We start from the raw sequence: 57,671 nt of genomic DNA on the forward strand, positions 1-57,671 counted from the left end.
GCGAGACTGAACGAACCGTATGGTGTGTGTTGAGGCCCTTTGCTTTGGTTACTTTCATTTGGGCTCAAATGAAAGTGACTCGCCCGCCGGGGCGAGACCCGGCAATGCCACGCAGGGCAAAACCTGCCCCCACAGCGCAGCGTTCACTTGATCGTGACCCACCTCCACTCGAGCCAGTTGTCCGCCCGGTGCACGACATCGACATTCGACCGCGCAGCCCACGGAATCACCTGCCGGTGCAGCGGAATGTTCAGCACCTGCTCGTTGTGCTCTCGAAGCGCCGCCTTGATCAGCTGCTCGCGCTTCTTCGGATCCGCTTCCTTGCTCGACGCGGCCGCCAGTTCATCCAGCTTCGCGTCCTTCGTGCCACCGAAGTTCCAGGCCCCCACCCCGCCCTCGCCGCGGCTGCGCAGCACCGGCGTCAGCGTGACCTCGGCGTCGGTGATCGAGCCGCCCCAGCCGAGCATGAACATCGAGGTGTCGAACTTCTGCACCTTCGGGAAATAGGTCGCGCGCGGCATCGCGTTGACGCGGATCTTCACGTTCAGCTTCGCCCACATCGACGCCAGCGTCTGGCAGATTTCCTCGTCGTTGATGTATCGGTTGTTCGGGCAGTCCAGCGTCACCTCGAAGCCCTGCGCATAGCCGGCATCGGCCATCAGCTTCTTCGCACCCTCCAGGTCGAACGGCAGCCGCTTCTCGATCTCCGGGTCGTTGTACGCGCCGAGCGGCGACGACGTGATGCCGCCGGTGGGCACGGCCTGGCCGCGCATCAGCTTGGTCCTGATCGTCTCGATGTCGACCGCCTGGTACAGCGCGCGGCGCACGCGCTGGTCCTTGAAGGGGTTCTTGCCCTTCACGCTGCCGTACAGCAGCTCGTCGCGGCTCTGGTCCATGCCGATGAACACGATACGGTTCTCCGGCCCGTCGATCACCTTCACCTGCGGCGTGTTGCGCAGCCGCGCGACGTCCTGCGGCGCCGGGTCGAGCACGAAGTCGATCTCGCCCGACAACAGCGCCGCGACACGCGTCGGGTCGCTCTTGATCGGCGTGTACACCACCTCCTGCACGTTGCCGTCGAACTTGCCCCACCACGCCGGATTGCGCTTGAAGACGGTCTTCACGTCGGGCGCGCGCGAGACCAGCATGTACGGCCCGGTGCCGTTCGCGTTGAACGACGCGTAGCTTTCTTCCTTGTTCTTGAAGTCCAGCGGCTTCGTGACCTTGTTCTTCTCGCTCCAGGTCTTGCTCATGATCTGCACCAGCGTCGCGTGCTGCAGGAAGATCGGGTTCACCGCCGGCAGGTTGAACTCGACCGTCAGCGCGTCGACCTTCTTCGGCTCGCCGAGCGCGTTCGCGTATGCCTTGATGTCCGACGTGCCCTCGCGGGCGCGCTGCACCGAGAACACCACGTCGTCGGCGGTGAACGGCGTGCCATCGTGGAACTTCACGTTCGGACGCAGCTTGACGCGCCACTGCGTCGGCGCGGTCTGCTGCCACTCGGTCGCCAGCACCGGCTCGATGCCGAGCTGCTTGTCGCGGTTGACCAGCGTCTCGTAGACCTGGCCGTTGATCGCGTTCGTCAGCAGCTCGTTCTGCGAATGCGGGTCCAGGGTCTGGGCGTCGCCCTGCGAGGCCCAGCGCAGCGTCTGGGCATGGGCTGTGCCGCTCAGCGCAAATGCCAGCGTGGTGGCCAGGGACAGCATCGGAATCCAGCGTTTCATGAAACGGATCTCCCGGAAGGTGGATGGCGTGAAGTGCCGCAGTCTACGGCGCAGGTTCGGGCACCCCAAAGAAAAACGCCGCTGGGTTGCAGCGGCGTCTTGCATATCGGGGGAGCTTGCTCAACGGAAGCGCGATTGCGGCACCGTGTGCAGTTCGCTCGGCAACGAGGCCAGGTACTGCGCCAGCGTCTTCAGCTCGGCATGCGAGAACTGCTTGACCTGGCCGACCATGATCGCGTTGCTGCGGCCGATCTGCGGGTTGCCGTTGGTCTGGTACGCCTTCAGCGCGACGAACAGGTAGTCGGCATGCTGGCCGGCGAGCTTCGGGTAGCTGCCGTCGATCGGCTTGCTGAAGTTCTCGCCGTGGCACGACACGCAGTTGCCCTTCTTCAGCAGCTCGGCGACCTGCGGCGCGGCCTCGGCCTTGTCGGCCAGCTTCGGCTGTTCCTTCGGGAGCTGTTCGTAGAAGGCGGCGAGGTCGGCCATGTCCTGGTCGGACAGCGGCGCCGCGATCGCACGCATCGTCGGGTGCTTGCGCTCGCCCTTCTTGTACTCGCCGAGGGCAGCGACAACGTACTTGGCGCCCTGGCCCGCGATCATCGGCACCTTGTGCACTTCGGGGAAGCTCGCCTGGTAGCCGGGGATGCCGTGGCAGCCGATGCACATCGCGGCCTTCTTCTCGCCGGCCTTGGCATCGCCGGGCTTCGCATCTTGCGCCGCCGCGGTGCCGGCCAGCACCAGGGATGCAGCGATCGCCGGGATCAGTTTCGTCAGATTCTTCGTCAGACTCATCAGGGAAACCAGCTTTGTCATGGCAGCTTTTTTGAAGTTGGCGAGGGCTTGTCTTCGAACCGCGGGCGATTATAGGGCCCGCCTTATACTGGCCCGCACCCCTTCCAACCCTGCGCCGCATGAAGTTCAAAGGCTCTGACAACTACGTTGCGACCGACGACCTGATGCTCGCCGTCAATGCCGCCGCCACGCTGAAGCGGCCGCTGCTGATCAAGGGCGAGCCCGGCACCGGCAAGACGATGCTGGCCGAGGAGGTCGCGCAATCGCTGGGCATGCCGCTGCTGCAGTGGCACATCAAGAGCACGACGAAGGCGCAGCAGGGTTTGTACGAATACGACGCGGTGAGTCGCCTGCGCGACAGCCAGCTCGCCGACGTCGACGGTGGTGCGCGGGTGCACGACATCCACAACTACATCGTCAAGGGCGTGCTGTGGCAGGCCTTCACCGCCGAGCAGCCGGTGGTGCTGCTGATCGACGAGGTCGACAAGGCCGACATCGAGTTCCCGAACGACCTGCTGCGCGAGATCGACCGGATGGAGTTCTACGTCTACGAGACGCGCGAGCTGGTCCGGGCGAAGCACCGGCCGCTGGTGTTCATCACGTCGAACAACGAGAAGGAACTGCCCGACGCCTTCCTGCGCCGCTGCTTCTTCCACTACATCCGCTTCCCCGACGCCGACACGATGAAGCGCATCGTCGAGGTGCACTTCCCGTCGCTGAAGAAGGAGCTGCTGGCCGCCGCGCTGCGCAACTTCTACGAGGTGCGCAACCTGCCGGGCCTGAAGAAGAAGCCGAGCACCAGCGAGCTGCTCGACTGGCTGAAGCTGCTGGTGGCCGAGGACATCCCGCTCGAGGTGCTGCAGAGCAAGGACGACAAGGTGAGCCTGCCGCCGCTGGTGGGCGCGCTGCTGAAGAACGAACAGGACGTGTCGCTGTTCGAGAAGCTCGTCTTCATGCAGAAGCACAACCGATGACGCTGGCCGAGGGACCCCTCCGGCCGGCCCGCGCGCGTTGAGTTCGACACCTCCGCGCGATCCCGTTTTTCCACGAACGCCGCTCACGAGGCGGCCCCAGACATGGCCCGACACCGCACCCTGAGCATCGATGACCTGTGGGCGCTGCAGCGCGTCGGCGGACTGGCCTTGTCGCCCGACGGCGCGCAGGCGGTCTGTTCGGTCGGCAGCTACTCGATGGAGGACAACAAGGGCACGTCGGCCCTGTGGCTGCTGTCGACCTTCGGCGGCGAGCCGCGCCGGCTGACGCAGGCCGGCGAGAAGGACGGCCAGCCGGCGTGGTCGCCGACCGGCGAGCGCATCGCGTTCATCGCGCGCCGCGAGCAGCAGGGCAAGAAGGACGACACGCCGCAGCTGTACGTGATCGCGCCCGATGGCGGCGAGGCGCGCCGCGTCAGCGATTTCGCGCCGGGCGTCGATGCCTTCAAGTGGTTCCCCGACGGCAGGCGCATCGCGTTCGTCTCGTGGGTGTGGCCCGATGCGCGCGGCAGCGCGGCGCAGGCCAAGCGCCACCAGGCCTTCAAGGACCGCAAGGAAACCGCCTACGTGACGAGCGAGGCGCAGTACCGCTACTGGGACCGCAACCTGCCGATGGACCGCGTGGCGCACGTGCTGGTGCTCGATGTCGAGAGCGGCCGGGTGCGCGACCTGTTCGAAGGCAGCGACTACGAGCTGCAGCGCGGCGACCCCGACGCGCATTCGTTCGACATCTCGCCCGACGGCCGCCACATCGCGTTCGCGTTCGACCCGGCGCCCGAGAAGCGGCTGGACCATTGCAAGTCGCTGGCCGAGGTGGCGGTGCGCAGCGGCCGCATCGAGGTGATCGCGCAGGACAAGGCCTGGGATTTCGAGGCCCCGCGCTACAGCCCCGACGGCAAGCGCATCGCGTTCCTCGCGAGCCACCAGGGCAAGCGCCACACGATGCCCAACCATGCGGCGGTGCTGCAGCGCGGCGTCGACGCACCGGTGAAGCAGCAGGTGCTGAGCGCGGCGTGGGACCATGCGGTGAACGCGCCGATCCGCTGGTCGGCCGACGGCGACGCCCTCTTCTTCACCGCCGAAGACCAGGGCCGCTGCCACCTGTGGCGCTTCGACGTCGCGACCCGCAGTGCCGCGGTGGCGGCGCAGGGCGGCTGGGTGCAGGGCTTCGACGTGGCCGGCGACGTGGTCGTGACCGCCGCCGACGCGATGGACCACCCGGCGCGGGTGCACGTGCACCGTGCGGGCGAAGAAGCACCGCAGCGCCTCGAGCACTTCAACGACGACCTGCTGAAGCCGATTCGGCTGGGCAAGCATGAAGACGTGCGGCTGAAGGGTGCGCAGGGCGACGAGATCCAGGCCTGGGTGATCTACCCGCCGGGATTCGATCCGAAGAAGAAGTACCCGCTGCTGCACAGCATCCATGGCGGCCCGCACGCGGCGGCCGGCGACACCTTCCACTACCGCTGGAACACGCATGTGTTCGCGGCGCAGGGCTACGTGGTCGTCTGCGTGAACTACCACGGCTCGAGCGGCTTCGGCTACGGCTTCCTCGACAGCATCACGCACCGCTGGGGCGAGCTGGAGCTGCAGGACGTCGAGGCCACGACCGACCTGATGCTGAAGGCGCCGTACATCGACCGCGGCCGCGTCTTCGCGACCGGCGGCAGCTACGGCGGCTACATGGTGGCGTGGATGAACGGCCACGTGAAGCCGGGGCGCTACCAGGCCTATGTGTGCCACGCGGGCTGCTTCGACTGGACCGCGATGTTCAGCGACGACGCCTACACCTGGCATGCGAAGGAGCTGGGGGCCTGGTACTGGGACGACCCCGCCAAGGTCAGCTCGCAGAGCCCGCATGCGTTCGCGAAGAACATGAAGACGCCGACGCTGGTGATCCACGGGGCGCTCGACTTCCGGGTGCCCGACCAGCAGGGGCTGGCCTACTACAACACGCTGAAGGCGCGGGGCGTCGACTCGCGCCTCGTCTGGTTCCCGGACGAGAACCACTGGATCCTGAAGCCGCGCAACAGCAAGCTCTGGTATTCGGAGTTCTTCGGGTGGCTCTCGTCGCACGACAAGAAGTAGGTCCTTGCCGTCACCTCAGGAGATTCGAAATGTCCCAGGTGACGGCAAAGCGCGGATCCTCCCAGCCCGGCACGCCAGGCCGCTGCGCCGTCCCGAGATCGAACGACAGCCGCCGCGGCACCAGCCACCAGCGCGCCCCCACCCGGTTGACCTCGGTCTCGCTCGCCGACGGCCCGGTGCCGACCCATTCGGCATAGAGCGTCCCGCTGCGCAGCGGCTGCCACACGCTCGACAACGTGGCGCGGTTGCGCGGCACGCCGGCCACGTCGCGCCCCAGGTTCATCTGCAAGGCCCAGCTGTCGGCCAGCCGCACCTGCGCACCGGCCGCGACGATCGCCTGCTCGGTGCGCAAGCCCGGTTCGGTCTCGGTGCGCCGGCCCGCCCAGCTCATCCGCACCGAGGTCTTCAGGCCACTGCCCAGCGTTTCGGTGGTGCTGGTCTCGACCCGCGAGCGCAGCTGGCTCGGCCCCACGTCGGTGGGGTTCGCGCGCGGGGTCTCGATCTTCCAGTCGATGTTGTCGCCGCCGCACCGCTTCGCCAGCAAGGCCTCGCGGTCGGCCACGCCGGCGTCGGCGAACGGCGCGACACGGCACGGCACCGGCGGCGCGGCCGATGCGGCAGCGGCACCGCCCGCCATCAGGATCGTCATCAGGGTGCGCTTGCGCGCCGGAAACTTCATGTCACAAGGCCAGGCAAGGATGTCGGCCCGGACATGATGCGCGAAGCCTCCGTAGGACAACCGGAATGCCGCACCGCAACAATGGGGTATGCGCACGCGGACGGTGCGCGCGGACGAAGTCACAATACGAGGTACTGCCCGCGGCTCTGCCGTTCCAGCCCGCCATGCTGACCAACTTCTTCTTCACCCTGCGCGCCGCCAAGCTGAAGGTCTCCGTCAAGGAATACCTGACGCTGCTCGAAGCGCTGCAGGCCGGCGTGATCGACGGCGACGACGAGGACGGCACCGGCCCCACCATCGACAGGTTCTACCTGCTCGCCCGCACCACGCTCGTCAAGGACGAAGCCAACTTCGACAAGTTCGACCGCGCCTTCGCCGCGTACTTCAAGGGCGTCGAGCTGCTCACCGACTTCACGCAGGACATCCCGCTCGACTGGCTGCAGAAGAAGTTCGAACTCGAGCTCAGCCCCGAGGACAAGGCCGCCATCGAGAAGATGGGCTGGGACGAGCTGATGGAAACCTTGAAGAAGCGCTTCGAGGAACAGAAGGAACGCCACGAGGGCGGCAACCGCATGATCGGCACCGGCGGCACCAGCCCGTTCGGCGCCTTCGGCTACAACCCGCAAGGCGTGCGCATCGGGCAGGACAAGAGCCGCAACAAGAGCGCCGTGAAGGTCTGGGACCAGCGCCAGTTCAAGGACTACGACGACTCGCTCGAACTCGGCACTCGCAACATCAAGGTCGCGCTGCGCCGGCTGCGCCGCTTCGCCCGCGAAGGCTCCGACGAAGAGCTCGACCTCGACGACACCATCCGCTCGACCGCCGCCAACGCCGGCTACCTCGACATCAAGATGGTCCCCGAGCGCCACAACAAGGTGAAGGTGCTGCTGCTGATGGACGTCGGCGGCACGATGGACGAACACATCCACCGCGTCGAAGAGGTGTTCAGCGCCGCCAAGGCCGAGTTCAAGCACCTGGAGTTCTACTACTTCCACAACTGCGTCTACGACTTCATGTGGAAGAACAACCGCCGCCGCTACAGCGAGAAGTTCCCGACCTGGGACCTGATCCGCAAGTACAACAAGGACTACAAGCTGATCTTCGTCGGCGACGCGACGATGAGCCCCTACGAGATCCTGCAGCCCGGCGGCAGCGTCGAATACAACAACGAGGAAGCCGGCGCCGAATGGCTGCAGCGCCTCACGCATGCCTTCCCGAAATTCGCATGGATCAACCCCGAACCGCAAGGCGTCTGGGGCTACCGCCAGAGCATCTCGATCGTCGCCCAGCTGATGAACCAGCGCATGTTCCCGCTCACGCTGCAGGGCCTGGAAGGGGCCATGCGGCTGCTGAGCAAATGAGGTGGCTCGCGCTGTCCCTGTTGGCGATCTCCTTGTCGGGCTGTGCGATCTTCAAGCCCGAAGGCGCTGACGCGAAGACGCCCGAATCCGCGGCCGCACCGGCAGGCGCCGCGTCCGCGCCGGCCTTCGCCGCCTACCGGCTCGAGGTCGACGCCCCCGACGACCTGAAGAAGCTGCTCGCCACCTACCTCGACCTCGGCCGCTTCCAGTCGTCGACGCAGGAAGGCATCACCCGCGCCGAGCTCGACCGCCTTGCCGCGGCCGCGCCGGCCCAGGCCAGGACGCTCGTCGAGACCGAAGGCTACTTCAACGCCGAGGCCACCGTCGAGCGCAGCGAGACCGCCGAAGGCCTGCCGGTCATCAAGCTGGTGCTGCAGGCCGGCCCGCGCACCCGCGTCGACCACTGGGACCTGCAGATCGAAGGCGAGCTGAAGAAGGGCCTCGATTCGAAGGACCCCGCCGCGCGCGAAACCCTCGACCGACTCGAAGACCAATGGCCGCTGAAGCTCGGCCGCCCGTTCCGCCAGGCCCTGTGGAGCGAAGCGAAGAACGAGACGGCGGCCCGGCTGCGCGCCGACGGCTACCCGGCCGCGCAATGGAAGAGCACCGAGGCGCGCGTCGACGCGTCGACGCAGAAGGCCAGCATCACCGCGGTGCTCGACAGCGGCCCGCTGTTCCACCTCGGCGAGATCCGCATCGAAGGCCTGCAGCGCTACGACGAAGGCGCGATCCGCAACCTCGCCGACTTCGGGCCCGGCACGCCCTACACCGAGAAGCGCATCCTCGATTTCCAGGAGCGCCTGGGCAAGCTCGGGCTGTTCGAAGGCGTCTCGGTCGAGATCGATCCCGACGAGAGCAAGGCCGCCGCGACGCCGGTCACCGTGCGGGTGCGCGAACAGACGCTGCAGCAGGCCACCTTCGGCATCGGCTACAGCGACAACACCGGCGGCCGCATCACCCTCGAGCACCGGCACCGCCGGCCGTTCGGCTTCAACGCGCAACTGCACAACAAGCTCGAGCTCGGCCGCGACCTGCGCTCGTGGGACGCCGACCTCACCTCCAACCCGACCGACGGCCAGTACCGCAACCTGATCGCCACCAGCGTGTCGCGGCTCGATTCGGCCGGCGCGATCACGCTGAACTCGCGCGTGCGGGTCGGCCGCTCGCTCGACACCGAGCACATCGAGCGGCTGATCTTCGTCGAGGTGCTCGATTCCAAGCTGACCAACGACGACGTCGAGCAGGACAGCCGCGCGGTTTCGCAGAACTACAACTGGGTCTGGCGCGACGTCGACAGCATCCTGCTGCCCACCAAGGGCCTGACCGCCTCGATCCAGGCGGCCGGCGGCTATGCGGTGAACAACTTCGCCAGCAACGGCCCGTTCGGCCGCGCCTACGGTCGCCTGACCGGCTACTGGCCGTTCGGCAAGCAGTGGTACGGGCTGGCGCGCGTCGAGACCGGCGGCGTGTTCGCGAAACCCGACGTCGGCATCCCGGATGCGCTGCTGTTCCGCGCCGGCGGCGACGATTCGGTGCGCGGCTACTCGTACCGGTCGCTCGGGGTGATCAAGGACGGCGAGGTCTACGGCGGCCGCTTCCTGCTGACCAGCAGCGTCGAGATCGCGCGCCCGATCTCGCCGCGCATGCCCTCGCTGTGGTGGGCGGTGTTCGCCGACGGCGGCAACGCGTCCGACACCTGGGGCCATGTGAATTCGGTCTACGGCTACGGTGTCGGCCTGCGCTGGCGCAGCCCGGTCGGGCCGCTGCGCATCGACTATGCGCACGGGCAGGCGGTCGATCAGAACCGCCTGCACCTGAGCGTCGGCATCGCCTTCTGACGAGTCCATGAGCGACGACACCGACGCCACGCCCGCCCCCGCCACGCCGCTGCGCCGACGCCGCTGGTGGGTCGCGCTGCTGGTTGTCGGCTTCGTGCTGCTGGTCGCGCTGCCGGCTGCGCTGGTCGGCACCGCGCTGTGGGCCGCCGGCAGCGACAGCGGCACGGCCTGGCTGCTCGGCAACGTCGTGCGCTCGCTGCCGCTGCTGCAGGTCAGCGAGCCGCGCGGATCGCTGGTCGGCGATTTCAGCGCGAAGCAGGTCGTCGTGGTGCTCGGCGAACACGACCGCATCGTGATCGACGCGCTGCGCTGGCGCGGGCTGTCGCTGTCGTTCACGCCCTACCCGCGCAGCTGGGCCGCGGTGCATGCCGATGCGGTGTCGGCCGACCGCGTCACGGTGCAGATCGGCCCGAGCGACAAGCCGTCGTCGGGGCTGCCGACCTCGCTGCGCTCGCCGGTCGAGCTGTATGTCGACAAGCTGACGGTCGGCACGCTGCTGGTGCCGGGCCTGGAAACGCATCCGCTGCGCGACATCGCCGCCAAGGTGGCGCTCGGTGCCGAGCGCGGCGGGCTGCACCGCGTCAGCGACGCCTCGCTGCGGCTCGATGCGCTGAAGATCACCGGCCATGCGCAGATCGGCACCGACGGCGACCTGCCGCTCGAGCTGCAGCTCGACGGCGTGCAGGGCAGCGGCAGCGATGCCGCGCTGCCGCCGCTGCCGGCGTGGGCGAAGACGCTCAGCAACGACTGGCGCGCGAACCTGTCGGCCAAGGGACCGCTCGCACGCTTCAGTGCCCAGGCCGTGCTGCGCGCGCAGGGTCAGTCGCTCGACGCCACCGCCGTCGTCGCGCCGGCCGACCCCTGGCCGCTGCCGCAGGTCGATGCCAGCACACAGGCGCTCGACCTGTCGGCGCTGCTGACGAACGCGCCGGTCACCGCGCTGAGCGGCAGCATCGCGATCGCGCCGACCGATGCGCAGGCCGGCAAGGGCGGCCTCGCCGCGCGCGGCACGCTTCGCAACGACAAGCCCGGCCGCTGGGACGAACAACGGCTGCCGTTGCGCCAGCTCAGCGTCGACCTGCGCGGCCGCGCCGACCGGCCGCGGCAGTTCGAGCTCGTCGCCTTCGAGGCCCAGCTGGCCGGCAGCGTCAAGCCGGCCGGCAGCGTCAGCGGCAGCGGCCGGGTCGACGGCGGCAACTTCGAGCTGAACGCGACGCTCGACAAGGTGGCGCCTTCGGAGCTCGACCCGAACCTGCCGGCGATGACGATCGGTGGGCCGGTCAGCCTGTCCGGCCAGACCCACCCGCCGCTGCCCGACGGCAGCGCGCGGCCGCCGAGCTTCAAGGCGCTGGTCGACCTGAAGGGCCAGCTGCTGCAGCCGGCGCGCGCGGTGCAGCTGAAGGTCGATGCGCAAGGCGACGAGCAGCGCATCGAACTGCGCGAACTGCGCGCCAGCGCCGGCGCCGCGCAGGCCACGCTGAGCGGCAGCGCGGAGCGCGGCACGGAGCAATGGCAGGGCAAGGCCAAGGGTGCGCTGGTCGACTTCGACCCTGCGGCCTGGTTCCCCGGCCCGCCCGAATCGAGCTGGCACCTCGGGCCGCACCGGTTGAACGTGAAGGGCGAGCTGGCGCTGACGGTGCCCGACAGCGTGATCGCGCCGGCCCCGCGCGGCGCGACGCTGCTCGACCGGCTGGCCGGGCTGCGCGGCGACCTGAGCGCGGTGATCGGCGACAGCGTGCTGGCCGGCGTGCCGCTGAGCGGCGACATCGCGCTGCACCACCCGAGCGCCGGCGCGCCGTTCGCCGCAACCGTGAAGCTCGACGCCGGCGGCAATGCGCTGAACGCCGAAGGCGCGCTCGCCACCGATGCACGGGGTGCGGCCGACCACTGGCATGTCGACGCCCGCGCGCCGGTGCTGGCGCGTCTGCAGCCGCTGCTGAAGCTGCTGCCGGGCGCGCAGGCGTCGGGCCTGCTCGAAGGCCTGAACGGCAGCTTCACCGGCGAGGCGGAGCTGAGCGGCCGCTGGCCCGACGTGAAGACGCAGGGCAAGGCCACGGTCGCGAAGCTGCGCGCCGGCGCGCTGGCGGTCGGCCAGGCCGAGCTGCGCTGGCAGGCCGGCACCAGCGCCGACGCGCCGCTGGAACTCGCCGCCGACATCGCCCAGGGCGCCTGGCGCGGCCAGGGCCTCGACAGCAGCAGGCTGCAGTTGCAGGGCACGGTCCGCGCGCACACGCTGAACTGGCGCACCGAGCTGAAGGCCCTGCCACCGGCCTGGGTCGACAACGTGCAGCCGCCGCCGGCCGCGCGCGCGGCCAGCGCGCCGCCCGCGGCCGCCTCGGCTGCTTCCACTGCATCTGCCGCCTCGGCTGCGTCCGCTGCGTCTGCCGCCTCCGCCCCCACCGGCCGCACGCTGGTGCTGCTGACCGCGCGCGGCGGCCTGAGCGGCGCGCCGTTCGACGGCTCGTCGCTGCGGCCGGCCGCCGGCAAGCCACCGACCCCGCTGAACTGGAAGGGCACGCTGCAGCAGGCCGAGGTGCGCAGCAGCCAGCCCGGCAGCACGCCCTGGGTGCTGGCGCAGAACGTCGACGTCGAGGTGCAGGCCGGCGACGCGCCATGGGCCAGCGTGTCGGCCGGTCGAGCCGACATCCTCGGCGCCGGGCTGCGATGGGATGCGATCCGCTGGCAGGCCGGCCAGGGCGTGCAGACGCAGCAGCTCGACGTGCAGGCCGAGCTGCAGCCGGTCGCGATCGCCCCGCTGCTGCGCCGGCTGCAGCCGGATTTCGGCTGGGGTGGCGACCTGCAGATCGGCGGCAGGATCGTCGTGCACCAGGCCGCCGAGTTCAGCGCCGACATCGTGCTCGAACGGGTGCGCGGCGACCTGTCGGTGACCGACGAGACGGGCACGCAGCCGCTCGGCCTGACCGACCTGCGGCTCGGCCTGAGCGCGCAGGACGGCGTCTGGAACTTCACGCAGGGCCTGGCCGGCAACCAGCTCGGCGTGGCCGCCGGCGCGATCGTCGTGCGCACGTCGCCGAAGCGCGCCTGGCCCGAGCCCGACGCGCCGGTGCAGGGCGTGCTCGAGGCCCAGGTCGCGAACCTCGGCACCTGGGGCTCGTGGGTGCCGACCGGCTGGCGCCTGGGCGGCAAGCTCGGCACCACCGCCACCATCGGCGGGCGCTTCGGCGCGATCGAGTACACCGGCCACATGAAGGGCTCCGACCTGTCGGCGCGCAACATCCTGCAGGGCGTCAACGTGACCGACGGCGAGGTCGACATCGCGCTGCAGGGCGACAACGCGAAGATCAACACCTTCCAGGCGCGTGCCGGCAACGGCACCGTCAAGCTGACCGGCAATGCCGAGTTCGGCGAGAAGCCGCATGCGCAGATGACGCTGGTGGCCGAGCGCTTCCAGCTGCTGGGCCGGGTCGACCGGCGCATCGTCACCACCGGCCGCGCGCAGGTCGACCTCGACCGCGACAACCTGAAGGTCGACGGCAGCTTCAAGGTCGACGAAGGGCTGTTCGATTTCAGCCTGGCAAACGCGCCCAGCCTGTCGGGCGACGTGCTGGTGGTCAACCGCACGGCCACCATCGAGGCCGCCGGGCCGGGCGCCGCGCCGAGCAACCGCAACGTCGCGGTCGACCTGACGGTGAACCTCGGCGACGCGCTGCGGCTGCGCGGGCGCGGCATCGACACCCGGCTCGAAGGCGAGCTGAAGTTGACCACGCCGGGCGGCAAGCTGGCGCTGAACGGCAGCGTGCGCGCGGTCGACGGCACCTACAACGCCTACGGCCAGAAGCTGACGATCGACCGCGGCATCATCACCTTCAACGGCACGCCGGAGAACCCGCGGCTCGACATCGAGGCGACCCGGCTGAACCTGGACGTGCGGGTCGGCGTCGCGATCACCGGCACCGCGTTGACCCCGCGCGTGCGGTTGTTCTCCGAGCCGGACCTGTCCGAGATCGACAAGCTGTCGTGGATGCTGCTCGGCCGCGCGAGCGACGGGCTGGGCAAGGCCGACACCGCATTGCTGCAGCGCGCAGCACTCGCGTTGCTGGCCGGCGAAGGCGGCGGCGCCGACCCGCTGAAGGTGCTGGGCATCGACGACCTGTCGGTGTCGCAGAACACGAACAGCGCGACCGACGTGCGCGAGACGGTGGTGTCGCTCGGCAAGCAGCTGTCGCGGCGCTGGTACGTCGGCTACGAACGCAGCCTGAACGCGACCACCGGCAACTGGCAGCTGATCTACCGCATCGCCCAGCGCTTCACGCTGCGCGCGCAGTCGGGGCTCGACAACTCGCTGGACTTCATCTGGACGCTGCGCTGGCAGTGAGCCTGGCGCAGCCATCGACGGCCAGCCTGGCAGCAATTGCGGCATGGCCGTGAACTTGCAAGGTGAGCCCGTGTCACGACGCTGACACGCCGGCGCGTCAACCTGCGCGGCTTTGTCGACCGCCCCTTTGCGGGCGGTTTGCTTGTCGAAGTTGCGGACGGAAGTTCCGTGAACAGGGAGAACTTGCATGTCGAATTCCAGATGGCACGCTTCATGGACGTCCGGCGTCATCGTCGGCCTGCTCGCCGCACTGTCGGCCTGCGGCGGCGGTGGCGGTGACGACTCGCCGCCCCCCGGCGGCGGCAACCCGCCCGTCACCACGCTGCCCGACTGCCCGGCCGCGCCGAACACGCTGCGCGACATCACCGCGGTGCAAGGCCCCGGCGCGCTGAGCCCGTTCGACGGCCAGGCCGTCACGGTGCGCGGCGTCGTCACCGCCGACTTCCAGGGCGATGCGCAGCTGAAGGGCTTCTTCATCCAGCAGCCGGTCGCCGATGCCGACCCGAAGACCTCCGAAGGCCTGTTCGTCTTCGCGCCCGGCGGCGCCGACGTGAAGCTAGGCGACTACGTGCAGGCGAGCGGCACCGTCAGCGAATTCAAGAGCGGCACCACCGATCCCGAGCGGCTGACCGAACTGGCCACCGTGACGGCGATCAGCACCTGCGGCGCCGGCCCGGCCATCGCCGCGCGCGAGGTCACGCTGCCGCTTGCGAGCGCCACCGACCTCGAAGCGGTCGAGGGCATGCTGGTCGAGTTCAAGCAGACGCTGACGGTGTCCGAGGTCTACAACCTCGGCCGCTACGGCGAGCTGGTGCTGTCCACCGGCGGCCGGCTGTTCCAGGCCAACAACCACCCCGGCACCGCGACGCGCGACGAAGTGAACGCCGCCAACGCGCTCGCGAAGATCGTGCTGGACGACGGCGCCGGCATTCAGAACCCGACGCCGATCCCGTACCTGTCGGCCGCCGACAGCACCGGCACGCGCCGCGTCGGCGACACCGTGGCCGGCGTGCGCGGCGTGGTCACCTGGACGGCCGATGCGTTCCACGTCCACCCGGTCGCCGCCCCCGCCTTCACGGCCGCCAACCCGCGCCCCGCGGCGCCCGCGGCCGTTGGCGGCACGTTGCGCGCCGGCAGCCTGAACGTGCTGAACTACTTCACGACGCTCGGCCAGCGCGGCGCCAACACCGCGGAAGAACTGACCCGCCAGCGCGCGAAGCTGGTCGAGACGATCGTCGGGCTGAACGCCGATGCGCTCGGGCTGATGGAGATCGAGAACAACGGCACCGCCGCGCTCGCCGACCTGGTCGGCGCGGTCAATGCGAAGCTCGGCGCCAACACCTATGCGTGGATCGACGCCGGCAAGCCGGGCACCGATGCGATCACCGTCGCGATGATCTACAAGCCGGCCCGCGTGACGCCGATCGGCAACGCGGTGGTGCCGACCGATCCGGACTTCGCGGTCGACGGCGGCCTGCGCCCGCCGGTCGCGCAGCGTTTCGCCGCGGTCGACAACCACGGCGGCTTCTGGCTGGTGGTCAACCACCTGAAGAGCAAGGGTTCGTGCCCGACCTCGGTGGACGACCTGGATGCCGACAAGGGCCAGGGTTGCTGGAACGTCTCGCGCTTCCGCCAGGCGCTGGCGCTGCAGAAGTGGGTCAACGGCCTGATCGACGCCTCGGGCGAGACCGACGTGCTGATGGTCGGCGACTTCAACTCGTACCTGAGCGAGGACCCGGTCAAGAGCCTGGAGGGCGGCGGCTTCGAGGCGCTGCTGAAGCGGCTGCCGGAAGACGCCCGCTACAGCTATGTGTTCAACGGCGAATCGGGCGCGCTCGACCATGCCTTCGCGAGCGAGACGCTGGGTGCGCAGGTGAACGGCATCGCCGTGTGGCACGTCAACGCCGATGAGCCGCTGGTGCTCGACTACAACACCGAGTTCAAGACCGACGACCGCTATGCCGTCACCCCGTACCGCTCGTCGGACCACGACCCGGTGCTGGTCGGCCTGACGCTCGCGGCCGACGCGCCGGCGATCGTGCCGGCACTCGCCGCCACGCTGCCAAGCAGCGCGGTGGCGGGCACCGCCGTCAGCATCACCGGCATCGCGGCGACCAACGGCACGGCCTTGTCGGTCGCCTGGGGCGACGGCACGACCGAGACCCCGGCGGTCGGCGTGACGACACTGGCCCACACCTATGCCGCGGCCGGCAGCTACGCGCTGAAGCTGGTGCTGAGCGACGCGGGCGGGCAGACGGCCGAACGCAGCGGCACGGTCGTGGTCAGCGCCGCGCCGAGCACCGGCGACACGCCGGAGCTGTTCTTCAGCGAGTACGTCGAAGGCAGCAGCAACAACAAGGCGGTGGAGATCTACAACCCGACGTCCGGCACGGTGGACCTGACTGCCTACACGGTGCGGCTGTACGCGAACGGTGCGGCCGCGCCGACCAGTTCGCTGGCGCTGACCGGCACGCTGGAGTCGGGCAAGACGCTGCTGCTGATCAACACCGCGTTCACGACCAGCGCCACGCTGCCGGGTGCAGTGAAGCATGGGGTCGCCAACTTCAACGGCGACGACGCGGTGACGCTGGAGAAGTCGGGCACGGTGATCGATGCGTTCGGCCAGGTCGGCTTCGACCCGGGCACCGCATGGACCGGCGGCAGCTTGTCAACGCTGGACCGCACGCTGCGCCGCAAGCCGGGCATCGTGCACGGCAGCGTGCCGGCCGCGGCGCCGGCAGTGTGGGACCCGAGCGGCGAGTGGGCCGGCTTCCCGATCGACACCTTCGACGGGCTCAGGAGCCACGCCGCGCGGTGAGTGAGCCGGGCGGTGATGTTGGCAGTGAGGTCTGCAATCGAGGGGTCGGTAACGGCAGATGTGCTGCAACAACTGCGACAACGCTGAAACATCGCTGATACCGGGCGCGGGCATCCTTGCGGGCTTCATCAACAGGGAGCCTCGACATGCAAACCTCCAACGACCTCACCCGCCGCTTCATCGCCATCGCCGCCGGATCCGGCGTGCTCGCCCTCGTGCTGTGCCTGACGCCGATGCTCGGCACCAACGCCCCCGACGCCGGCGCCTTCACCGCGTCGGGCGGCCTGGTCGCCGACACCGCTCCCGCGGCACCGGCGGACGATGCCGGCATCTACGCCGGCCCGACGGCCAACGAGTCCGCCGCGACGACGCAGTGATCCTCAGGTGACCGTCACTTCGCGACCGGCGTGTACACCTTCGGCTGTGCCGGCTTGCCCATGCCGGCCCCGAGGAAGAAGCTGGGGTTCGGCGGCTGGTTGTAGGCCGAGTTCTGGTTCGCGATCGCCGAGCGGTACTGGGTGTCGTGCATCAGCGTGCGCAGCCGCTCGGTGCTCGGGATCGTCGTCGTGAAGATCATCAGCTCGGTGTTGTCGGCATTGCGCCAGATCACCTCTTCGCGCCAGTCGCCGAACAGGTCGGCCGACAGGTTGGGCGTCGCCTTCGTCGTGTTGTTCGACGCGGCGTTGTAGTTCGACGCCGTCAGCAGGCGGTCGAGCTTCTCGGTCGCCGGGTTCCACTTGTCGATGGTCGTGCCGTCGAGCAGTTCGCGCAGCAGGTCGCCGTCCCACCAGACGCCGAAGTTGACGCGCGCCGGGCGGCGCACCGAGATCGACTCGCCCTTCGCGCTGGTCAGGCCGCCCACCGTGGCCCAACTTTCGGCGCCGGGGTAGCGCGCATCGACGTCCATCGCGACGCCGCGTCCCACGTCGACACCGCCGCCCGGCAGGCTCCACAGGATCTTGCCGGTGGCCGCGTCGTGCATCTCGACGCCGTGCGCGCCGTAGTGGCCCGGCTCCTCGTGGACCATCATCACCTCCTTGCCAGGGCGCGTCGGGTCGAAGTCGCCGACGTGCAGCGCATCGCCGTGGCCGAGGCCGGTCGAGTACAGGCCCTTGCCGCTCGAATCGATCGCGGCGGCGCCGAACACGATGTCGTCCTTGCCGTCGCCATTCACGTCGGCGATCACCAGGCTGTGCGCGCCCTGCCCCCGGTACGCCGAGTTGCCGGCGGTGTTGGAGTCGAAGGTCCAGCGCGACGCGAGCTTGCCGTCGCGCCAGTCCCAGGCCGCGATCACCGCGCGGGTGTAGTAGCCGCGGCTCATCACCAGGCTCGGCCGCTGGCCGTCGAGGTACGCCACGCCGGCCAGGAAACGGTCGACGCGGTTGCCGTAGCTGTCGCCCCAGCTCGACACCGTGCCGCGCGCCGGCAGGTAGGCGGTGGTCGCCATCGCCTTGCCGGTCAGGCCGTTGAAGACCGTCAGGTACTCGGGGCCGCTCAGGATGTAGCCGGTGCTGTTGCGGTGGTCCGCGGTGGCGCTGCCGATCACGGCACCGGTGCCGTCGATCGTGCCGTCGCCGGTCTTCATCGCGAGCTCGGCGCGGCCGTCGCCGTCGAGGTCGTAGACGATGAACTGCGTGTAGTGCGCACCGGCGCGGATGTTGCGCCCGAGGTCGATGCGCCACAGCCGCGTGCCGTCGAGCTTGTAGGCGTCGACGAACACGTTGCCGGTGTAGCCGGACTGGGAGTTGTCCTTCGAGTTGGACGGATCCCACTTGACGATCAGCTCGTAGTCGCCGTCGCCGTCGACATCGCCGACGCTGACGTCGTTCGGGCTGTAGTCGTAGGCGACGCCGTCGGGCGTGGTGCCGCCGGCCGGGCGCTGCAGCTTGACCGTCAAGTACTGCTGCGGCCAGGTCGCGGTGGCGCTGCTGTGCGCCTGCTCGACACCGTTGACGATGGCGGCCACGCTGTACGTCGCGCTGGCGCTGCCGCCGGCATCGACGTAGTTGGTGCTGGTGGCGATCGGGCTGGCGTTCAGCTTCGCGCCGTTGCGGTAGAGGTTGTAGGCGACGCTGTCCGCCTCGGTGCCCAGCATGCGCCAGCTGACGAAGACGCCGTTGCCGGTGGCGACCGCGACGACGCCGCGGTCGAGCCGCTCGACCTGGCGTGAGCCGGCGACCGGGCCGGTGGACGGCGCAGGGGCCGGTGCCGGCGCGGGCACCGGTGCGGGAGCAGGCGCCGGGGTTGGAGCGGGCGCGGGTGCCGGGGACGGCGCAGGCGTGGGTGCCGGCGCGGCCGCCGAGGTCGCGCAGAAGCCGACCGACTCATTCGTCGCCTTGCCCGCCAGCGACTTGTTCCATTCGACCCCGCTCACGGCGAGGCTCGAACCGGTCTGCTTCCACACCCCGTTCCAGAGGTTGCCGACCTGCCCCGGCACCGTCAGCGTGCCGCTCCATTGCACGGCCTCGCTGTTCGGGTTGGTGACGCGCAGCGTCGCGCAGTAGCCCGAGCCCCACTGGTTGTTGACCACGTAGGTCAAGGTCACCGGGCTCGCGGCCTGAACGGCGGGCGCACACAGCCCGGCGATGGCCATGCAGATGGCCAGCTTCTCGAAACGGATCATGTTCACGGCCGCCAGGTCAGCGTCGTCTTCGTGTTGACGTCGGTGGCCGAACCCACGTTGGACGTCGCATCGACGAAGCCCGAGCGGTTGCCCGCACTGAGGTTCAGCCCGTTGCCGCGGTACTCCACGTCGCCATGCAGGTTCAGGCTGCCCGACGCRCCCTGGTTCGSCTCGAAGAAGCCGAGCGGGTAGAACGTGGTGCGCACCTGCGCCGAGCCCGACACCGAGAAGCTGTTGTTGCCCCACGGGCTGCCGGTCACGCCGATCACGCTGAGCCCGCCGACCGTGCCGCCGGWGACCGAGCCGTTCGCAATGATGGCCTGGTCTTCGATGCGCGCGGTGCCGGTGGCACTGCCGCCCGGCAGGATSGTGGCGTAMGGCCCGACGTACACGCTCGCCGCGGTGCTGGTGGGCGCGCAGCCGCCGCCGTTGGCGTGGCGCAGCGTGCCCGACGGRCAGGCATCGCGCTGCCCGTTCTGGAAGCCCTGCGGCCAGGCATTCGCCAGCTCGACCATGTACGGGTAGCGCCAGATGCTTTCATAGGCCTGGTCCCACACCACCGTCTTGAACACCGACGGCGTTGCGCTCACCACCATGAACAGCGGCTCGCCCCTCGAAGAAGCCGAGCGGGTAGAACGTGGTGCGCACCTGCGCCGAGCCCGACACCGAGAAGCTGTTGTTGCCCCACGGGCTGCCGGTCACGCCGATCACGCTGAGCCCGCCGACCGTGCCGCCGGWGACCGAGCCGTTCGCAATGATGGCCTGGTCTTCGATGCGCGCGGTGCCGGTGGCACTGCCGCCCGGCAGGATCGTGGCGTAAGGCCCGACGTACACGCTCGCCGCGGTGCTGGTGGGCGCGCAGCCGCCGCCGTTGGCGTGGCGCAGCGTGCCCGACGGACAGGCATCGCGCTGCCCGTTCTGGAAGCCCTGCGGCCAGGCATTCGCGAGCTCGATCATGTACGGGTAGCGCCAGATGCTTTCATAGGCCTGGTCCCACACCACCGTCTTGAACACCGACGGCGTTGCGCTCACCACCATGAACAGCGGCTCGCCGGCGTTCACCTTGAACGTCAGGTCGGCGTCCAGCCCCTTCTGCAGCGCGCTGTAGCGGNNCGTCGCCCCGTTGGTCGGGTACAGCCGCACGACGTTGTAGCCGAAGCGCTGCGGTGCGCCGTAGAACGGCGACGCGAAGCGGCGGTTGCTCGCCCAGTTGCTGTCCAGCGCCTCCAGCGGCATCAGCCGGTGCATGCGCTCTGCCTTGTCGRTCAGCGTGATGTTGCCGTAGGTGCTGCGGAAGGTGTCGGGCGTGGCCTTGTAGTCCCACACCACGTTGTGCAWCGCCCAGTCGCCGATGAAGTCGTTGAGCTGCGGCAGCGTCCAGCCGCGCGACTTCTGGATGTTGGTCAGCGGGTCGGCACCGCTGGTGGTCCAGAYCTGCGTGACCGCGCCGGGGCCGTACTTGTCCTTCAGGAACTCCATGAACTGCCAGTTGCAATASCGGTCGCGCGTGGAGCCCAGGTACAGGTGCGGCGCGTTCGGCAGCATCTCSGAGCAGTGCGCGTTGCYYTGGTATTCCGGCAGCTGGTGCGGCGTGAAGTTSGCGTGGCTCTCGAACAGCCAGCCGCAGGTGTTCGACTGGTAGCACTCGAGGCCGCCGTTGTTGCCGGCCCACGACTGCCAGCCGTGCGTGAACTCGTGCGTCAGGCCCCAGTGGTCCTTCAGCGCGGCCGGGGCGATCCACATGCCCAGGTGCAGCCCGCGCTGGTTGTCGACCCACGCRCCGCCGGTCAGGCCCCAGTCGGAATGGATGTGRATCGCCGGCTTGATCTTGTCCGTCTTGTTGAAGAACGGCTCGGGCATCAACAGGTTCGAGTTGAACAGGTTCTCCCAGACGGTGTTCTCCAGCGTGTTGGCCGCGAGCGTCAGGTCGGCGTCNTTGTTGAAGAACGGCTCGGGCATCAACAGGTTCGAGTTGAACAGGTTCTCCCAGACGGTGTTCTCCAGCGTGTTGGCCGCGAGCGTCAGGTCGGCGTCSGAGATCGCTTCGTCGGAATAGAACGCGAAGTGGGCCGACTCCTTGACGAGCYTGAAGCTGGCCTGGTCGGGGTTCGGGCCGCCGGCGCGCCAGGTGCCCGGCGTGACGGTGGGCTTCTCGGTGGAGTTGGCAGCGGCCCAGGTGGTCAGCGTGCTGCCTTGGTCGACCGTGGGCGCTGGCGCTGGCGCTGGCGCTGGCGCTGGCGCTGGCGCTGGCGCTGGTGCAGGTGCAGGTGCAGGTGCAGGTGCAGGTGCAGGTGCAGGTGCAGGTGCAGGTGCAGGTGCAGGTGCAGGTGCAGGTGCAGGTGCAGGCGCGGGGGTCGGCGCTGGCGCTGGCGCGGGAGCAGGCGTCGGCGCGGGCGCAGGGGCCGGCGCAGGGGTCGGTGCGGGTGCGGGTGCGGGGCTCGGTGCTGGCGCTGGTGCAGGCGCTGGCGCTGGCGACGGAGCTGGCGCGGGCGCAGGAGCCGGTGCCGTTCCGACCGGCGCAGACGCCCCATCGTTCGACGATCCGCCGCAGGCGGTCAGGCACAAGGACATCAGCAGGCTGCTGATGCCATGCGAACGGAGGGATCCCTTTTTCATTCTGTTCTTTCGCGCTGTCGAGTCGTGCCGGAAGGCCGGGCGATTCTGAGTTGCGCTTTCGGCCCAGTGTTGACCGGCGAATGACGGAGATGCGCCCGTGTGCAACCAAACGTCAGGCCCCCGGCGGGCACCGATCTCTCACGCGCGCAGCGGCCAGCGCCGGGCCATCGCGGCATACAACGCGATCCCCACCACCAGCGCCGCCGCCGCGGCCGCCAGCGCCTGCTGGAAGCCCTGCGCCGGCGTCGCGCTGTGGTGCAGCAGCAGCGCGACCATCGGCGGCCCGGCGATCTGGCCGACGCCATAGGCCGCGGTCAGCAGGCCGGTGAAGCTGTCGCCCGCGGCCGGCCACACCCGCCGCGCCTCTTGCAGCGCATAGAAGGTGATCGCGGTGAACGGCACGCCCAGCAGCACGCTGCCCAGCGCAAACCCCGCGGCCCCCGGCCAGAACAGCCCCAGCGCGATCGCCGAGGCCTGCACCGCGTAGCAGCCGCCCAGCAGCCAACGGCGATCCCAGTGCGCCGGCGTGCGCGTCGACAGCACGGCACCGGCGGTGACGCCGGCCCCGAACATCGGCCAGAACAGGTCGGGCCACGCGGAGCCGGCCGGCAGCACGCCGCGCGCGATCACCGGCAGGAAGGTCGCGGTGACGATGTAGCCCAGGCCCGCCAGGCCGTAGGCCGCCGTCAGCAACGCCCGCTCGGCGCGCGGTGGCGCGGCCTGCACCGCACCAGCCTGCGTAGCGCCGCTGCGCGGCGCGACGGCGCCCTGCACCACCGGCCACACCAGCGCGCACAGCACGGTGGCCAGCAGCCCGAACACCGCCCAGCCGGCGGCGGCCCGCCCGTCCAGCGCCACCATCGCGCTGGCCGACAGCCCGCTCAGCGTGATGCCCAGCCCCGGCCCGCAGAAGATCAGGCCCCCCATCGCCGGCCGGCCCAGCGCCACCAGCCGCCCCATGCACCAGCCTGACACGTTGACGAAGACCAACGCGCTCGCGACGCCGGCCACCAGCCGCAGCGCGGGCCACGCGGCGCTGAAGGGCAACGCCATGCCGAGCGCCAGCAGCGCGGTGGCGACCAGCCCGCTGCGCGCGAGCGCCGCGGCGCCCGGCACCCGAGCGCCGCGCCGGGCCAGCCACGGCAGCGCCATGCAGGCCAGCGCGCCGAGCAGGTAGCCGATGTAGTTGGCAGTGGCCAGCCAGCTGCCGCGGGCCAGGTCGACCACGCCGTCGTGCAGCATCATCGGCAGCAGCGGGGTGAAGGCGAAGCGGCCGATGCCCATCGCCGACGCGAGCGCCGCCATGCCGGCCAGCGCCACCACCATCGGTCGATCGCGCAGCGCGGTGGAACCCGCGGGGGAAGAAGAAGACAACTCGTGGGCCATGCGGTGCCGCCGGGACGGGCGGTGGTTTATCATCTCGTTTGACGATTCTATTTTCAAAATCAATCTCGAAACAAGAATCATGGACCTGGTAGCGCTGGAGATCTTCTGCACCGTGGCCCGCGAGGGCAGCGTGACCCGTGCGGCCGAGCTGCTGCAGCGCGCCCAGTCGAGCGTGACCACCCGCGTGCAGCAGCTCGAAGAAGACCTGGGCACGACGCTCTTCCTGCGCGAAGGCCGGCGCATGGCGCTCACCGCCGAGGGCGAGACGCTGCAGGGCTACGCGATGCGGCTGCTGGCGCTGGCCGACGAAGCACGGCAGGCGCTGCGGCCGGGCCATCCCGGCGGCCGGCTGCGGCTGGGGTCGATGGAGAGCACCGCGGCGAGCCGCCTGCCCGGCCCGCTGGCCCGGCTGCATGCGCGCTGGCCCGACGTGCAACTGGAACTGCGCACCGGGCCCACCCGTGCGCTGGTGGACGCGGTGGCCACCCATGCGATCGACTGCGCGCTGGTCGCGCTGCCGCCGCCCGGCATCGATGCGCTGCCCGCGGCGCTGGAGGCCGCGCCGGTCTTCGCCGAATCGCTGCTGCTGGCGCTGCCGCCCGGGCACCCGCCGGTGCGCAGCGCGGCCGACCTGCAGGTCGCGACGCTGGCGGCGTTTGCGGCCGGCTGCACCTACCGGCAGATCGGCGAAGCCTGGATGACGCGCGACGGCACCGGCCCACGCGTGCTGGAGCTGGCCTCGTACCACGCGATCCTGGCCTGCGTGGCCGGCGGCCACTGCGCGGGCGTGGTGCCGCGCTCGGTGCTGGCGCTGATGGCGGCGCCGCCGGCGCTGCGGATGGTGCCGCTGCAGGACTGCGACACCGTGCTGGTGCAGCGGCGCGGCTACCGCTCGGCCGCGCTCGAGGCGCTGTGGGCCGAGCTGGCGATGCCGGCGCGCTGAACGCCGATGGGAGCGTCAACCGCGCCGCGCGGCCTCGATCGCGGCGACGTCGATCTTGCCCATCTTCATCATCGCGTCGAACACCCGCTTCGATGCCGCGCGATCGGTGCCCGAGAACGCCTCGATCAGCACGCGCGGCGTGATCTGCCACGACAGGCCCCACTTGTCCTTGCACCAGCCGCAGGCGCTCTCCTGGCCGCCGTTGCCGACGATCGCATTCCACAGGCGATCGGTCTCGGCCTGGTCGTCAGTGGAGACCTGGAACGAGAACGCCTCGGTGTGCTTGAAGGCCGGCCCGCCGTTCAGGCCCACGCACGGGATGCCGAGCACCGTGAACTCGACGGTCAGGACGTCGCCCTGCTTGCCGTCCGGGAAATCGCCCGGTGCGCGCGTCACCGCGCCGACCGCGCTGTCGGGAAAGACCTCGGCATAGAAGCGCGCCGCGTCCAGCGCCGTGCCGTCGTACCAGAGACAGATCGTGTTCTTCGCGATGTGCTTGCTGGGCATGTGTCGTCTCCTTCGGAAAGGGCCTGAGAGAATACTCGGCCCGGACTCTGCGGCAACCCGCGTGCCCGCTCGACTGCATTTCCGGGCTCGCCAACCTCGCGGCGCCATTGAACACCGACCGGCGCCGTCCAGCAACTCCATCGTGAAAGCTCAGCCATGACGCACCAGGGAAGCTGCCATTGCGGCCACGTCAGATTCGAAGTCGACGGCGAGATCGCCTCGGCGCTGTCGTGCAACTGCTCGATGTGCCAGCGCAAGGGCTCGTTGATGTGGTTCGTGCCTCGCAGCGACCTGCGCCTGCTGACGCCGGACGACAACGCCAGCACCTACCTGTTCAACAAGCACCTGATCCGGCACCGCTTCTGCCCGACCTGCGGCGTCCATCCCTACGGCGAAGGCACATCGCCGTCCGGCGCGGCGATGGCCGCCGTCAACCTGCGCTGCATCGAGGGCATCGACCTGGCGGCGATTCCGGTCGACCACTTCGACGGACGGTCGAGGTAGCCGAGGCCGAACTCACGCCGACGAGCTGGCCCGGATCGATGCTTGATGGGCGGGCTGCTCACCGCGCAGCCCGCACGATCACCTTGCCGCGGGCGTGGCCTCCAGCGACCTGCTCCAGCGCCGCGCGCGCGTCGTCGAGCGGGTGGATCGTGTCGAGGACGATCTGCAGCTGCTTCTCGTTGAAGCGCTGCAGGACCATGTCCAGCGTGCCGGCGTCGTGGTTGAAGAACACGAACGACCCCGGCCGGCCACCGCGCGCCTCGATCGCGAAGTCGACGGTGCTGACGATGGCACCGGTGGCCGCGAGCACCTGCCACGAGCGTTCGAGCGTGTCGCCGCCGACCGTGTCGAGGACCAGGTCCACGTTGCGCAGCACGGCAGAGAAGTCCTGGCGCTGGTAGTCGATCGCTTCGTCGGCGCCCAGCTCGCGGGCCAGGCCGAGGTTGCGCGCCGACGCGGTCGCGATGACATGCGCGCCGGCCTGCCTGGCCAGCTGCACCGCGAAACTGCCGACCCCCCCGGCAGCGGCGTGGATCAGCACGCGCTGCCCCGCCTGCAGGCGGCCTGCGCCGAACAGCGCCAGCCAGGCCGTGCCCGCGGCCGTCGGCAAGGCCGCGGCCTGTTCGAAGCTCATGTCGGCCGGCATCGGGCTCAGTGCCTGTGCGGGAACGACCGCCGCCTGCGCAAACGCGCCGCCGGCCGTCGGCTCCAGGCGACCGACGACGCGGTCGCCCGGCTTGAATCGGTCGACGCCCGGACCGACCTGCTCGACCACGCCGGCCAGGTCGGTCCCGAGCGTGTACGGCAGCGTCACCGGAAAGACCTGCTGCATGTGGCCGGCCAGCATCTTGAGGTCCAGCGGATTCACGCTGGCGGCCTCGATGCGGAGGGACACCTGCCCCTGGGCCGGGCTGGCCAGCGTGGTGTGCTCGAGCTCGGCGTGGCTCGGGTTGCCGAAGGCGTGGATGCGAAGGGATTTCATCGTGATGCCCTCGGTGCGTCAGTCGTGGGTCAGTGCAGGGAATGCACCGAGCTGCAGGAACGCGCCGAACCAGTCCTCCAGGTGCCAGGTGCGCTTGATGCGCTCGCCGTCGAATTCATGGAACTCGTGGATGCGGATGCTGACCTTCCGGCCGGTCGCGGCGATGCCGAACAGCGGCCCGCGGTGCGTGCCGGTGATCTCGGCACGAACCGCGGCGCGGTCTTCGCCCATCAGGACATCGTGGATCGTGATCCGCACGTCGGGCAGCGCCTCGACCACGCTGCGGATGATGGGCTTGAGGCCGTCCGGCCCGGGCCCCTGGCCGGGCGCGAGCGGGATGTCGTCCCAGTCGGCCGTGACGGCGAGGTCCAACAGGTCGGGGTCGTGGTCGCTGAAGGCCCGGTACAACAGCTCGATGGCGTGGCGCCGGGCCTGGTCGGAGGAGCTGGGGCGGAGGAGGTTCGAGGGGCTCATGCTGACGTGCCTTGCGGGCGGTGTGAAGTGATGAGCCCAAGTCTCGGCGCCGCGCTACCATCTGTCCAACAAATGACTTGTATACGTGAGTATTTGATTCATGGATTTTCATGGCATCGACCTGAACCTGCTCGCGGCCTTCGATGCGCTGATGGACGAGCGCAACGTGACCCGCGCGGCGGTGCGCGTCGGCGTGAGCCAGCCGGCGATGAGTGCCGCGCTGTCGCGCCTGCGGACGCTGTTCGACGACCCGCTGTTCCTGCGCAGTGCCGAAGGCCTGCAGCCCACACCGCGTGCCAGGGACCTCGCCGGGCCGGTGTCGCAGGCCTTGCGGCAGCTGGAACTGGTCCTCGTCAAGAGGCCCGACTTCGAGCCCGCCGACGTGGCGCTGGATTTCACCGTCGGCCTGTCGGACTACCCGGCGTTCGTGCTGCTGCCCGCGCTCGCGAAGGCCCTCGAGGCGCAGGCGCCCGGGGTCTCGCTGCGCGTGCGCAGCTTCACCGATCGCGACAGCGCCGTCGACCTGCTCGACGCGGGCACGATCGACGCAGCCGTCGGCGTTCCGCCGACCCAGGCGGAAAGCAGGATCCTGACCCGCCCGATCCTGCGCGACGACTTCGTCACGATCGTTCGCCGCGACCACCCGAGCGCGCGGCGCGGCATGAGCATGAAGGCCTTCCTGTCGCTGTCCCACGTGCTCGTCTCCCCGGAAGGAGACCGCCACGGGCTGGTCGACGAAGCGCTGGCGCAGCTGGGCAAGCGGCGCCGGCTGGCGCTGACCTTGCCGCAGATGTTCGCGGCGCCGGCGGTGGTCGCCCGCACCGACATGGCGGCCACGGTCATGAAGCGCGTGGCGCTGCATTCGTCGGCACGCCGCAGCCTGGCGCTCTTTCCACCGCCGGTCGCGCTGGCCGAGGTGGTCTTCGACCTGATCTGGCACCGGCGCAACGACACGCACCCGGCGCAGCGGTGGCTCAGGGACCTGATCGAGTCGCTCGCGAAATCACTGTGAACGGCGCCGGCGGCAGCGGCTACTTCGCGGCTTCGACGATCAGCCGCGCGAGCTTCTGGTACTCGCCGCCGAAGTGGTGGTCGCCCTTCATCACCAGCACCCGCGCATGCGCCGGTGCAAGCTTCGGGCACAGCGAATCCCGCTCGCGATCGCCCTGCACGCACAAGGTGTCGGCGGCCGACAGCCGGCGCGCCTCCGGCAGGATCGGCTTGTCGCCGCTCGGACCCAGCCAGTTGCTGAAGTGGAACTCGAACGACGCCTGCTGGGCCAGGCCGAGCAGCGCGGTGAGCTTGACCGTCGCACGCGTCGCGGCCGGCAGGCGGTTGACGGCGAACGGCAGCACGTCGGCCCCCTGCGAGTAGCCGATCAGGATCACCTCCGGGCGCTGCCAGCGCGCCGCGTAGTAGCGGACCAGCCGGTCCAGGTCGGCGGCCAGACCGTCGGGTGTGCGGGCCTTCCAGAAGTAGCGCAGCGAATCGAAGCCGGCCACCGGAATGCCTTGCGCCGCCAGCGCTGCCGCCAGTTCCTTGTCGATGCCGGCCCAGCCGCCGTCGCCCGACAACAGCACCGCAAAGCGCTTGCCGCTGCCGGCCGCCGGCACCTCGACCATCGGCAGGTCGGCCAGTTGCTGCGGCACCGGCGGCGCGGTCGGCGCCTGCTGGGCCGCCGAGAGCTGCGCGTAGGCCGCAGCGAACGCATCGGGCCCGTCGGGCACCCAGCGCGCCTTCGGCACCTGCTGCACGAAGGCCTGCGCGCTGTCGGCCGTGCAGGCGGCGCCGGGCGCGGCGGCCCACGGGGTGGCCAGCGATGTCGCGGGCAGCAGGTCGAAGCCGTCGGCCGCCGATGCGGTCGCAGGCAATGCGGCCGCGCCGGACGCCGCGGCGCCGAGCGTGCTGGTGACCTCCCAGCGCAGGCCGTTGGTCGCGCACAGCGGCGTCTTCAGCAGCAGCCGCGGGCAGAAGCCGATCGACAGCGCCGACGAGAAGCTGCCGGCCGGCGCCTGCGCCAGCACGCCATACGCGAACGATGCCGCCGTGCCGGTGCCGACCAGCATCGGCAGCCGGTAGCCCGGCACCTGCTCGTACGCCTGCAGGTGGCGCGACAGGTTCTCGAACGCACCGGCCGCGTAGGTGCACTTGCCGTCCTGCTTCTCGAGCCGCTTGTAGAACGGCGCCAGCGGCACGGCGGCCACCAGCGCGCCGTCGTCGACCATGCGACCGATCGCGCGCCGCTCGGCGGCGTCGGGCGCGTCGTTCGACGACAGCATCAGCACGAACTGCTGCACGGGGCCGGCCGGCTTGAACAGCCGCACGTCGTTGAACAGCCCGTGCGCCACCGTGCCGGGCGCGGTCTGCATCGGCTGCGGCGGTTTCGCCGGCTGCGGCCGCGCCTGGGCGCGGCAAGGCGCCGCCGCCTGCGCGAGCACCAGGCCGAGGCCGGCGAGCACCGCGAATGTCCGCTTCATCGGCCGATCGCTCCCTTGAGGCCGCCACCGATCAGCGCGGCCACGTCGGCCAGGATGAAGACCGGCGCCAGCCCGGGTGGCGCCGCCAGGTAGCGGGCCTCCCAGTCGGGCTCGAACTTGTCCTTGAAGCTGTGCAGCCCGCGGAAGTTGTAGAAGCGGTCGCCATGCTCGAACAGCAGGCGTCCGAGCCGCTGCCAGCGCGGCGCGCGGCGGCGTTCGGCCATGCCCGCCATCGGCGACATGCCGAGCCCGAAGCGCTCGTAGCCCTCGGCCTGCAGGTGCAGCATGATCTTCGCGAACAGGAAATCCATCGTGCCGGGCGGTGCGTCGGGCACGTGGCGCATCAGGTCGAGGCTGGCGTCCTTGCGGGCGTCGGTGGTCAGCAGGTTCGCGAAGGCCAGGATCCGGTCGTCGCGCCGCACGATCGCCACCGGCAGCCGCTGCAGGTAGTCGGCATCGAAACGCCCGACCGAGAAGCTCTTCTCGCGGCCGCGCTGCTCGGCCAGCCACGCATCGGACACCTGCTTCAGCTGCGGCAGCAGCGCGGCCACGCCGTCGGCCGGCACCACCTCGAACAGCAACCCTTCGCGTTCGCCGCGGTTCACGCCGGAGCGCAGGTTGGCGCGCTTGGCACCCTTCAGGCTGAAGCCGGGCAAGGGCACGGTGGCGTATTCGCCGAGCTTCAGCGCATGCAGCCCGCAGTCGAGGTACAGCGGCAGCGTGGCCGGCCGCACCTGGTAGAACGCGGCACGCCCGCCGTGGTCGTTGGCACGCTCGATGAACTGCCAGACCAGGTCGGGCCATTCGCGCGCGTCGCCGAACGGGCCGTACAGCGAGACCCACGAGCGCCCCTGCTTGCCGAACATCAGGAAGCTGCGGCCGGACGGCGAGAACATCAGGTGCTTGTCGCCGACCAGCACATGGCAGCCGTCGGACGACGGGTTGGCGCGCACGATGTCGGCGGCGCGCTGGATCTCTTCGGGCGTCGTCGTGGCCACGGCGCCGGCGGGCGGCCGCAGCAGCTGCCACAACCCGTAGGCCAGCGCGATCAGCGCGACGCCGGTCAGCGCGCGCAGCGAACGCGGCGCCTGGCCGTCGAGCTCGAACTGCCACCACAGCCGGTTGCTGTAGCCGACCTCGCGGTAGGCGAAGAACAGCACCCACACGCAGGCGAGCAGCACGCCGCCGAGCGCCAGCAGCCATTCGGGTTCAAGGCGCTGCGAGAACAACGACGAGCGCCGGTCGAACTGGTTGCGCGAGATCACCAGCAGCAGCGCCAGCGTGCTCAGCATCGCGGCCTCGGTGATCGCGATGCCCTTGGGCAGCGCCAGCACCGCGGCGATCAGCGACAGCACCAGCGCGGCCCACCACGCGGCGTCGAGCTGGTGCAGCAGCCCGCGCGCGACCAGCAGCAGGCCGAGCCCGGCCACGCTGCCGAGGAAGTGCGAGGCCTCGATCAGCGGCAGCGGCAGGTTGAGGTGCGCCAGGATCTCGCGCGCGTCTTCGGTGAACGGCGTCACGCCGGAGACCATCAGCCACAGCCCCGCGACCAGCGTCAGCGCGGCCATCAGCCGCGGGCTCAGGTGCACCGCCATGCGGCCCACCGGCGCGGCCACGCCGGAGCGCAGCTCGTAGGCCACCAGCATGCCGGTGGCCAGCACCAGCGGCAGCACGTAGTAGATGCCGCGGTTCAGCAGCAGCGCGCCCAGCATCGCGTCGGTCGGCACGGTGCCGCCGCTGGCCAGCAGCATCACCGCCTCGAACACGCCGACACCGCCCGGCACGTGGCTGACGATGCCGGCGGTGACGGCGATCGCGTAGAACGCGATGAAGGTCGGCAGCGCGATGTGCTGGCCGGGCAGCAGGAACCACAGCGCCGCGGCCGAGGCGCAAAGTTCCAGCGCCGAGATCACCAGCTGGCGCAGCGCGAGCTCGGGCGTCGGCAGGCGCATGCCCCAGCGGCCGATGCGCAGCCCGCGGCGCTTCGTGCACAGCCAGATGAAGCCGGCCAGCCCGACCAGCAAGGCCGCCGACAGCAGGCGCAGCAGCAGCGGCGAGAGGTGCAGCAGGCCGCCGACCTCGTCGGCGCCCCACAGCAGGCCGAGCGCGCCGAACGCCGCCATGCCGAGCCCGAAGGCGGCCGCGTTGAACGCGATCACCCGGCCGATCTGCGACGGCTCCAGCCCGGCCGCGGTGTACAGCCGCATGCGCACCGCACCGCCCGACAGCGGCCCGAGCCCGATGGTGTTCGACAGCGCGTAGGCGACGAACGAGGTCAGCAGCACGGTGGCCCGCGCGACCCGCGCACCGGCGTACTGCAGCGACGAGCTGTCGTAGCCGGAGAGCGCGAGGTAGCTGAGCGCGGTGGCGATCAGCGCGAGGCCGATGCTCGACGCCGGCGTGCCGGCCACCGCGGCCATCACCGCGCTGTAGTGCACCTGCAGCAGCAGCTGGCGCAACGCGAGGCCGACCGCCAGCGCGAGGCCGAACGCGACCGTGCCGAGCAGCCAGGGCCGCCAGCGCGGCCACCGGTCGCCCCAGCGCGCCAACGCAGTTTTGGAAGGGGTGAAGCTGGGGTCCAGGGAGGACGCTGACACGGTTCGGTTCAAGGAGCGGCAGAGGAGAGGCCGCTATTGGATCGCGTTTCCGGCCGGACTCCAAACGCGCGCTTTTGCGGTGTGGCCGTCAGCACAAACCATTACCACTTTCACCGTTGATTGGTACTGAAATGGTATTGCTCCGGCATACAGTCCCGGCACCGACAGCAGTAGCGCCGGAAAGCCCCATCCCGACCCGCCCCTTCGGAGAGTCCTCCATGCCTGCCACCACCCCCTTCCCTCGCCCGCATCCGGACCGGCTGCGCCTGCTCGCCGCCTTCGCCGCGGTCGTGACGGTCACGTCGATCCAGGCGGCCAGCTATCCCGCATGGAAGGCCGACACCTTCTACGCCGCCGGCTCGCTGGTGACCTACAACGGCCGCAACTACCGCGCCACGGTGGCGCAGACCGACTACGCGAGCACCGGCTGGAATCCGACCACCGCGAGCCTGTGGACCGACGTCGGCGCCGCGGACGGCCCGGCTCCCGCTCCCGCTCCTGCTCCGATCCCTGCACCGGCGCCCGCGCCGACACCCGCACCGGCGCCCGCCCCCGCGCCGACCCCGGCGCCAGCGCCCGCCCCCACGCCGGCACCGGCGCCCGCCCCTGGCTGCCAACCCGCCTGGCTCGCCGCGACCGCGTACAGCGGCGGCCAGCAGGCCAGCGTCGGCACGGTCAACTACAAGGCCAACTGGTGGACCCAGGGCCAGAACCCGGCCACCAGCAACGGCCCGACCGGTAGCGGCCAGCCGTGGACCCAGGTGAACGACTGCGGCGCCCCGGCGCCCGCGCCGGCCCCCTCGCCCGCTCCGGCACCGGCTCCGGCCCCTGCACCGGCCCCTGCGCCGTCGCCCGCCCCGTCCCCGGCGCCGCGCGCCTACATCGGCTACTCCGGCACCTGGAACACCAGCCTCTACGACCTGACGCCGGCCAACATCCCGAACTACTTCACCCACCTGAACCTGGCCTTCGCGAAGCCCAACACGCAGTACGTGAAGGGCAGCTACGCGTTCGACCAGTCGATGGCCGGCTTCGAGTTCGCCGAAGGCGCGTCCGGCAACAACGGGCAGCGCTTCTTCAGCGCGCAGCAGGCGCAGGACCTGCGCAACAACATCGCGGCGCTGAAGGCGCGCGGCACGCAGGTCTGGCTGTCGTTCGGCGGCTGGGCCTACAGCCAGGGCAGCGAATGGGCCAACTACAACGCGAAGGGCGTGGTCGACCTCGCGCTCGACCTGGGCGCCTCCGGCGTCGACCTGGACTGGGAAGTCAACGGCGCGTCGTGCAACAAGCTCGATGCCGCCAACTTCAGCTGCAACACCGATGCGCAGATCGTCGGCATCATCGACGCGACCTACAGCGAGATCCAGTCGCGCGGCGCGAAGCTCGGCATCTCGGTGGCCGGCTGGTCGACCGGTGCGTACTACGTGAAGGGCTCGCCGTTCGAGGAAGGCAAGGTGCAATGGGGCTCGCCGTTCGGCGGCGTGATGTACACCGCCGTCAAGACGCGCGGCAGCAAGCTCAGCCACATCAACCTGATGGCCTACGACGGCGGCGACTACTACGACCCGCGCGAAGGCTACGAGTCCTACCGCGCGATCTACAACGGCCCGATCCACATGGGCATGGAGATCGCCCCCGAAGGCGCCGGCGGCGCGGTGCTGAAGATCCCGGCCAACGGCGTGCAGTACGACGCCGAGATGCTGAACGGCAGCAACAACATGGCGACGGCCTACTACAACGTCGAGACGCTGGTGAACTACGTGAAGCACAAGGGCCGCTCCAACGACGGCTTCATGCTCTGGCAGATCTGGAAGCAGCGCGTGCACATGCCGGCACCGGCCGGCGCGGCCACCGAGAACACGGCCGGGCAGTACGTGTGCCGCAACCTGCCGTTGCAGGGGGACTGCAACCAGGCGATCCCGAACCTGCCGAAGCAGTGAGACGTGACGGTCAGGCCGGGCTGGACCTCAGCCCGTAGGCCTTGTCGCCGACGAAGAGGTACTCGACGCGCATCACCGCGTCGCCCTGCTCGCCACTGCTGGCGTAGCCGATGGCCGAGACCTGCGCCCCCACGCGGATCTCGGCCACCTTCCAGGCGTCGAGGCGCGTCAGCGGCGCGAGCTCCAGCTCCCAGCGCCGGTCGCTGCGCCGCGGCAGCGTGGCCCGGGCCAGCAGGCCGGGGCCGTCGACCGCAGCGGTCTGCGCCGGCAACGCGCGCCTTGCCAGACCGGCAGGCAGCTTCAGGCCGGCCGGCAGCTCGATCATCAATTCGGCATGCGGGTTCTGCCACTTGCTGCCGACCACCGTCCCTTCGAGGTACAGCGGGCGCTCCTGGTCGAAGCCGCTCCACCCGTGGTGGGCCGATGCGGGACGCACGGCCCACGGTGCGAAGGCAGCGAACACGGCGAACTGGCGACGGCTCAACGGCATGGTGTTGCTCCTGGGGCTGAAGGTGGCGATCCGGTCCATCGACGGGTGATCCCTCAATAGGCGATCCAGCGACCGCAGACCACCACCGCGATCCAGAGGCCAGTGGACACCAGCATCTGTAGCCGTGCCGCCGTGTCGAGTTTGCGCAGCGATCCGCGGCGGTGGAACCAGGCGGCGTTGAGCCCGGCGAGCGCCAGCAGGCCCATCTTGGTCACGAAGGCGCGGTTGGTCAGCAGTTCGCCGGGCTGCGTCGCGAACATCAGCAGGCCGCTGGTGGCCGCGAGCGAGAAGCCGATCAGCGCCAGCGTCAGCGACAGCCGCGCGAGCGCCGGCACCGGCAACTCGGCCGCCCGGCCGAACACGCGCATTTCGAGCGCGACCAGGTTGCCGAGCAGCAGCGCGATGCCGACGATGTGCGTCGCTTCGAGCGCGGGATACGCCCACGGGATCGTGGTCAGCGGGGTGAACATCGGCGGTGCGCGGTGGCGGCAACGCGGATGATGCCCGCGAAACCCGGTCCAGCCGCGACGGCGCCACTAGAATCGCAAGCGATCCCCGACGTGTCCTTCGTCGGGACGCCCCGGCACATCCCACCGAACGGTGCTGCCCATACGTCAGCGAATCCCTTCTTTCGCCCTGTCGAATCGCCAATCGCGTTGAAGTGCCAAGCCGGTTCAAGCGTGCGATCGACCTCCTGACTTCGTCGCCCTGAGTTTCTGCGTGTTGCCTCGCCTGGACAGGCGCAGCCGCGACCGCACCAGGGCGTGCTGCTGCCCCTTTGCGTTGGATCCATTCATGAGCTTCCCCTCCTCATCCCACCTCCACGACGTCGTCATTGCCGGCGCCGGCCCGGTCGGCCTCTTCCTCGCGTGCGAACTCGCGCTCGCGAAACTCGACGTGCTGGTGCTCGAGCGCGCCGACCGCCCCGAAGCGCCGCTGAAAGCGCCACCGCTCGGCACCCGTGGCCTGTCCGTCGCCACCGCCGAAGCGCTGTACCGCCGCGGACTGCTGGACCCGCTCGTCGCGGCGGCGAGCACCCCGCGCAAGGCCCAGGCAGGCCACTTCGCAGGCATCGCGATCGACCCTGCGAAGATCGATCCGACCCGCTGGAAATACCGCCTGCCGAACCCGGCATCGGCCAACTTCGCGGCCGACATGTCGTCGGTGGAGTCGGTGCTGGCCGCACGGGCCGTCCCGCTGGGCGTCGCCATCCGGCGCGGGCACACGGTCACCGGCCTCGACGACCACGGCGACGCGGTCACCGTCCACGCGGGCGGGCACGCGTTCCATGCGAAGTGGCTCGTCGGTTGCGACGGCGGCCGCAGCGCGGTGCGCCAGCTGGCCGGCTTCGAGTTCCCCGGCACCGAGCCGGAGTTCACCGCGTACTCGGCCCTGGTCGAGATGGCCGACCCCGGGAAGCTGCCGCCCGGTCGCCATGCGACACCCGCCGGCTTCTACATGAACGAGCCCGGCCGCATCGCCATCGCCGACTTCGACGGCGGCGCCTTCGACCGCTCGCAGGCGATCACGCCGGAGCACCTGCAAGCGGTGCTTCGACGCGTGTCGGGCACCGACGTGACGCTGTCGGCGGTCCACCTCGCCACCAGCTTCACCGACCGCGCGCGGCTCGCGACGACCTACCGCCAAGGCCGCGTGCTGCTCGCCGGCGACGCCGCGCACATCCACTCCGCGCTCGGAGGCCAGGGCCTGAACGCCGGCCTGGGCGACGCGATGAACCTCGGCTGGAAGCTGGCCGCCACGGTGCACGGCAACGCGCCCGCCGGCCTGCTCGACACCTACCACGCCGAGCGGCATCCGGTCGGCGAATGGCTGCTGGACTGGACGCGGGCACAGGCCGCGGTCATGCGGCCCGACGCGCACGGGCGGGCCCTGGAGGGCATCGTCCGCGCCCTGGTCGACACGCCCGATGGCGCCACCTGGTTCGCCGAGCAACTCTGGGGCCTCTCGCTGCGCTACGACCTGGGCGGGAGCCATCCGCTGGTCGGTCACAGCGCCCCCGACTTCGAGCTCCCCGATGGGAGCCGGCTCGCGTCCCACCTCAGCACGGGCGCGGGCGTGCTGGTCGACTGCGACGCCTCATCGCCGCTGCGCCATGCCATCGCCCCGTGGCACGATCGCATCCGACATGTCACCTGCGGCGCATCGAACGCACTCGGCCTCGCGGCCTTGCTGGTGCGCCCGGATGGCTTCGTCGCATGGGCATCCGACAAGGCAGCGGTCGCGAGCGAGGTCGAAGCTGCGGCTCTGCGATGGTTTGGCCGGCCAAGCCATGCGATCTCGAGTGACCGGCGGCGATGAAAATCAGTACAGTGGCGCGGCGTCCCCTTGAATGCGATGGCTCGACTCGCCGCAACTCAACACTGATCGGAAACGCCGCATGCCCACCATCCTCATCGTCGACGATTCGGCCTCCATGCGTCAGATGGTGGCGTTCACGCTGAAGAGCGCCGGGTACACCGTCGTGGACGCGGTGGATGGCGAAGACGCCTACGAGAAGACCTCGGCCACCGATTTCGACCTGGTGCTGACCGACCAGAACATGCCTCGCCTGGATGGCATCGGCCTGACCAGGAAGCTTCGGGACAACCCGAAGTTCAAGACCACGCCGATCCTGATCCTGAGCACCGAGTCGAGCGACAGCATGAAGCAGGCCGGCCGCGCCGCCGGTGCCTCCGGCTGGCTGGTCAAGCCCTTCGATCCGGCCAAGCTGATCGAAGTGATCAAGAAGGTCCTGCGCTAGCGCAGGCAGCCGCCGCGCCGGCGGCTTCGTGGACTTGTGCACAGGGGCCGCGGTACCGGCAGGGCTCGCTTCAAGCCGGCCGCATTCACGTCGATAACCCCCGCAGCATCCACGAGAGATGCATGTGAATCGTCCCGATGGAGACCACACCATGTCATCAGTTGTTGCCAGTACCCTCCAGGGCGCCCCGCCGGCGGCGCATGCGCTGAGCAGCGACTCCCAGCTTTCGCCTCGCACCTACCGCGAACTGCTCGAACAGGCGCAGGTGGGCGTGTTCGTCGTCCAGAAAGGCTGCTTCAGGTACGTCAACCCGAAGGTGGTCGAGCTGCTCGGCCACCCCGAAGCCCAGCTGCTGGGCATGTCCGCGACGGCGGTCGTGCATCCGCAGGACATCCCGCGGGTGGCAGAACACATCCGCCAGCGCATGGCCGGCGTCGCCGGCGTGGCCTACGACATCCGCTGCGTGCGGGCCGACGGCAGCCTGTTCGTGGGACGGGTGTTCGGCCGGGCCATCGTGTTCGAAGGCGAACCCGCCGACCTGGTCACGCTGAGCGACGTCAGCGAGATCCAGCGCGCGCGCGAACTGGCCGAATGGCGGGCCCGCATGCTGGCACAGACGGAATTGCTGTGCCGCAGCGGCTCGGTCGAGATCGACCTCTCTGCACGCCGCGCGACGCTGTCGTCGGGCGCCTACGCGCTGCTCGGCGAAACCCATGAACCGGGGACCTTGTCGATCCTGGCCGCACTGCGCTGGATCCCGCGCGACGAGCGCCGCTTCCTGCTGTCGATCTGGCGCGGCGCCGCGCGCGGCGACCCGTTCGAATTCCAGCACCGCATCCTGCGCGCCGACGGCAGCCGCCTGGTGGTGCTGCACCGCGGCGTGGTCGATGTCGGCGCCGACGGCGTGTCGTTGCGCGGCGTCGTGATCCTGCAGGACATCACCGCCCAGCGCGAGGCCGAAGGACGGATCCAGGAGCTGGCCAACTACGACGAACTGACCGGCCTGCCGAACCGCGTGCTGCTGCTGGACCGCGTGGATGCGGCGGCCCATGCGGCGCAATGGGACGACGGCCGCTTCGCGCTGCTGTCGCTCAACATCGCCCAGGTCGACCAGGTCGAAGAGACGATGGGCTTCGGCGCCGGCGACACGCTCGCGATGGCGATCGCGGCGCGACTGTCCGGGCTGTGCCGCTCCGAAGAGACGCTGGCCCACCTGGGCGGCGGCGAGTTCGCGATGCTGCTCGACCCGGCGCTCGGCGACGGCGAAGACGCGGTCTCGCAACGGGCGCGCGCGATCCTCGACGGGCTGCGCCTGCCGGAGAACGTCGGTCAGACCGAGGTCTACCTCAGCTGCTCGGTCGGCATCGCGACCTACCCCGCCGACGCCGACGGCGCGCAACGCCTGCTGGAATGCGCGCAGACCGCGCGCCTGCACACCGACAGCGGCGCCAGCCGCATCGCCTTCTTCACGCCGCAGGCGAACGTGCATGCGGTGCGCCGCATGACGCTCGAATCGGCGCTGCGCCGCGCGATCGGCCGGCAGGAGCTGCTGCTGCACTACCAGCCGCAGGTCGACCTCACCGACGGCCGGCTGCTCGGCGTCGAAGCGCTGGTGCGCTGGCATTGCACCGAACTCGGCGATGTCGAGCCGACCGAGTTCATCCCGGTGGCCGAGCAGACCGGGCTCATCATCCCGATCGGCGAATGGGTGCTGCGCAGCGCCTGCGCGCAGGCCGCCTCGTGGGCGCGTGCCGGCCTGCCCGGCGTGCGCGTGCATGTGAACCTGTCGCCGCTGCAATTGCAGCAACCCGACATCGCGCGCCGCCTGCACGGCATCCTGCTGGAGACCGGCGCCAACCCGGCGCACCTGGGCGTCGAGGTGACCGAGAGCATGCTGACGGTGGACGGGGCGCATGCGGCCCGCACGCTGCGCGAGCTGAAGGCCATCGGCGTGGAGATCTCGCTCGACGACTTCGGCACCGGCTACTCCAACCTGGGCGTGCTGCGCACCTTGCCGATCGATGTCGTGAAGATCGATCGCTCGTTCGTGCACGACGTGACCTCCGCGCCCGAAGACGTCTCGATCACGCGCGCCGTGCTGAACATGGCCCACAGCCTGCAGATGAAGGTGCTGGCCGAAGGGGTCGAGACCGAGGGCCAGCTGAACCTGCTGATCGCCAACGGCTGCGACATGATCCAGGGCTTCTTCTTCAGCGAGCCGGTGCCTGCCGCCGACATCGAGCAGATGCTGCGCGAGAACCGCCGGCTGCCCGAGCGCTTCCTGACGCGCGCGCAGCGCAAGCGCACGCTGCTGCTGGTGGACGACGAGGAGAACATCGTCTCGTCGCTGCGCCGCCTGTTCCGGCGCGACGGCTACCACATCGTCACCGCCCACAGCGGCGCCGAAGGCCTGCAGCGCCTGGCCGAGGTGAACGTCGACGTCATCGTGTCCGACCAGCGCATGCCCGGCATGACCGGCGTCGAGTTCCTGCGCCGCGCCAAGGAGCTGTATCCCGACACGGTGCGCATGGTGCTGTCGGGCTACACCGAACTGCAGTCGATCACCGATGCCGTCAACGAAGGCGCCATCTACAAGTTCCTGACCAAGCCGTGGGACGACGAACGCCTGCGCGCCCACGTCGCCGAGGCGTTCCGCCAGAAGGACCTGGCCGACGAGAACCGGCGGCTGGCCCGCGAGGTGCACAGCGCCAACAACGAACTGGCGCTCGTCAACGAGCGCCTCGAGGGGCTGCTCGCGCGCCAGCGGGAGCAGACCAGCCTCGAAGAGTCGCGTGCCGCGAATGCCCGCGGCGTGCTGGAGAACGTCCCGACGCCGATCGTCGGCGTCGATGCCGACGGGATGATCGCCTTCGTCAACCGCGACGCGCAGATGCTGTTGTCCGACGCCGGCGCGCTGATCGGCTGCGACGCCGACGACGTGCTGCCGGCCGGACTTCGCGAGGTGCTGTCGCTGGACGACGGCATGCACCACCGCGTCGAACTGCACGGCCGCTGGCACCGCGCGGTGTGCCGCGCGATGGACGACGCGACCTCGCGCGGAAAGCTGCTCGTCATCACACCCGAATTCGAGACGGAGGTTTCCTGACATGACCGAACTCACCTGCCCTGCAGCCCCCGCGGCCGAACCGCCGGCCGCCTCGTCCGGCGCGCGCAACGCCGCCGAGGTGCGCGAGCGCCTGAACTACCTGTTTCGCGCGTCGCTCCAGGACGGTCGCCTGCACCCGCTCTTCCACCTGATCCAGCAGTACCGCCTCGGGGAGCAACCGTGACGCAAGCCCCCCTCCACCCCGACGCGGTGCATGCCAAGGTGCGCACGCTGCCTGCGCTGCCGCAGGCGGTCATCGAACTGCGTTCCGCGCTGAAGCGCGAGGACGTCGCCGTCGACGAACTCGCTGCCACCATCTCGCACGACCAGGCGCTGACGGCCAAGACGCTGCGCCTGGCCAACTCGTCGTTCTATGGCGTTGCCGGCCGCGTGTCGTCGATCCGCGGCGCGATCAACATCCTCGGGCTGCGCACCGTGGCCACGGTGGCGACGACGGCGGTGGTGATCTCCAGCTTCGACCGCACCGCCTGCACCGGTTTCGACTTCGACGGGTTCTGGCGCCATGCGCTGGCCACCGCGTTCTGCGCGCAGGAGCTGGCGGCGGTCACCCACATGGATGGCGAAGCGGCGTTCTCGGCCGGCCTGCTGCACGACATTGGGCGGCTGGCGCTGGCCACCTACTTCCCGCTCGAACTGGGCCAGACGCTTGCGTGGGCCGGCGAGCACGACGTGCATGCGATCGAGGCCGAGCGGCTGATGCTCAACACCGACCATGCCGCCGTCGGCGGCCTGATCGCCGAGCACTGGAACTTCGCGCCGGCCATCGCCGAGGCGATCCGCTGCCACCACGAGCTGCCCGCGCACACCACCGCGACGCTGGCCGACCTGGCCCACGTGGCCGACAACATGACCCATGCGCTGGACCTGTCGGGGCTCGACGAGGACATGGTGCCGCCGCTGTCGCTCGCGGCCTGGGAGCGCCTCGCGCTGTCGCCGCAGCAGGTGCAGAGAATCTTCGAACGAACCGAACGGCAGGCGCAGGGCGTGCGCGACTCGCTGACTGTCTAGGAGACGCCATGGAACTGTCCACTTCCCGCTCCGACGCGCCGGCCGGCGACGCCGCGGCCACCCAGCTCACGCCGGTGCAGATCGAAGCCCTGCTGCGCGCGAACGAGGAGCTGACCGAGCTCAACCGCAAGCTCTCCGAAGCCCAGGACAAGCTGGTGCAGTCGGAGAAGCTCGCGTCGATCGGCCAGCTGGCGGCCGGTGTCGCGCACGAGATCAACAACCCGATCGGCTTCATCTTCTCGAACTTCGGCACGCTGGAGAAGTACCTGGCGCAGCTGTTCGGCATGCTCGCCGCCTACGAAGCCGCCGAGCCGGCGCTCGCCGGCACCCCGGCCGCCGCGCAGCTGCTGCGCATGCGCGAGGAGATCGAGCTCGACTACCTGAAGGACGACATCCCGGCGCTGATGACCGAGTCGAAGGACGGCATCCAGCGCGTGCGCAAGATCGTGCAGGACCTGAAGGACTTCTCGCGCGTGGACGCGCGCCAGGAGTGGGAATGGGTCAGCCTGCACACCGGCATCGATTCGACGCTGAACATCGTCAACAACGAGATCAAGTACAAGGCCGACGTCGTCAAGAAATACGGCGAGCTGCCCGACGTCGAATGCCTGCCGTCGGAGCTGAACCAGGTGTTCATGAACCTGCTCGTCAACGCCGCCCATGCGATCAGCGCCGAGCGCGGGACGATCACGATCAGCACCGGCACCGCGGGCGACATGGTCTGGGTCGAGGTCGCCGACAACGGCTCGGGCATCGCGCCCGAGAACCTGAAGCGCATCTTCGACCCGTTCTTCACGACCAAGCCGGTCGGCAAGGGCACCGGCCTCGGGCTGTCGCTGTCGTACGGCATCGTCAAGAAGCACGGCGGCCGCATCGAGGTGAACAGCGAACCGGGCCGCGGCACCGCGTTCCGGGTCAGCGTGCCGGTGAAGCGCGTCGACGCGCCGGCGGCCTGAGGCGAGACCCATGCAGGAAGCCGCCGTGTCCGCCGCTCCGCTCGAAACGCCGACCCCGCCGGCGCCCGCGCTGCCGGTCGCGTCGCCGTGGACGATCCTGTGCGTCGACGACGAGCCGAACATCCTGTCGTCGCTGCGCCGGGCGCTGCGCAATCCGCGCTACCGGGTGCTGACGGCGCCGGGCGGCGAGGAGGCGCTGGCGCTGATGGAAGCGGCACCGGTCGACCTGGTGATCTCGGACATGCGCATGCCCGGCATGGACGGCGCCCGGCTGCTCGGGCAGATCCGCCGGCGCTGGCCGCGCACCATGCGCATCCTGCTGACCGGCTATGCCGATGTCGACTCGACCGTCGCCGCCATCAACGAAGGCCAGATCTACCGCTACGTCAACAAGCCCTGGGACGACGGCGAGCTGCAGGTCACGGTGGCACAGGCGCTGGAGCGGCTCGACCTCGAACGCGAGAAGGAGCGGCTGGAAGCGCTGACGCGCACGCAGAACGAGGAGCTGCGCCGCTTCAACGCGGAACTCGAGCAGCGGGTCGAGGAGCGCACGGCCGAGGTCACGCAGGCCAACGACAAGCTCAAGCGCAACTACATGACCTCGATCAAGGTGTTCGCCAACCTGATCGAGCTGCGCGGCACGCAGCTGGTCGGCCACGGCCGGCGCATGGCCGAGATGGCGCGCGCGCTGTCGAGGGCGATGGGCTGCAACAGCGAAGACACGCAGGCGGTGTTCGTCGCGGCGCTGCTGCACGACATCGGGCTGATCGGGCTGTCCGACGAGATGCTGGCCAAGCCGGTTCCGAAGCTCGGCGCCGAAGAAATGGCGCTGTACCGCAAGCACCCGATCCTCGGCGAGCAGTCGCTGATGGCGCTGGACGACATGCAGCCGGTCGCCGCGCTGATCCGGGCCCACCACGAGCACTTCGACGGCAAGGGCTTCCCCGACGGGCGTGCCGGCGCCGACATCCCGCTGGGCGCGCGCATCCTCGCGATCGTCGACGCCTACGACGACCTGCTGAACGGCCACATGGGCGCCGCCGGGCTGAAGACGGCGCAGGTGCGCACGCTGCTGATGCACGGCCGCGGATCGCAGTTCGACCCCGAGGTGCTGGACGTCTTCCTGCACATCAACCAGCCGAGTGCCCCGACGCCGCCGGCGCCGATCTCGATGACCACCGAGCACCTGCAGCCGGGCATGGTGCTCGCCGCCGACCTGGTCTCGCGCGAGGGCGCGGTGCTGCTCGCGACCGACCACGTGTTGACCGCCGACACCATCCGCCGCATCCGCCAGTACGAACAACGCGAAGGCCTGCGCATCGAACTGCGCGTGCGTCCCACGAGGAAAACCTGATGAAAGCCTCCATCCTGCTGGTCGACGATGAAGAGTCCGTGCTGGCCGCGCTGCACCGCGTGCTGCGGCTGCCGCTGCGCGACCGGGCGCGCATCGAGCTGTTCAGCGACACGCGCCTGGCGCTCGCCCGCGTCAAGGAGCGTGCGTTCGACGTCGTGGTGTCCGACTTCCGGATGCCGCACCAGGACGGCATCTCGTTCCTCGGCGACGTGCGGGCGGTGCAGCCGCGCGCCGTGCCGTTGATCGTCAGCGCGTCGGCCGACGTCTCGACGCTGGTGCGGGCCGTCAACGACGCCCAGGTGTTCCGCTACCTGCTGAAGCCGTGGGACGACCAGGAACTGCTGACCAGCATCGATGCCGCGCTGCGCCGCGCCGGCGAGCTGCGCGAAGAACACCTGCTGGCGGAGGCGACGCGCCTGCGCCAGGGCAGCCTGACGGCCGCGGAGGCCGAGCGGCGGCGCCTCGAAGCGATCGAACCGGGCATCACCCAGGTCGAGTGGGGCCCGCACGGCGAGGTGCTGATGCCGCCGCTGGACGACTGAGCCCCTCAGGACTGCGAAGGCCCCTTGCGCTCGCGGGCGCCGAACTTCGGCACCAGCATGCCGACCTGCTTGCGGTACATCAGGTAGCGCTGGCCGAACTGCGCGACCAGGTCGCGCTCCTCGAACCAGATGCCGACCAGGATGTAGCCGGTGCTGCCGGCGGCGAACAGCAAGTGGCCCGCCGACATCTGCGGCGTCGCCCAGAACGCGAGGATGAAGCCGAGGTAGATCGGGTGCCGCACGTGGCGGTAGAACAGCGGCGTGTGGAACACCGGCGCCGGCAGGGCCTGGCCGCGCAGGTTCGCCCACACCTGCCGCAACCCGAACAGCTCGAAGTGGTTGATCAGGAAAGTGCTGATCAGCAGCACCGCCCAGCCGAGCCAGAACACGCCCTGCAGCAGCCCGCGGCCGACCGGATCGCTCACCGACCAGATCACCGGCTCGGCGATCGGCCGCCATTGCCACAGCAGCAGCGCCAGCACGGCCGTCGCCGCGAGCACGAAGCTGCTGCGCTCCATCGCTTCGGGAATCACCGTCGTCCACCAGCGCTTGAAGCCGCGCCGCGCCATCACGCTGTGCTGCACCGCGAACAGCCCGAGCAGCGCCAGGTCGACGAGCAGCGTCTCGGCGAGCGGCGCCGCGCTGCCGCTGTCGATGGTCTTCGGCAGCAGCGGCAGGTTGCCGACAAAGCCGATCGCGTAGGTGAAGGTGACCAGGAAAAAGACGTAGACCACCAGGCCGTAGAGGGCTGCGAGGATTGGCATTTCAGTCTCCCATTGCAGAGGGGTGCGGCAGGTCAGCGGGCCCACTCGCGGTTGTCCAACACCTGCGCAATGCGCAGGGCCGCCCGTGCGGCACCGTCGGTCTCCACCGGCCGGTAGCGCACGGGTTCGTGCATCGCGGCCAGCGCGCGCGCGGCCAGTCGATCGGGGTCGAGCGTCGCCGCGTAGTCCATCGAGCGGTCGGCGGCGTAGTTGGCCAGGCGCTGGCGCACGTGCACGCATTGCTCGAAGTGGCGCTGCAGCGGAAAGCTCAGGAAGGGCCGCCGCGTGGCGACCAGCTCCATCGTCGTCGACAGCCCGCCCTGCACCAGCGCGAGGTCGCAGCAGGCCAGGTGCTCGTACAGCTTGTGCACATAGGGCCGCAGCTCGAGCCCCGGTTGCGGCTTGAACGCATCGGTCGACAGGCGCGGGCCGGTGACCAGGATCAGGCGCAGTTCGGGCAACTCGCGCTTCATGCGCGGAAAGGCTGCCGCGATGCGCTGCAACAGGTGCCCGCCGGTGGCGGTGCCGCCCACCGCGGCGATCGCGATCTTTTCATCGCTGCGGTAGCCGTGCTGCGCGCGCAGGCGCTCGGTGTCGGCCAGCGTGCGCGGATCGAAGGGCAGGCAGTAGCCGCAGTAGCAGAAGTTGCGATCGGTCCATTCGCGGATGACCGGCATGCCGGGGCCGAAGGTCTGTTCGCTGACGTCGTCGCGGTTGCCGACGAAGATGGCGGCGTCGCGCAGGTAGGGGTAGCGGGCGACGTGCTCGATGTCGTCGGCATTGCGGTCGGCGCACAACGCGGCTTCGCGTGCATTGCCCGGCTCCATCGGCAGGCAGCCGACGAAGTCGGTCAGGAAGACATAGGGCTGGCGCTTCAGCTCCGGATTCTCGTGGTAGTGGTAGTCCACATCCCAGGCCTCGTCGCCGATCACGATGTCGTAGTGCTCGGCCTCCATCAGGTCGACGAAGGTCATGAAGTTGCGGCTCATGATCTCGTCCATCGAGCGCAGCGCGAAGAAGGCCGACAGGTCGTGCTCGCCGGCCACCTGCTCGAAGTGCCGGCTTTCGTTGGCCAGCCGCTGCGTGATCGGGTGAAGGCGCTCGCCCTCCTGCACCAGGTAGCGGGCGGCCGGATCGACGGTGAACCAGTCGATCGCCAGGTCGGGCTGCAGCTTGCGCAGTTCGCGGGCGATGGCCAGGTCGCGCTGCACGTGGCCGAGGCCGATGGCGCTGGAGATGAACAGCGCGCGGCGCGGGCGCGCCATCGCGCGGACCCAGGTGCGCTGGCGTACCGGCCCGGCGACGAACTCGCGCAGCGTGCGGTTGAAGAGCGCCGCATCGCGCACCGCGGTGACATGCCCGCCGCCGGCGACGGTGAGCATCTTCGCGCCCGGTACCAGCGCGTGGATCTGCTGGCCCTTGGCGAGCGGAGCGCGCCGGTCCTCGTCGCCATGGATCACGAGCGTCGGGCAGGTGATGCGGCGCGCCAGTTCGCGCACGTCGTTGCCCACCCATGCATTGCGGCACGCGCCCAGCCATTCGGCGCTGGTGGCCCAGCCGAAGCGAACGCCGTCTTCATACGGTTTCGTCGAGTGCGGCTCGCTGAAGATGGTGGCCATGAACCAGTCGACGTAGCCGGGCCAGTCGCCGTGCAGCAATTCGCCTTCCATCTTCAGGCGTTGCGCGAGTTTCTCGTCGCTGGGCAGCGAATCGGCAAAGCCGCCGGCGGTGATCACGTGGGTCACGCGCTGCGGTTGTTCGGCGGCCAGCCGCAGCACCGTCATCGCCGAGGCCGAGATGCCGACCAGCGCGGTGCGATCGGCGCCGGCGGCATCGAGCACCGCGACGAAATCATCGAAGAAGAGCTCGAAGCTGTAGGCCGCCTGCCCGGTCGGCCGGTCGGAGCGGCCATTGCCGCGGCCATCGGTGGTGATGACGCGGAAGTGCTGCGACAGGTAGGGCACCGTGGCCTTCAGCATCTCGCTGTGCACGACCTGGAACGACGGCGCAAACGCGATCCACGGACCGGCATCGCCCCACACCGCGTACCAGATCTTCACGCCCGCGCGGTCGACGAAGCCCTGCCGTGCCGGTTGCACCGTCTCGTACGGCGAGGCATCGGCATCGGGCACCGACCCCGGCTCGGGCAGGGCCCCGGCGATGCGCTCGAAGCGCTCGGGCAGCGGGCGGGGCGGCGTGGTCATGCACGCCTCCGCGGGCGGCGAGCGGGCGAGCTTCGTTCGGCGAGCTTCTCGTCCAGCGATTGCAGCAGCCACTGCACGGCATCCAGCGCCGCGTGGTGGGCCAGCGATTCTTCCTTCACGCCGAGCAGGTCGGCGAACTCCATGCCCAGCCAGAACTCCGAGATCCAGCAGGCGACGACCTCGGCGGTGAACGGCGGCGGCAGCTTCGCGCCGGTGGCTTCGTACGCGACCAGGGCCTCGCGCACGCCGCCGAGCACCAGCTGTTTCCACGCCAGCAGCCGCGGCAGGAACTTCTCGCGCAGCCCGGGGTTGGACAGGCTGGCCGCCCACAGTTCGGCCTGCAGTCGCACGAAGCCCGAGGCCAGGTCGTCTTGATAGAAGCGCCGCGCACTGGCCCACTTCTGCGCGAACCCTTCGCTGCCTTGGTACATCGACGCCTGGCGCGACAGCAATCGCTGGTTCACCGCGTCGAGGACCTCGATCACCAGTTGGTCCTTGCTGCGGAAGTGGTAGTTGATCAGCGCGTGGTTGACGCCGGCGTCCTTCGCGATCTCGCGCACGCTGAGCGCCGCATAGCCTTCGGCCACCAGGCGCCGGAACGTCGCGTCCAGGATGCGATCGCGGGTCTGGCTCGCATCGCCGTCATGCAGGCTCACGTCGGCCGGCGAGGGCCTGCGAACGGCTGGAGTCGAGGGCATGGTCCACCAAGTGGTTTAAACAGTTGTTCAACTCTAGGCGGGACATCGCCGATGTCAAGCGCCGATCCGGCGTCAAACAGGGGGGTGGAACGGGACCGGCTCAGGCCCGGGCCGACATGTCGCAGCGAATCTCGAAGCCCGGCGACAGCCGATGGGCCGTCAGCCGCCAGCCGTGGGCGGTGGCGATCTCGGTGCAGATGGCCAGGCCCAGGCCCGCGCCCTGTTCGCGCCGCTCCGGACCACGCCAGAAGCGCTCGAAGATGCGCGGCAAGTCCTGCTCGGGCACGCCCTGGCCCTGGTCGGAGATCGCGAAGCCGGTGGGCGAGACCAGCAGCTTCACCACGCCGTCCGGTGGGCTGTGCTGGATCGCGTTCTCCAGCAGGTTCTTCAGCAGCGTGAACAGCGCGCCCCGGTCGGCTTGCCAGTGCGGCAGCGCCTGGCCCAGTTGCAGCCCGAGCGTCACGCCGTGCCGGGCGGCGACCCGCTCCATGAAGTCGAACACCTCGCGAATCGACGGCTTCGGGTCGACGGTGTCGACGCGGTAGTTGTGCGATTCGCTGGCCTCGGCCAGCAACAGCAACTGCTGGACCTGGCGGGCGACGCGGTCGACGTCATCGAGCACGCGGTCCCGCCAGCGGCCTTCGTCGGCCAGTTCCACTTGCGCGCGGATCAGCGCCAGCGGCGTCTTCAGTTCATGCGCCGCGTTCGACAGGAACGCCTGCTGCGTCGTGAATCCGCTCTGCAAGCGGTCCAGCGCCTGGTTGAACGCGTCGACCAGCGGCCGCAGCTCCCGCGGTTGCTCGGCAACGGGCAGGCGGGCGCCCAGCGTGCGGGGAGCGATCCGGCGCGCTGCATCGGAAGCCTGCCGGACCGGATTCAAGGCCTGCTTCAACGCCAGGTGGATGGTGGCCAGGAAGACCACCAGGAACGTCGCGCACAGCGCCACCGTGCCTTGCTTCAGCACATCGAAGCCGATCGATTCGCGCATGCGCAGGAACAGGCGATCGCTCACCGCCAACTGCAGGTACCACCGCCGGCCGTCGCGTTTGAACGGGATCGTCGCCGCATGCATGACGACACCCTGCCGATGGAACGTGAACGAGTTCCTGCGACCCGTGAACACCGTGTCGTCCGGCGCCAGCATCTCGGCGCGCTCATCGTTGGCGACGACCACCTTCCCGTCGGCGTCGGCGACGCGCAGCAGCACTTCGGTGCGCAGGTTCTCGAGCAGCCAGGGCTCGACCTCTGCCGGGTCGAGCCGCACGGGGCGCCCTTGCGGATCGAACTGCAGGTGCTCGACCAGCTCAGCGGCGCTGTCTTCGATCTCGTCGCGCAGCGTCCACCGGGTGAACGGCTCCCACAGCAGCGTTGCGGCGCCGCCCACCAGCACGGCGCTCGCCACCATGCTCGCCGCCAGCACCGCGAGGACGCGGTTGCGCAGGCTATTCGGCCATCGAAGCATCATGGAGGGCATATCCGAGGGTCCTGACATTGACGATCCGCAGCTCCGACTGGAGTGCGGCCAACTTCTTGCGCAGGCGGTGCAGCGCCACGTCGAGCGCATTCGGCGTGACCGCCTCGGCAATGCCCCAGGCGGCCGCCTCGAGTGCCGAGCGCCGCACCGTCCGCCCCCGGTGCTGAACCAGCGTCAGCACGATCTGCAGTTCTGCCGGCGCGAGCAGCACGGTCGAATCCCCGCGCAGCAGCAGGCTCTCCTCCACCACGACCTCCAGGTCGCCGTGGGCAGCACGCAACGGTCGAACCGCCGGTGGCCGGCGCATCAGCGCCCGCACGCGCGCCACCAGTTCTTCCATCGGGAACGGTTTGGTGAGGTAGTCGTCGGCGCCCGACTCCAGGCCGTCGACCCGGTCATGCAGCGCATCGCGGGCGGTGAGCATCAGGCACGGCGTGCCCTGGCCGGCCGAACGCAGCCGCTTCACCAGCGTCAGGCCGTCTCCATCCGGCAGCCCGCGGTCGATGACCATCGCCGCGTAGCCGAACTCGCGGTGCGCGACCCACGCGGCGTTGACCTCCTGGAACACGTCCGACAGGATGCCGGCCTTCTGCAACGCGTCTTGAATGAGTTCGGCGAGACGGTCATTGTCTTCGACCAGGGCGATTCGGTTCATGGGTGCATCGTCGAAGCGCTCGACTTACCTGCTCCTTACGCGCCGGTGATGCCGGGCTGCGGTTGCAGCAGATCCCACGGGTTGCCCCAGAGATCCTTGAACACGGCCACGGTGCCGCAGGGCTGTCGAGCCGGCTCGCGGACGAAGGTCACGCCCTTGGCCTGGTACGCGTCGTAGTCGCGTGCGAAGTCGTCCGTGTACATGGGTGGGGACTGGCTGGGGTAAGGGGGCGGCAATGGTACGCATTGCATGTAAGCTACACGCATCAATCACCCGCTTCGTCGCATGGCGCAGAAGAAGACACCCCGCAAATCGATCGACCGCGAGATCCGGATGCTGCACGGTGCGCTGGTGGACCTGGTCGGCATCATGAACCAGCCGCAACGCGACGCGGCGATGGTGCGGGAGGCCGGCATCAACCTCGACAGCACCTTGTTTTCGCTGCTCGTGGGGATTGATCGATTGGGCCCGGTCGGCGTGATGGAGCTGGCCGACCGGACCGGGCGCGACTACACCACCGTCAGCCGGCAAGTGAGCAAGCTGCAGGCGCAAGACCTGATCGTTCGCCGGCCTTCGCAGGCGGATGCACGCGTCAACGAGGCAGTGACCACCGACAAGGGTCGGCAGATGGTGGCCGCGATCGACGTGGCGCGCAACCGGATCGTCACCGACATGCTCACCGACTGGTCCGACGAAGACGTGCAGAGGCTGGCCCTGTTGATGCGGCGACTGGCCGACAGCGCGCTGGTGTGGACGCGCTGACGCATCGGCATCACGACGTCGTTCCGGTGTGCAGCCCCAGGCCGACCGACCGCAGGTACGGCTCGAGGGTGGCCGCGTCGCCTGCGGCCAGCACGGCGCCGATGTAGCCATCGGGACGCACGAGCACCCAGTCTCCCGCCTCGACGCCATAGACGGACCGGAATTCGCCGTGCTCGTCCACGATGTCACCGCGTGCATCGAGCACATGAATGTGCAGGCCGCTGCGTGGCATCGGCCGCGAGGCGGCGTCGACCGGGCCGTGGCACAGCAGGGTCCAGTGGGTGCCGCGGAACAGCTCGAACAGACGGCGCGGCTGGCCGGCGGCGCCTCGGCACGTGGCGTCCGGCGCGCGGTCCCCGGCGGCCCGCGTCCTGCCCTGCCCGCGCGTGTCCAGCGCGAGCGAGGATCCCGCGTAGCTGATGTCGAGCTGCTTGACCTCGCGCCCCCGCTTCAGCGTGCCCTGCTGCGCCGACTGCAGCAACCGGCGGGTCATGCCCAGCATCTCGGCAGCGAGTGGGCGCCGCTCTTCTTCGTAGGTGTCGAGCAGGGCCGACGGTGCGCCGGCCAGCACCGCGCCCAGCTTCCACGCCAGGTTGCACGCATCCTGGATGCTCGTGTTGAGCCCCTGCCCTCCCGTCGGCGGGTGGGTGTGGGCCGCATCGCCGACCAGCAGCACGCGATCGACGCGGTAGCGCTGCGCCAGCCGGGCATTCATCTCGAACACCGAGCCCCAGCGGACGTCGTCGATCACGATGTCGTCGCGACCGGAGCGGCTGGCGACCAGCTCATTCAATGCCTCGGCGGACACCGCCATCTCGCCCTGCATCGGCACCGGCGCCTGCAGTTGGAAGAGCTCGGTGCCGGCCAGCGGGCAAAGCGACATCTGGCGTTCCATCGAGCCGTCGTTGAAGCGGTGCCAGGCGTCGCGGCCGAGCCCGCGCAGCATGACGTCGGCCACCACCGCGCGAACCCCGAGCGTCTTGCCCTCGAACTCGATGCCGAGCGCGCGCCGCACGAAGCTGCGGCCGCCGTCGGCGCCGACCAGGTAGCGCGCGTGCACCAGCTCCTCGCCGCGGGGTCCGGCGACGCGGGCCGTGACGCCGTCACCATCCTGCTCGAACGCCAGCAGCTGGTGGCCGAAGTCCACCTCGTGCCCGAGTTCGGCCAGGCGCTCCCTGAGCACCGCTTCGGTGAGGAACTGCGGGACCATCAGGGCCAGGTGATACGGCTCGCCGGGCTGGACGTCGGAGGTGTCGATGGACGGCGAGTCGGCGAACGTGCCGTCGTCGCGGTACTCGCGCTGCGGCGGGTAGACGCCGCCCGCGGCCACCACCCGGTCGAGGACACCGAGGTCCTCGAAGACCTCCTGCGTGCGCGGCTGGATGCCCTTGCCGCGCGAGCCGGCAAAGGGCTGCCCGAGTTTCTCGATCAGGCGGAACGACAGCCGGCGGCGCGCCAGCTCCAGGGCAAGGGTCAGGCCGGCAGCGCCGGCTCCGACGATCAGGACGTCATGCGTGGGGATGCGGGGCACCGGAGATCCTTTCGTGTCAGCGGGTCCGAAGATGGACGGCATGCAAATGCATGCACTTTGCACATATTAGGATTTTTCTCTGATGAGTGCAAGTTGCACTCAAATTCGCGAGGCCGCCTGCGCGATCCGTCGCCTGCGGCAGATGGTGCAAAATCCTGCCCTGCCCGTCGCTCGTGCGGCGGGCTCGCTGGGGGTGCTGACCCGTCGATCCATCGACGAGCCGGCTGAGAGAGTCCCTTCGAACCTGATTGAGGTAATCCTCGCGCAGGGAAGCGTCGTGCCGCGGATCCTCTCTTCTTTGCCGCTGCCCGGTTGCGCCGACCTGCCATCGCCAACCCGAGAAGCACGATGGCATTCCGTTCTTGCAAGTCCCCCGCCCTGGCGCCGCTGGCCCTGGGCATTGCATCCGCATTCGGTGCGCATGCGCAATCCTCCCCCATCGATCCGCAGACACTGCCGCCGGTCACCGTGACCGGCCGTGCGCCCGACGCGATCGCCGCCATCGGCGGCTTCGGCGAGCTGCCGCTGTCGAAGCTGCCGCTGCAGGCGACCGTGGTCACCGGCGTCGCGATGAAGGATGCCGGCGTGCAAAGCCTTGCCGACATCACGCGCTTCGACGCGAGCCTCGGCGACGCCTACAACTCCGAGGGCTACTGGACCACGCTGATGGTTCGCGGCTTTGCGACCGACAACCGCTTCAACTTCCGCCGCGACGGCCTGCCGATCAACGCCGAGACGTCGTTGCCGCTCGCCAACAAGGAGCGCATCGAGATCCTGAAAGGCACCAGCGGCATGCAGGCCGGCACCAGCGCGCCGGGTGGGCTGGTCAATCTGGTCGTGAAGCGGCCCGAGGGCACCGTGCGCTCGGCCGCGCTGGAGTGGAGACAGAGCCACACCTGGCGCGGCGGCGTCGACATCGGCCAGCGTTTCGGCGAAGGCGAGGCCTTCGGCCTGCGCGTCAACGCGCAAGCCGACGACCTCGATCCACAGACGCATGACCTGCGCGGCCACAGCCAGCTGCTGGCGGTGGCCGGCGACTGGCGCGTGACGCCCGACACGCTGCTCGAGGCCGAGTTCGAGACCAGCCACCGCAGCCAGCCCAGCGTGCCGGCGATGAGCCTGCTCGGCAGCCGCCTGCCCGATGCATCGGCCTACGATCCGCGCACCAACCTGAACAACCAGCCGTGGTCGCAGCCGGTGGTGCTCGACGGCGACACCGCATCGCTGCGCTGGCAGCAGCGCCTGTCGGCCGACTGGCGGGCGGTGGCGCACTTCGCGACGCAGCGCCTCGTCAGCGACGACCGTCTCGCCTTCCCGTACGGCTGCAGCACCGAAGGCAACTACGACCGCTACTGCAGCGACGGCAGCTTCGATCTCTCCGACTACCGCAGCGACGACGAGCATCGCCGCACCGATGCACTCGACCTGGGCGTGCGTGGCACGCTGTCGGCCGGAGGGCTGTCGCACGAGCTGCAGACCGGCGTGCTGTTCTCGCGCTTCAGGAGCCGCCTGCAAGGCCAGGCCTACAACTATGTCGGCGTCGGCAACATCGACGGCACCGCAGTGACGCCGGCAGATCCCACGCTGAACGCCACCAACACCAACCGCGACGAACGCAACACCGAGCTGTACCTGCGCGACGCGATCACGCTGACGCCGACCTGGAGCGCGTGGCTCGGCCTGCGCCACACGCGGCTGAAGCGCGAGAGCGTCGCGACCGACGGCAGCCAGCCGGTCTCGTACACCGATGGATTCACGACCCCATGGCTCGCGCTGAGCCATGCGCTGCAGCCGGGCCTGCTGGCGTATGCGAGCTGGGGCCAGGGCATCGAATCGGAAGTGGCGCCGAACCGCGCGCGCTACGCGAACGCCGGGCAGGCGCTGGCACCGCTGAAGAGCCGCCAGATGGAGCTGGGCCTGAAGGGCAGCGCGACGGACCTGAGCTGGGGCCTGACGGTGTTCGACATCGTGCGTCCGCGCTTTGCGGACGTCGGCAGCGACTGCGCCGACGACACGACAGGCAACACCTGCACGCACCAGGAAGACGGCGAACAGCGCCACCGCGGGCTCGAAGCCGAAAGCGCGTGGTCGGTCGGTGACTGGACGCTGCAGGGCGCGGCAATGTGGCTGCACGCGCGGGTCAACGACGTCACGAGCGACACCACGCTGAACGGCAAGCGGCCGGTCAACGTGCCGGACCGCACGCTGAAGCTCAACGTGAGCTACCGCGTGCCGCTGCTCACCGGCCTGAACCTCTCGGCCGGCGCGGTGCACGAGGGCGAGCGGATGGTGCTGCAGGACAACAGCCTGGCCATCCCCGGCTGGACGCGCTTCGACGCGGCGGCCCGCTACGAGCAGCGGGTGGCGGGCATCGGCACGCTGACCTGGCGGGTGGGCGTTGACAACCTGAGCGACCGCCGCGCCTGGAAGGAATCGCCGCTGCAGTTCGGGCACGTGTACCTCTACCCGCTCGGGCCGCGCACGGTGCGTGCGTCGGTTCAGATAGATTTGTGAGCCGCCCGCCAGAACACCCGTTTTTTCTGTCTATAATCTGAGGCTCAATTCCTCGATAGCTCAGTTGGTAGAGCGCCGGACTGTTAATCCGTAGGTCCCTGGTTCGAGCCCAGGTCGAGGAGCCAGTATTGACGGGGCCCGCAGCGATGCGGGCCCTTTGTCGTTTGGCGCCGATATGAGACGTTTATGAGACGGTGTCTCATATCCAGTAGTTGTGCGCCCGTCTTGGCGCGTCGCCGGCCGGATCGCCTGGACATGAGCAACGGTGCGCGAGGATCTTATTCAGCGGCGTGGCCCGTAGTCGTCCTACGCCAACACGCGACGTTTGTAGACAGCAACGACCAACTCTGGGGGTAGTATCCACTGCGTCACGCTAGCGTAACTGGATCAATACACATGACGACTGGGGCGGATCGCGTTAGAGCGGCGTTCGCGCACCTGGTTGCCCGGGATGCGGGAGTCGGCAGGGTTGCCGCAGCGACCGAGTCGCTATGGAGTGGCGTTCACGGAGCGCTTTCGCCCATCATTGGTGACCAAGGCGTTGCAGCGTTGTACAGGCGTAGCCTCCATCTAACCCGATCGGGGCCTACCAGCTTTCCCAACGTAGGAGAGCCGGCAGACTCAACGGATTTCACTACCTTGCGGGAAGCCTTGACTTCCCTGGCGCCACCTGACGCTGCGGCGGCGAGCACCGCGCTCTTCGCCACGTTCTACGAACTCCTGTCCGCCCTGATCGGCTCTTCGCTCGTCGAGCGGCTGCTCGGCACGTCTCTGGACAGACCCTTCACCGAAGAACCCGCGCAGGATCCCTCACCATGACTACAGGCAAAGCAACCATCAACCGCCTGTCCACCGGCGTACCCGGGCTGGACATCGTGCTCGGCGGTGGCCTGCCGGAGTTCTCCTTCAACATCATCGCGGGGGCGCCGGGCAGCGGAAAGACGACGCTCGCGCACCAGATGATGTTCGCGCTGGCCACCCCCGAGAGACCGGCGCTCTACTTCACGGTCCTCGGCGAGCCACCACTGAAGATGCTGCGCTACATGCAGCAGTTCGAATTCTTCGACGACGCCAAGGTCAACAGCTCGATCCACTTCATCAACCTGGCTGATGACACAGCAACCGGTGATCTCGAGAAAGTATTGAAGAGGATCGTCGCCGCGGTGGAAGAGCACGGCCCGGCACTGGTTTTCGTCGACTCATTCCGCTCTGTGATGCTGGCTAGCGAAGGCGCGGGCAGCAGCTACCTCGGGCTGCAGCAGTTTGTGCAGCAACTGGGAATACTCATGACGAGCTGGCAGGCCACGACGTTCCTGATTGGGGAGTACTTCACCGACGCGGATCCAAACCCAGTCTTCACCGTCGCCGACGGCTTGCTCTGGTTTCGCCAGAGCACGCAGAGGAATTCGGTGGTGCGCAAGCTCGAAATCATGAAGATGCGAGGTCAGGCAACTTTGCCGGGACTTCATACGTTTCGCATCGACCACGACGGCCTCCACGTGTTTGCGCCAGCTCAGGCCGAGCAACGCGGCCATGTTCTGCCCCGGGTCGTTAACGACCGGCTGAGAATGGGTGTCCGCGGTCTAGACCAGTTGATGGGCGGAGGTCTGCCGCGCGGCTATTCGCTACTGGTCGCTGGGCCTTCCGGCTCCGGCAAATCGATTCTCGCTTCTGCTTTCCTGGCCGAAGGCGCAAGCCACGGCGAGAAAGGTGTAATCGCCGCCTTCGAGCAGCGACCGGGGCTGTCACATTCACCTGCCGTCGCGGCGCTGATCGAAGCGGGCCACGTGAGCATTGTTGAAACAGGCGCGGAGAACCTGTCGGTCGACGAAATGAGCCACTTGCTCCTGAATGAGGTCCGGCGACTAGGAGCCAGCCGGGTGGTGATCGATTCCCTGTCGGGATTCGAGCTGGCGCTGGCTCCAACCTTCCGGGAAGATTTCCGCGAATCGCTGTCGCGCATGGTGAGAGCGCTGGCCCGCACCGGCACCACCGTCCTGATGACTTCGGAACTGGAAGACCGCTACGACGACCTCCGCTTCAGTCCGTACGGAACCGCCTTCCTAACCGACGCGATCATCGTGCAGCGCTATGTGGAAGTAGACAGCCGACTGCAGCGCGTGCTCGCAGTCGTCAAGGTGCGAGGGAGTGCTCATTCGAACGAGCTGCGCCTCTTTCACATTGATGCACAGGGCATCCAGATTGGGGACATGCTCGCTGAGCATGAAGGCATCTTGGGAGGCCGCCCCACCAGGCGCCCGGCCCGCTCCCTTCTCGCTTCAACCCCAGGCGACGGCCCTGCTCTCCGTTGACGGATCGATGACACCATGAGCGGCGATCTCGGCCAGCCCTCTGCTGGATCGGCGGGCTCGTCGGAGTCAACATCGGCCGTCGAGGAACTCCGCAAGGAGCTGTTTCGCCTTAGACGCGACATCGAGCAGGTTCAGCGGGAGTTCGACGACACGAAGGCGGCCCAGCTGCTGCAGGCCAATGAAAAGTTGGTGTTGGCGGTGATGACCGCCGAACGGATCGCGCAGGAGACAACGGCCAGGCTGAGCGAACTAACGCAGAGCACACAGCGCGACGCGTTGACCGACACGCCCAACCGCGCCTTGATGATGGACAGGTTGCACAACGCCATCGTCATGGCCCATCGGCGTGAATCGAGCTTTGCAGTCCTCTTTGTCGACATCGACAAGTTCAAGGAAGTCAACGACACGCTCGGTCACGCTGTAGGCGATCAGGTGCTGCAAGTCGTTGCTCGTCGACTAGAGGGAGTCGTGCGAGCCTCCGACGCCGTGAGTCGGCACGGCGGAGACGAGTTCGTAGTGCTGCTTACGGAAATCTCGGATGCCGCCGACGCTGCGTTGGTGGCCGAGAAGATGCTTCAGGCCCTGCAAGCCCCGACCGATCTCAGGGATGCACCTGCAATGAAGTTGAGCGCGAGCATCGGAATCGCGATCTATCCGCAGGACGGCGACGACTCCGCGCGCCTCATCGACGCCGCAGACGAGGCGATGTATCGAGTCAAACGCCGCGGCGGCCGTGCCTATAGCTTCCATCACGCGTTTCCGGAAAATGACGCGGTTCAACTCGCTGCCTCAACTGAATCAGGAGAAGCCTCACCTGCGGAGCGACAGTTCTCTCATGCACC

General features: G+C 69.4%; 46 protein-coding genes, 1 tRNA gene, 1 pseudogene and 1 riboswitch (1 of these 49 running past the window's edge). Of the genes and pseudogenes, 26 read left to right on the forward strand and 22 right to left on the reverse strand.

Annotated elements, in window-relative coordinates; genetic code table 11:
* Positions 1-143 precede the first annotated feature (143 nt).
* A complete protein-coding gene (locus ASC98_RS08410; protein WP_056808071.1) occupies positions 144-1,724 on the reverse strand; it encodes an ABC transporter substrate-binding protein in 1,581 nt (526 codons plus the stop codon).
* A 120-nt stretch (positions 1,725-1,844) separates the two neighbouring features.
* Complete coding sequence (locus ASC98_RS08415) at positions 1,845-2,510, reverse strand: cytochrome c (RefSeq protein WP_056808116.1); 666 nt, start codon at positions 2,508-2,510, stop codon at positions 1,845-1,847.
* Positions 2,511-2,635: 125 nt separating this feature from the next.
* Between ASC98_RS08415 and ASC98_RS08420 the strand changes: the two genes are divergently transcribed.
* Both ASC98_RS08420 and ASC98_RS08425 read left to right on the forward strand, forming a co-directional pair.
* Positions 2,636-3,490, forward strand: a complete 855-nt coding sequence (locus ASC98_RS08420; protein ID WP_056808073.1) for a MoxR family ATPase — start codon at positions 2,636-2,638, stop codon at positions 3,488-3,490.
* Positions 3,491-3,592: 102 nt separating this feature from the next.
* Entirely contained in the window at positions 3,593-5,596 is a 2,004-nt protein-coding gene (locus tag ASC98_RS08425; RefSeq protein WP_056808074.1) for a S9 family peptidase, read from the forward strand.
* A gap of 10 nt (positions 5,597-5,606) precedes the next feature.
* Here ASC98_RS08425 and ASC98_RS08430 read toward each other — a convergent pair whose 3' ends face one another.
* Positions 5,607-6,275 (reverse strand): hypothetical protein, encoded by a 669-nt coding sequence (locus ASC98_RS08430; RefSeq protein ID WP_056808076.1) that lies wholly within the window; start codon positions 6,273-6,275, stop codon positions 5,607-5,609.
* A gap of 164 nt (positions 6,276-6,439) precedes the next feature.
* Between ASC98_RS08430 and ASC98_RS08435 the strand changes: the two genes are divergently transcribed.
* From ASC98_RS08435 to ASC98_RS08455, 5 genes are all read left to right on the forward strand, one after another.
* The gene (locus ASC98_RS08435; protein ID WP_056808078.1) at positions 6,440-7,636 is read left to right on the forward strand and encodes a VWA domain-containing protein; all 1,197 of its coding nucleotides are present in this window, start codon (positions 6,440-6,442) and stop codon (positions 7,634-7,636) included.
* Positions 7,637-7,656: 20 nt separating this feature from the next.
* Complete coding sequence (locus tag ASC98_RS08440) at positions 7,657-9,474, forward strand: autotransporter assembly complex family protein (protein WP_056819855.1); 1,818 nt, start codon at positions 7,657-7,659, stop codon at positions 9,472-9,474.
* 7 nt (positions 9,475-9,481) lie between these two features.
* Positions 9,482-13,810, forward strand: coding sequence for a translocation/assembly module TamB domain-containing protein (locus ASC98_RS08445; protein ID WP_056808082.1), 4,329 nt, complete (start codon positions 9,482-9,484; stop codon positions 13,808-13,810).
* Positions 13,811-13,997: 187 nt separating this feature from the next.
* Positions 13,998-16,628, forward strand: a complete 2,631-nt coding sequence (locus ASC98_RS08450; protein ID WP_056819857.1) for an ExeM/NucH family extracellular endonuclease — start codon at positions 13,998-14,000, stop codon at positions 16,626-16,628.
* 146 nt (positions 16,629-16,774) lie between these two features.
* Positions 16,775-17,005 (forward strand): hypothetical protein, encoded by a 231-nt coding sequence (locus ASC98_RS08455; protein ID WP_056808087.1) that lies wholly within the window; start codon positions 16,775-16,777, stop codon positions 17,003-17,005.
* 14 nt (positions 17,006-17,019) lie between these two features.
* On the opposite strand, the gene ASC98_RS08460 is transcribed toward ASC98_RS08455, so the two are convergent.
* The 4 genes and pseudogenes from ASC98_RS08460 to ASC98_RS32315 form a co-directional block, all read right to left on the reverse strand.
* On the reverse strand, positions 17,020-19,251 hold the full coding sequence (locus ASC98_RS08460; RefSeq protein ID WP_082542341.1) for a cellulose binding domain-containing protein: 2,232 nt from the start codon (positions 19,249-19,251) through the stop codon (positions 17,020-17,022).
* Positions 19,252-19,253: 2 nt separating this feature from the next.
* Positions 19,254-19,847: a hypothetical protein gene (locus ASC98_RS08465; protein ID WP_056819861.1), complete on the reverse strand. Its 594-nt coding sequence runs from the start codon at positions 19,845-19,847 to the stop codon at positions 19,254-19,256.
* A partial coding sequence (locus ASC98_RS32310) for a DUF6055 domain-containing protein (RefSeq protein ID WP_369821160.1) occupies positions 19,789-20,362 on the reverse strand: 574 nt, incomplete at its 5' end. The genes ASC98_RS08465 and ASC98_RS32310, both read right to left, overlap by 59 nt.
* A 2-nt stretch (positions 20,363-20,364) precedes the next feature.
* Positions 20,365-21,177: pseudogene (locus tag ASC98_RS32315) on the reverse strand (DUF6055 domain-containing protein); the annotation flags it as partial.
* A 329-nt stretch (positions 21,178-21,506) separates the two neighbouring features.
* Between ASC98_RS32315 and ASC98_RS31045 the strand changes: the two are divergent.
* Complete coding sequence (locus ASC98_RS31045) at positions 21,507-21,836, forward strand: hypothetical protein (RefSeq protein WP_056812426.1); 330 nt, start codon at positions 21,507-21,509, stop codon at positions 21,834-21,836.
* A gap of 169 nt (positions 21,837-22,005) precedes the next feature.
* On the opposite strand, the gene ASC98_RS08480 is transcribed toward ASC98_RS31045, so the two are convergent.
* Positions 22,006-23,253: a YbfB/YjiJ family MFS transporter gene (locus tag ASC98_RS08480; protein WP_056812429.1), complete on the reverse strand. Its 1,248-nt coding sequence runs from the start codon at positions 23,251-23,253 to the stop codon at positions 22,006-22,008.
* A gap of 79 nt (positions 23,254-23,332) precedes the next feature.
* On the opposite strand from ASC98_RS08480, the gene ASC98_RS08485 reads away from it, so the two are divergent.
* The gene (locus ASC98_RS08485; protein WP_056812432.1) at positions 23,333-24,196 is read left to right on the forward strand and encodes a LysR family transcriptional regulator; all 864 of its coding nucleotides are present in this window, start codon (positions 23,333-23,335) and stop codon (positions 24,194-24,196) included.
* 15 nt (positions 24,197-24,211) lie between these two features.
* Here the strand turns inward: ASC98_RS08485 and ASC98_RS08490 are convergent, their stop codons facing one another.
* Positions 24,212-24,703, reverse strand: a complete 492-nt coding sequence (locus ASC98_RS08490) for a VOC family protein (RefSeq protein WP_056812435.1) — start codon at positions 24,701-24,703, stop codon at positions 24,212-24,214.
* Between the two features lie 156 nt (positions 24,704-24,859).
* Here ASC98_RS08490 and ASC98_RS08495 point away from each other — a divergent pair, with 156 nt between their 5' ends.
* Entirely contained in the window at positions 24,860-25,207 is a 348-nt protein-coding gene (locus tag ASC98_RS08495) for a GFA family protein (protein WP_056812438.1), read from the forward strand.
* A 58-nt stretch (positions 25,208-25,265) separates the two neighbouring features.
* Here the strand turns inward: ASC98_RS08495 and ASC98_RS08500 are convergent, their stop codons facing one another.
* A complete protein-coding gene (locus ASC98_RS08500) occupies positions 25,266-26,189 on the reverse strand; it encodes an NADP-dependent oxidoreductase (RefSeq protein WP_056812443.1) in 924 nt (307 codons plus the stop codon).
* A gap of 18 nt (positions 26,190-26,207) precedes the next feature.
* Positions 26,208-26,663: an ester cyclase gene (locus ASC98_RS08505; RefSeq protein ID WP_056812445.1), complete on the reverse strand. Its 456-nt coding sequence runs from the start codon at positions 26,661-26,663 to the stop codon at positions 26,208-26,210.
* Between the two features lie 100 nt (positions 26,664-26,763).
* Here ASC98_RS08505 and ASC98_RS08510 point away from each other — a divergent pair, with 100 nt between their 5' ends.
* A complete protein-coding gene (locus ASC98_RS08510) occupies positions 26,764-27,675 on the forward strand; it encodes a LysR family transcriptional regulator (RefSeq protein ID WP_056812448.1) in 912 nt (303 codons plus the stop codon).
* Positions 27,676-27,694: 19 nt separating this feature from the next.
* Here the strand turns inward: ASC98_RS08510 and ASC98_RS08515 are convergent, their stop codons facing one another.
* Together ASC98_RS08515 and mprF are read right to left on the reverse strand one after the other, a co-directional pair.
* Complete coding sequence (locus ASC98_RS08515) at positions 27,695-29,140, reverse strand: virulence factor family protein (protein WP_056812451.1); 1,446 nt, start codon at positions 29,138-29,140, stop codon at positions 27,695-27,697.
* The gene (gene mprF, locus ASC98_RS08520) at positions 29,137-31,689 is read right to left on the reverse strand and encodes a bifunctional lysylphosphatidylglycerol flippase/synthetase MprF (RefSeq protein WP_235581211.1); all 2,553 of its coding nucleotides are present in this window, start codon (positions 31,687-31,689) and stop codon (positions 29,137-29,139) included. Before mprF ends, ASC98_RS08515 begins: the two co-directional genes overlap by 4 nt.
* 266 nt (positions 31,690-31,955) lie before the next feature.
* Here mprF and ASC98_RS29385 point away from each other — a divergent pair, with 266 nt between their 5' ends.
* On the forward strand, positions 31,956-33,677 hold the full coding sequence (locus ASC98_RS29385) for a glycosyl hydrolase family 18 protein (protein ID WP_082541580.1): 1,722 nt from the start codon (positions 31,956-31,958) through the stop codon (positions 33,675-33,677).
* A gap of 10 nt (positions 33,678-33,687) precedes the next feature.
* Here the strand turns inward: ASC98_RS29385 and ASC98_RS08530 are convergent, their stop codons facing one another.
* Together ASC98_RS08530 and ASC98_RS08535 are read right to left on the reverse strand one after the other, a co-directional pair.
* Complete coding sequence (locus ASC98_RS08530; RefSeq protein ID WP_056812527.1) at positions 33,688-34,167, reverse strand: DUF6152 family protein; 480 nt, start codon at positions 34,165-34,167, stop codon at positions 33,688-33,690.
* 53 nt (positions 34,168-34,220) lie between these two features.
* A complete protein-coding gene (locus ASC98_RS08535) occupies positions 34,221-34,637 on the reverse strand; it encodes a hypothetical protein (protein ID WP_056812453.1) in 417 nt (138 codons plus the stop codon).
* 325 nt (positions 34,638-34,962) lie between these two features.
* Here ASC98_RS08535 and ASC98_RS08540 point away from each other — a divergent pair, with 325 nt between their 5' ends.
* The 8 genes from ASC98_RS08540 (at position 34,963) to ASC98_RS08575 (ending at position 43,915) form a co-directional block, all read left to right on the forward strand.
* Positions 34,963-36,486, forward strand: coding sequence for an FAD-dependent monooxygenase (locus tag ASC98_RS08540; RefSeq protein WP_056812457.1), 1,524 nt, complete (start codon positions 34,963-34,965; stop codon positions 36,484-36,486).
* A 79-nt stretch (positions 36,487-36,565) separates the two neighbouring features.
* Complete coding sequence (locus tag ASC98_RS08545) at positions 36,566-36,928, forward strand: response regulator (protein WP_056812460.1); 363 nt, start codon at positions 36,566-36,568, stop codon at positions 36,926-36,928.
* Between the two features lie 151 nt (positions 36,929-37,079).
* The gene (locus tag ASC98_RS08550) at positions 37,080-40,034 is read left to right on the forward strand and encodes an EAL domain-containing protein (RefSeq protein ID WP_056812463.1); all 2,955 of its coding nucleotides are present in this window, start codon (positions 37,080-37,082) and stop codon (positions 40,032-40,034) included.
* Position 40,035: 1 nt separating this feature from the next.
* Positions 40,036-40,218, forward strand: a complete 183-nt coding sequence (locus tag ASC98_RS31050; protein ID WP_056812466.1) for a hypothetical protein — start codon at positions 40,036-40,038, stop codon at positions 40,216-40,218.
* The gene (locus ASC98_RS08560) at positions 40,215-41,063 is read left to right on the forward strand and encodes an HDOD domain-containing protein (protein WP_056812469.1); all 849 of its coding nucleotides are present in this window, start codon (positions 40,215-40,217) and stop codon (positions 41,061-41,063) included. The genes ASC98_RS31050 and ASC98_RS08560 overlap by 4 nt, the downstream gene beginning before the upstream one ends.
* An 8-nt stretch (positions 41,064-41,071) precedes the next feature.
* Complete coding sequence (locus ASC98_RS08565; protein ID WP_056812472.1) at positions 41,072-42,019, forward strand: ATP-binding protein; 948 nt, start codon at positions 41,072-41,074, stop codon at positions 42,017-42,019.
* Between the two features lie 25 nt (positions 42,020-42,044).
* Positions 42,045-43,373, forward strand: a complete 1,329-nt coding sequence (locus tag ASC98_RS08570; protein ID WP_235581212.1) for an HD domain-containing phosphohydrolase — start codon at positions 42,045-42,047, stop codon at positions 43,371-43,373.
* Complete coding sequence (locus tag ASC98_RS08575; RefSeq protein WP_056812475.1) at positions 43,373-43,915, forward strand: response regulator; 543 nt, start codon at positions 43,373-43,375, stop codon at positions 43,913-43,915. Before ASC98_RS08570 ends, ASC98_RS08575 begins: the two co-directional genes overlap by 1 nt.
* A 5-nt stretch (positions 43,916-43,920) precedes the next feature.
* Here ASC98_RS08575 and mddA read toward each other — a convergent pair whose 3' ends face one another.
* From mddA to ASC98_RS29395, 6 genes are all read right to left on the reverse strand, one after another.
* Positions 43,921-44,679, reverse strand: coding sequence for a methanethiol S-methyltransferase (mddA, locus tag ASC98_RS08580; RefSeq protein WP_056812478.1), 759 nt, complete (start codon positions 44,677-44,679; stop codon positions 43,921-43,923).
* Between the two features lie 32 nt (positions 44,680-44,711).
* Positions 44,712-46,883, reverse strand: coding sequence for an alpha/beta fold hydrolase (locus ASC98_RS31055; protein WP_082541576.1), 2,172 nt, complete (start codon positions 46,881-46,883; stop codon positions 44,712-44,714).
* Positions 46,880-47,539 (reverse strand): TetR/AcrR family transcriptional regulator, encoded by a 660-nt coding sequence (locus tag ASC98_RS08590; RefSeq protein WP_056812482.1) that lies wholly within the window; start codon positions 47,537-47,539, stop codon positions 46,880-46,882. The genes ASC98_RS31055 and ASC98_RS08590 overlap by 4 nt, the downstream gene beginning before the upstream one ends.
* Positions 47,540-47,681: 142 nt before the next feature.
* On the reverse strand, positions 47,682-49,046 hold the full coding sequence (locus ASC98_RS08595) for an ATP-binding protein (protein WP_162249208.1): 1,365 nt from the start codon (positions 49,044-49,046) through the stop codon (positions 47,682-47,684).
* Positions 49,024-49,710 (reverse strand): response regulator transcription factor, encoded by a 687-nt coding sequence (locus ASC98_RS08600; protein ID WP_056812490.1) that lies wholly within the window; start codon positions 49,708-49,710, stop codon positions 49,024-49,026. Before ASC98_RS08600 ends, ASC98_RS08595 begins: the two co-directional genes overlap by 23 nt.
* A 35-nt stretch (positions 49,711-49,745) precedes the next feature.
* A complete protein-coding gene (locus tag ASC98_RS29395) occupies positions 49,746-49,913 on the reverse strand; it encodes a VOC family protein (protein WP_200952941.1) in 168 nt (55 codons plus the stop codon).
* 82 nt (positions 49,914-49,995) lie between these two features.
* On the opposite strand from ASC98_RS29395, the gene ASC98_RS08605 reads away from it, so the two are divergent.
* Positions 49,996-50,472 (forward strand): MarR family winged helix-turn-helix transcriptional regulator, encoded by a 477-nt coding sequence (locus ASC98_RS08605; RefSeq protein ID WP_056812493.1) that lies wholly within the window; start codon positions 49,996-49,998, stop codon positions 50,470-50,472.
* A gap of 10 nt (positions 50,473-50,482) precedes the next feature.
* Here the strand turns inward: ASC98_RS08605 and ASC98_RS08610 are convergent, their stop codons facing one another.
* Complete coding sequence (locus ASC98_RS08610) at positions 50,483-52,003, reverse strand: FAD-dependent oxidoreductase (RefSeq protein ID WP_056812496.1); 1,521 nt, start codon at positions 52,001-52,003, stop codon at positions 50,483-50,485.
* Positions 52,004-52,182: 179 nt separating this feature from the next.
* Positions 52,183-52,291, forward strand: a riboswitch (TPP riboswitch).
* A gap of 60 nt (positions 52,292-52,351) precedes the next feature.
* Between ASC98_RS08610 and ASC98_RS08615 the strand changes: the two genes are divergently transcribed.
* From ASC98_RS08615 to ASC98_RS08630, 5 genes are all read left to right on the forward strand, one after another.
* On the forward strand, positions 52,352-54,517 hold the full coding sequence (locus ASC98_RS08615) for a TonB-dependent siderophore receptor (RefSeq protein WP_056812498.1): 2,166 nt from the start codon (positions 52,352-52,354) through the stop codon (positions 54,515-54,517).
* Positions 54,518-54,566: 49 nt separating this feature from the next.
* Positions 54,567-54,642, forward strand: a tRNA-Asn gene (locus ASC98_RS08620).
* A gap of 526 nt (positions 54,643-55,168) precedes the next feature.
* A complete protein-coding gene (locus tag ASC98_RS30220; protein ID WP_157597655.1) occupies positions 55,169-55,336 on the forward strand; it encodes a hypothetical protein in 168 nt (55 codons plus the stop codon).
* On the forward strand, positions 55,333-56,829 hold the full coding sequence (locus ASC98_RS08625) for an ATPase domain-containing protein (RefSeq protein ID WP_056819869.1): 1,497 nt from the start codon (positions 55,333-55,335) through the stop codon (positions 56,827-56,829). The genes ASC98_RS30220 and ASC98_RS08625 overlap by 4 nt, the downstream gene beginning before the upstream one ends.
* Before the next feature lie 15 nt (positions 56,830-56,844).
* Positions 56,845-57,671, forward strand: the start of a protein-coding gene (locus ASC98_RS08630) for a diguanylate cyclase domain-containing protein (RefSeq protein WP_056819872.1). The gene runs 829 nt beyond the window's last position; the window shows 827 of its 1,656 coding nt (coding positions 1-827); the start codon lies at positions 56,845-56,847; its stop codon lies off the right edge, out of view.

Source organism: Rhizobacter sp. Root1238, assembly GCF_001425825.1.
In the GTDB taxonomy this organism is placed as follows: domain Bacteria; phylum Pseudomonadota; class Gammaproteobacteria; order Burkholderiales; family Burkholderiaceae_C; genus Rhizobacter.

Bases quoted from the DNA above. Each gene is read 5' to 3' on its own strand.
- ASC98_RS08455 (WP_056808087.1), top strand. From the start codon at position 16,775: ATGCAAACCTCCAACGACCTCACCCGCCGCTTCATCGCCATCGCCGCC.
- ASC98_RS08540 (WP_056812457.1), top strand. From the start codon at position 34,963: ATGAGCTTCCCCTCCTCATCCCACCTCCACGACGTCGTCATTGCCGGC.
- ASC98_RS08480 (WP_056812429.1), bottom strand. From the start codon at position 23,253: ATGGCCCACGAGTTGTCTTCTTCTTCCCCCGCGGGTTCCACCGCGCTG.
- ASC98_RS08505 (WP_056812445.1), bottom strand. From the start codon at position 26,663: ATGAGCCCCTCGAACCTCCTCCGCCCCAGCTCCTCCGACCAGGCCCGG.
- ASC98_RS31055 (WP_082541576.1), bottom strand. From the start codon at position 46,883: ATGACCACGCCGCCCCGCCCGCTGCCCGAGCGCTTCGAGCGCATCGCC.
- ASC98_RS08550 (WP_056812463.1), top strand. From the start codon at position 37,080: ATGTCATCAGTTGTTGCCAGTACCCTCCAGGGCGCCCCGCCGGCGGCG.
- ASC98_RS08445 (WP_056808082.1), top strand. From the start codon at position 9,482: ATGAGCGACGACACCGACGCCACGCCCGCCCCCGCCACGCCGCTGCGC.
- ASC98_RS08530 (WP_056812527.1), bottom strand. From the start codon at position 34,167: ATGCCGTTGAGCCGTCGCCAGTTCGCCGTGTTCGCTGCCTTCGCACCG.
- ASC98_RS08500 (WP_056812443.1), bottom strand. From the start codon at position 26,189: ATGAAATCCCTTCGCATCCACGCCTTCGGCAACCCGAGCCACGCCGAG.
- ASC98_RS08625 (WP_056819869.1), top strand. From the start codon at position 55,333: ATGACTACAGGCAAAGCAACCATCAACCGCCTGTCCACCGGCGTACCC.
- ASC98_RS08485 (WP_056812432.1), top strand. From the start codon at position 23,333: ATGGACCTGGTAGCGCTGGAGATCTTCTGCACCGTGGCCCGCGAGGGC.
- mddA (WP_056812478.1), bottom strand. From the start codon at position 44,679: ATGCCAATCCTCGCAGCCCTCTACGGCCTGGTGGTCTACGTCTTTTTC.
- ASC98_RS08595 (WP_162249208.1), bottom strand. From the start codon at position 49,046: ATGATGCTTCGATGGCCGAATAGCCTGCGCAACCGCGTCCTCGCGGTG.
- ASC98_RS08545 (WP_056812460.1), top strand. From the start codon at position 36,566: ATGCCCACCATCCTCATCGTCGACGATTCGGCCTCCATGCGTCAGATG.
- ASC98_RS08515 (WP_056812451.1), bottom strand. From the start codon at position 29,140: ATGAAGCGGACATTCGCGGTGCTCGCCGGCCTCGGCCTGGTGCTCGCG.
- ASC98_RS08490 (WP_056812435.1), bottom strand. From the start codon at position 24,703: ATGCCCAGCAAGCACATCGCGAAGAACACGATCTGTCTCTGGTACGAC.
- ASC98_RS08575 (WP_056812475.1), top strand. From the start codon at position 43,373: ATGAAAGCCTCCATCCTGCTGGTCGACGATGAAGAGTCCGTGCTGGCC.
- ASC98_RS29395 (WP_200952941.1), bottom strand. From the start codon at position 49,913: ATGTACACGGACGACTTCGCACGCGACTACGACGCGTACCAGGCCAAG.
- ASC98_RS08565 (WP_056812472.1), top strand. From the start codon at position 41,072: ATGGAACTGTCCACTTCCCGCTCCGACGCGCCGGCCGGCGACGCCGCG.
- ASC98_RS08450 (WP_056819857.1), top strand. From the start codon at position 13,998: ATGTCGAATTCCAGATGGCACGCTTCATGGACGTCCGGCGTCATCGTC.
- ASC98_RS29385 (WP_082541580.1), top strand. From the start codon at position 31,956: ATGCCTGCCACCACCCCCTTCCCTCGCCCGCATCCGGACCGGCTGCGC.
- ASC98_RS08435 (WP_056808078.1), top strand. From the start codon at position 6,440: ATGCTGACCAACTTCTTCTTCACCCTGCGCGCCGCCAAGCTGAAGGTC.
- ASC98_RS08605 (WP_056812493.1), top strand. From the start codon at position 49,996: ATGGCGCAGAAGAAGACACCCCGCAAATCGATCGACCGCGAGATCCGG.
- ASC98_RS08600 (WP_056812490.1), bottom strand. From the start codon at position 49,710: ATGAACCGAATCGCCCTGGTCGAAGACAATGACCGTCTCGCCGAACTC.
- ASC98_RS08410 (WP_056808071.1), bottom strand. From the start codon at position 1,724: ATGAAACGCTGGATTCCGATGCTGTCCCTGGCCACCACGCTGGCATTT.
- ASC98_RS08430 (WP_056808076.1), bottom strand. From the start codon at position 6,275: ATGAAGTTTCCGGCGCGCAAGCGCACCCTGATGACGATCCTGATGGCG.
- ASC98_RS08425 (WP_056808074.1), top strand. From the start codon at position 3,593: ATGGCCCGACACCGCACCCTGAGCATCGATGACCTGTGGGCGCTGCAG.
- ASC98_RS08420 (WP_056808073.1), top strand. From the start codon at position 2,636: ATGAAGTTCAAAGGCTCTGACAACTACGTTGCGACCGACGACCTGATG.
- ASC98_RS08535 (WP_056812453.1), bottom strand. From the start codon at position 34,637: ATGTTCACCCCGCTGACCACGATCCCGTGGGCGTATCCCGCGCTCGAA.
- ASC98_RS08460 (WP_082542341.1), bottom strand. From the start codon at position 19,251: ATGATCCGTTTCGAGAAGCTGGCCATCTGCATGGCCATCGCCGGGCTG.
- ASC98_RS08615 (WP_056812498.1), top strand. From the start codon at position 52,352: ATGGCATTCCGTTCTTGCAAGTCCCCCGCCCTGGCGCCGCTGGCCCTG.
- ASC98_RS31050 (WP_056812466.1), top strand. From the start codon at position 40,036: ATGACCGAACTCACCTGCCCTGCAGCCCCCGCGGCCGAACCGCCGGCC.
- ASC98_RS08495 (WP_056812438.1), top strand. From the start codon at position 24,860: ATGACGCACCAGGGAAGCTGCCATTGCGGCCACGTCAGATTCGAAGTC.
- ASC98_RS08510 (WP_056812448.1), top strand. From the start codon at position 26,764: ATGGATTTTCATGGCATCGACCTGAACCTGCTCGCGGCCTTCGATGCG.